Raw genomic sequence first — 57671 nt, 5'->3', positions numbered from 1 at the left:
AGTTGTTTCTAACGCTTCTTGTACTACAAACTGTTTAGCTCCTTTAGCTAAAGTTATTAATGATAATTTTGGAATCGTTGAAGGTTTAATGACTACTGTTCATGCTACAACTTCAACTCAAATGACTGCTGACGGACCTTCTAGAAAAGACTGGAGAGGTGGACGTGCAGCTGCAATCAATATCATTCCTTCTTCAACTGGTGCTGCAAAAGCAGTTGGAAAAGTTATCCCTTCTTTGAATGGAAAACTAACAGGTATGGCTTTCCGTGTTCCTACTGCTGACGTTTCTACAGTAGATTTAACTGTGAAATTGGCTAAAGAAACCTCATACGAAGAAATTATGGCTGTTTTGAAAAAAGCTTCTGAAAATGAATTGAAAGGTATTTTAGGATATACTGAAGATGCTGTTGTTTCTCAGGATTTTATTTCTGACAAAAGAACTTCAATCGTTGATGCAACTGCTGGAATTGGTTTAAATTCAACTTTCTTCAAATTGGTATCATGGTATGATAATGAGTACGGATATTCAAGTAAACTAATCGATTTGTCAGTACATATCGCAGGTTTAAAATAATATTTTATAAAATGATAAAATCCCGTTATTTCAAAGTAACGGGATTTTCTTATTTTGTCACATCTTTAATTAATGTGAAAAATACACTTTTAATTAAAGGAAAAACTAATTAAAAAAACTAGACTAAAATGAAATTAATAGTTGACAGCGGTTCTACTAAAGCAGACTGGATAGCAATTGATGATAATGGAAAGGTATTGTTTACGACACAGACTTTAGGATTAAATCCTGAAATTCTGGAAGGGCCTGAAATTATTGAAAGAGTAAATGATCGTTTTGATATTTCCCAGAACAGAAAAGAAGCTACTCATTTGTTCTTTTACGGCGCAGGGTGTGGAACAGACAGAATGAAGCTTTCTTTGTCTCAGGTATTTCAGGAGTATTTTGAAAATGCGATTGTAGAGGTTCATGAGGATACCTATGCAGCTGTTTATGCAACTACACCAAAAGGAGAAGAGGCGATTGTTAGTATTTTGGGTACAGGTTCTAATTGCAGTTATTTTGATGGAAAAATATTGCATCAAAAAGTACAGTCGTTAGGGTATATTGCCATGGATGACTGTAGTGGTAATGTTTTAGGTAAAGAATTAATCAGAAAGTATTATTTTAATAAAATGCCTAAAGAAATGGCAGCTGAGTTTGAAAAAGAGTATAATCTGGATCCTGATTTTATCAAAAACAAATTATACAAAGAACCAAATCCAAATGCTTATCTGGCTACTTTTGCTAAGTTTTTAATTCAGCATAAAGATTCTGAATTTTGCAGAAAAATTATCTTTAAAGGGATGAAATCTTTCGTTAAAAACTACATTAAACAATATGATAACTATCAGGAGGTTCCTGTTCATTTTGTAGGCTCTATAGCTTTTTATTTAAAGGATGAATTACAGGAGATATTTGATAAATATGAACTTAGGCTTGGTAATGTTTTAAGGCGTCCTATTGATGGTCTGATAGCTTATCACGTTGCTAATAAATAAAGAATTAGAATGGAAATTGCAATTATTGCACATGATGGAAAAAAAGCAGATTTGATTAATTTTTTGATTAAAAATACGACTGTTCTGCAAAATGAAAATATAAATTTAATAGGAACAGGTACTACCGGAGGAAAAGCTGAAGCAGCAGGTTTTAAAACAAAACGTATGCTTTCAGGGCCCTTGGGTGGGGATGCTCAGATAGCTGGTAGGGTTGCAGAAGGGTTAACCCAGATGGTTTTCTTTTTTAAGGATCCTTTGTCGAGTCATCCGCATGAAGCAGATATTAATATGCTGATAAGAGTTTGTGATGTGCATAATGTGCCGCTGGCTACTAATGAAGCTACGGCACAATTATTATTAGATGCTATTGCACAGCGATTATAGAAATCTCAACATTTACATTTTTAGGCAGACATGCCACCTGAACCGTTTCACGTGCTGGAGCGGTTTTTTCGTTAAAATAAGAGCCGTAAACGGTATTTATTGCTGCAAAATTGTTCATGTCCATGATGAAAATAGAAGTTTTTACCACATTCTCAAAAGTCATTTCTGCTGCTTCAAGAATAGCAGCAATGTTTTGCATTACCTGATGCGTTTCATCATTGATATTTTCGGTTACAAGTTCACCTGTTGAAGGATTTATGGCTATTTGTCCTGAAGCATAAAGCGTGTTTCCTGTTAATACAGCCTGATTGTAAGGGCCTATAGGAGCAGGAGCTTTTTCGGTAAAGATTATTTTTTTCATATCAAAAAAATATTAAATTCTGTAATATTGATTATCGGTTTGTAGCGCTTCGTTTGTTGTATTTGATGTCGCTAAGCATTCCGGATTTAATTCCTATAAAGAAGTTCCAGTTTGAATATGGTCCTAACGGAGTCCAGTTAAAAGACATTCTCCAGCTCAATAAATCTCTTTCAAAACGGAGTTGTGTAAATGTAACCCCTTTTTGAACAAAATCATAACCGGTTGAAATTCCGCCTTTCCATTTAGGAGTAATATCCATATTGGCAGAAACCATTATCGAATTTCCGGTAATTTTGTTTTCCCTGCTTGCATTCGAATAGGTCAATGAATAAGCCATTGTCATGTCCCATGGGAGTTTTGAATTAAAAAATTCGGTAATAACATTTTCAGAATCTTCCTCTGAAAACTGGCTTTTCCTTGTGTCATTCAAATCAGTATTTGTTCCAAATAAATCATCGCTACGCCCCCCGTTTCGTTGACTTTGTTTGTTTTCGTCCTTTTTTTCGTTTTTATTTGAAAAAGAATAATTTAAGGTCATATTGGCGCTTGTCATTCTGAAAAGACTTCCTCCGTTATTAATATTAAATTCGTTGATTTGCTGACCTGAATTATCAATTGCATAAGGGTTTAAAGTTGCAGCAAAATTGACATTCATTTTATTGTCAAACAATTGAGTTCCTCCGCTAACACGAACAGGTTCGAGTGCGAATGTTGTTACTCCGTCAGCATTAAAATTATAACTGGTGCTGAAATTTAAATTGTTCAACAGCATCATTTTCTTCGGTTCTGTTTTTGTGCTGTCCTTATCTGTTACCTTGGCTTCAAAAGTATTGCTCAGGTCAAAACCTATAATGTTAGAATTAGATTTACCAGGTTGTCCGTAAACGCCATTTTCAAATCGGGTATAATCTTTATAAGTTTTACCGGTAGCATCTATAGCATAGGTGTCATAATATTTTTCAAAACTTGGAGTGTAAGAATAGGAAAAAGATGGGCGCATAACATGACGTATAGCTTGTATTTTTTTTGTATCACCAAATTTGAAAGTACCATAAATAGTGGTTCCTAAACTAGAACTAAAATTGTATGTTCTAAAAGCGTCAAAACCATTAACTGTTTTGTCTACAACTGTATTTAAGTTCTCATCATAAGACCTGTTAATTGTTTTTGTTACCCATGTTTCCTGATAATTTGTTGAGGCACTGGCACTAAAATATTTGAATATTTTAAAATTGGTACTAATTGGGATACTATGCTGCATTCCAATTTGAGCATTTTCAAACATCTGAGGTTTGAAAAATAACGAATCTGTAGTAGTAAAACTGTTTTTACCGCTTAGATTGTATTGTAAATTGATGTTTTTAATTAATCCTTTTTTTACACCGTCTTTTCCAACAAAAGGATAGATACGATCAATACTTCCCTGCAAAGAAGGAAGAGTCATACTAATTTGTTCTGTCTGGGTGTTTTGAGAATGTGTTGCAGTTAATGCTATTCTGGCTTGTGGAATAGTATTGAAAGTTTTGTTCCAGGAAATAGAAGAACTAAGCGTATTATTTAAGCTTGAACCAACATTGGCCTGATTGATAGATTGTTTGAAATATTTACTACTACCCATATTGACAGAGGCAGAAAAACTTGAATTCGGATTCGATTTTGAGTCTTTTGAATGAGACCACTGGATGTTGTAAATGTTTTGCTTTGAATAATCGGGATAACCTCTTTCGCTGGTTATTAAATTTTCAAAACGAACATTCACATTTCCTCTAAATTTATATCTTTTGGCATAGGAGGATTCAAACCGCAGGGCGTAACTTCCGTTAGTATAATAATCTCCAAGAGCCGTTAAATCATAATTGTCGCTTAAGGCAAAATAATATCCTCCGTTTTGCAAAGAAAATCCTCTGGTATTGGAATCGTTATAACTAGGCAGGATAATACCTGAAACACTTTTTTCCTGACTCATAGGAAAATAGGCGTAAGGTAATGCAATAGGTGTAGGGACATCTGCAATAACCATATTGGTTAAGCCGACAACTACTTTTTTATTTGGAACGAATTTGACTCTGCTGGTTCTGAAATAATATTCAGGATTATCCACATCTGTAGAAGTAGTAAAACGGGCTCCTTTCAAATAATAAACAGAATCATTTTCTTTTTTGGTAATCTGCGCTTTTATTTTAAATTCACCTTGCTCCGTTCTGGAGTTGTAAATTAAAGCTTTCTTTGTTTTGAAATTAAAGCGAATAGAATCCGGCTGAACTTCATTAGATCCCTGTTTGAAATTTGGATATTGTATCAAAGTTCCCGTAGAATCTTTTATCCTTCCGGCATAGACTTCGTCTTTTTCGTAATCAAGGACAATAATTCCGGATTTTAATTCTACATCTTTGTAATATAATTCAGCTTCATTATAAAGGGTAATTCTTTTTTTCTTCTGATCTATTTTAGCGTAATCTTTAGCTACATATTTTACTTTTCCGTCAAGAAAAGTCTTTTTAGCTTTTACAGTATCCAGTTTAACAGTGTCAGTTATGGTTTTTGTACTGTCTGTAGTAGTGATTTTAGGGTTACTGGTTTGTTTTACAGCTGTTAAAGGTTTTTTTTTGGCTTTTATATCTTGTGAATATAAATTACCATATCCCAGTGTAAGGAAAAATGATACTAAAACGATATTAAATAAGTTTGTGTGCAAAGGTTTAAATGCTATTTTTGTAAAATTATGGCTTGTTTTTTGACATGTCAAACTTACATATAATTTTTTGGCAAAAATAATCAATTGTAAAAATTATAACTGTTGCATTTTATTAAAATTAACTTTTAGATTTATGAACTTTTTTAACAAAACTAGACTAATTTTTAGTTTTTTTCTATTGACAATTTCATTTTGCGCTTTTAGTCAGGCTAATGTGTTTAAGGTAACGCTTGATGCAGGTCATGGAGATCATGATTTTGGAGCTGTTTATAGTGGGCGTATTGAAAAAAATATTGCTTTGGCTATTGTGCTTAAAGTAGGGAAAATATTAGAGGCTAGTCCGAATGTTCATGTCATTTATACACGTAAAACGGATGTTTTTATAGATTTGGTCGAAAGAGCCAATATTGCAAACAGAGCCAATTCTAATATTTTTGTTTCAATACATTGTAATGCTAATAAAAACACAGCTGCAGACGGAACAGAAACCTATGTGATGGGTTTGAGTAAAGTTGCATCAAATCTTGAAGCTGCCAAAAAAGAGAACTCGGTAATTACTTTAGAAAAAGATTATAAACGAAAGTATGAAGGTTACGATCCAAATTCTCCTGAATCAATGATTGGGATGACTTTAATGCAGGAGGAATATTTAGACAACAGCATTTCATTAGCAAGTAAAATTGAGGATAATTTTGAAAAATTAGGAAAAAAACTTCGTCATGGCGGAGTTAAGCAGGCTCCTTTTATGGTGCTTCATAAGGCTTATATGCCAAGGGTTTTGGTAGAAACAGGTTTCGTATCAAATCCAACAGAAGGAGATATTTTAAACTCAGAAGCCGGTCAAAATGATATAGCTGAAGCAATTGCACAGGCTATTTTAAGTTACAAAAGAGAATATTTTGGAACAGGAGCTCAGGAAATTAATGAAGCAAAACCTGTAAAAGATACTGCTAAGCCTAAAGTTGCAGAGTCAGCGCCAAAGGTTGAAAAGGAAGCTCCAAAAGGAACTTTTTTTAAGGTGCAGCTTATTGCAAGTATCAAAAAAACGCCTTTGGAACCTAAAAATTTTAAAGGCCTTAAAAACGTAACGATGATCTATGAAAATAATATTTACAAATATTTTTATCAGGAAACTTCAGATTACGAAACCGCTAAAAAATATTTACAAGAAGCTAAGAGTAAAGGATATGGAGCTTCTTTTTTGGTAGCAACCAAAAACGGTGAAAAAATCAGTATTCAGGACGCTATCAAATAATACTGGTAAGTTCGAATATTTATATTAATTTTGTACAAACACTTACAATTTTGAAACTAACAAGAGAAATCAAAACGGCTATTTTAGTCATTACGTCCATTTTATTATTTATCTGGGGTTATAGTTTTTTAAAGGGCAGGGAGCTTTTTACGAATTATAAAACATTATATGTTGAGTATGACAATGTTGAAGATCTTGCGTCTACAGCTCCTGTTACATTAAATGGTCTTGTAATTGGTAAAGTAAATAAGATTACAATAAATGAAGTAACAGGTAAATTATTAGTTGAACTACAATTAAAAACAGATTTTCCTATTTCTAAAACCAGTAAAGCTTCTTTGTATTCGCCAAGTTTAATAGGAGGAAAACAGATAAAGATTGTTCCTAACTTAGCAGACAAAGATCCTGCCGAAGACGGTCAGACTCTTTTAAGCACAGTCGAGTTAGGCCTGACAGAATCTTTAGGAGGGAAAATTGAGCCGATTCAGCAAAAACTGGAAAAGATGCTGGTAAATATTGATGTTTTGGTTACAGGACTAAACAATACTTTAGACCAAAAAACACAAGAAAACCTGAAGAAAACAATAGCTGAGTTAAGTCAGACAATGGAGCAGTTTCATAAAGCCTCAGGTAGTCTGAATTCTATTTTAGATACTAATAAAGGTCAGATAAACGGAATCGTGACAAATTTAAACAAGATGTCTGGTAACTTCAATAAAATATCGGATACTTTAAATAAGGCTGATTTAGGGAAAACAGTCAGAAACCTGAATCAGACATTAGCTAAAGTTGATGGACTTATGGCAAATTTAAATTCAGGAAAAGGTACAGCAGGAAAATTATTAAATGATGATGCATTGTATAATAATCTGGCAAAAACATCAAAAGAATTAGAGTTATTATTGCAGGATGTACGCCTGCATCCAACACGTTATGTAAATGTTTCGGTTTTTGGAAAGAAAAACAAACCTTATGTAGCGCCAACAGAAGAGGAGAATCCGACGACTAAAAAATAACAGCAATGAGCTATCTTGATAATATTTTGTTTGCTATAATTCTAATAGCCGGTTTTGGTTTTTTTGCTTCAAACATCAAAAAAATCATCCGAAATATCAATTTGGGTGTTGATGTAAAGAGGAATGATAATCCTAAAGAGCGCTGGACAAATATGGCTATGATTGCACTGGGGCAGTCGAAAATGGTCAAGCGCCCTATAGCCGGAATACTTCATATTTTTGTGTATGTAGGATTTGTAATTATCAATATCGAGTTACTCGAAATTATTATCGATGGATTGATAGGAACTCATAGAGTTTTTGCACCTTTTTTAGGAGGAGTTTATGATGTTTTAATAGCTTCATTTGAAATATTAGCAATACTTGTAATTTTTGCTGTAGCCGTTTTCTGGATCAGAAGAAATCTGATTAGACTAAAACGGTTTATACATTCTGATTTAAAGGGCTTTCCTAAAAGTGACGCTAATTATATTCTGTATTTTGAAACAGTATTAATGATTCTGTTTTTATTGATGAATGCCGCTGATTTGCACTTGCAAAATGTGCCGGGCGGAGTTTTTCATAAGGCAGGCAGTTTTCCAATTAGTCAGTACATAGCGCCAATTTTTAACGGAATGTCAAATGAATTGGTTGTTGTCTTATTTGAAGCATTTTGGTGGTTGCATATTGTAGGTATTTTATGTTTTATGAACTACTTATATTTTTCAAAACACCTGCATATTCTTTTAGCCTTCCCAAATACTTATTTCGCTAATTTAAAACCTCAGGGTCAATTTGATAATTTGGCTTCGGTTACTAAAGAAGTAAAATTAATGATGGATCCAAATGCAGATCCGTTTGCTGCTGCTCCTGCAGATGAAAATGCTGTTCCTGCAAAATTTGGTGCAAGTGATGTTCAGGATCTAAACTGGGTACAATTATTAAATGCTTACACCTGTACTGAATGTGGGCGTTGTACATCATCATGTCCGGCAAATCAAACGGGTAAAAAATTGTCTCCACGAAAAATTATGATGGATACAAGAGATCGTTTGCAGGAAGTGGGGAAAAATATCGACACGAATAAAGGGGTTTTTGTTCCTGATAATAAAACTTTATTAAACGATTATATTACACCTGAAGAATTATGGGCGTGTACGTCTTGTAATGCCTGTGTTGAAGAATGTCCTGTTAATATCAGTCCGTTGTCTATTATTATGGATATGCGCCGTTATTTAGTAATGGAACAAAGTGCTGCACCAATGTCGCTAAATGCGATGATGAGTAATATAGAAAACAATGGAGCGCCTTGGCAATACAGCCAACAAGACCGATTGAACTGGAAAAACGAAAATTAAAATAGCTTGATTGGGTTATTTATAACCGTTTAGAATAGTTAATACACCTAATTTAAAGTTTCAGATTAAAACATGGAATTTTAAACTTTAAACAAAAAAATGAAATGTCAGAAAATTTAGTAGTACCAACAATGGCAGAAATGCTGGCCGAAGGAAAACAGCCTGAAGTGTTGTTTTGGGTTGGTTGTGCAGGAAGTTTTGATGATAGAGCAAAGAAAATCACAAAAGCTTTTGTGCGAATTCTAAATCGTACAAATGTTTCTTTTGCTGTGCTGGGTACTGAAGAAAGCTGTACCGGAGATCCTGCGAAAAGAGCAGGTAACGAGTTTTTGTTTCAGATGCAGGCCATGATGAACATTGAAGTTCTGAATGCTTATGAAGCTAAAAAAATTGTCACTGCATGTCCGCATTGTTTCAATACCTTGAAAAATGAATATCCTGAATTAGGAGGTAATTACGAAGTTATTCATCACACAGAGTTTTTAAAATCATTAATTGAGGATGGCAGGTTGACTGTTGAAGGCGGTCAGTTTAAAGGAAAAAAAATCACTTTTCACGACCCATGTTATTTGGGGAGAGCGAATAAAGTTTATGAGGCTCCGAGAGATTTGATTCAGAAACTGGATGTTGAGCTGGTTGAAATGAAGCGTTCAAAAGCAAATGGACTATGTTGTGGAGCTGGTGGAGCACAAATGTTTAAAGATGCTGAGTCAGGAAATAAAGAAGTGAATATAGAAAGAACAGAAGATGCGCTTGAAATACAGCCGGATATTATAGCAGCCGGATGTCCGTTTTGCAATACCATGCTGACTGATGGTATTAAAAATAAAGAGAAAGAAGGGCAGGTAAAAGTAATGGACATTGCAGAGCTTATCGCAAACGCACAAGATTTATAAAATAAATGATAAAAAAAATATTTTTACTGACAACAGTTCTTTTTTTTAATGTTGTTTCATATTCGCAAGATGTTTTAAGCGTTATAGCTAAAGAAACGTGTGAATGTCTGGATGCCAAAAAAGGCAAATCGGATAATTTTACTGGGGATGAATTAAAAACCGCTGTAGGATTATGCATGATTAAAAGTTATTCTGATCACATGTCTGAGTTTAAAGGTGATGAGAAAGTAAAATTTGGTGACAAGGAAGGGATGACCAGATTAGGGGAAGCAGTTGGTGTGAAAATGCTTGAAACTTGTCCTAATATGATTCTGGAATTAGGAAAAGGATCTCAAAAAGATGTAGAAACCGAGGAAGAAGATGCTTTTGTTACTGGTGAAGTAACAGATATTAAATCAGAACAGTTTTTGACTTTGCAGATAAAAGATAAAAACGGAAGAAGTTATAGTCTTCTTTTGCTGGATTATTTTGACACAGCATCTTTGCTGACTAACAACGAAATAAAGAAAAAGGATAAGCTCAAAGTAAGTTATACAGAGATTGAATTATTTGATACGAAAGCAAAAGAATTCAGATATTTTAAAATCCTTACCAAATTAGAGAAACAATAATCAGGTCTGTCTTTTGATACTGAACTAAAATAATTAAGAAAAAAACAATGTATATACCTTTTGAAAATTTACCTGGTGAATCCAGAGTTTGGATTTATCAATCGAACAGAAAATTTTCTGAGGAAGAATTTTCTGAAATCGAAACCGATTTAAAGGCATTTGTAGAAGAGTGGGCTGCACATGGTACAAGTCTTGAAGCTTCATTTTTATTGAAATACAATCGCTTTATTATATTGGCTGTTAATCAGGAAGTACAAGCTGCAACAGGATGTTCTATTGATAGCTCGGTTGAATTTATTCAGGGTTTAGAAAGAAAATATAATGTTGACTTACTGGATAAGATGAATGTTACTTTTAAACTTGGAGAGCATATTGCACACAAACCATTAATTGATTTTAAGAAAATGGTAAAAGACAAATCAGTTTCTGAAAATACAATTGTGTTCAATAATCTGGTTAACAATATTGAAGAATTTAACGACTCATGGGAAGTTCCTGCAGCTGATAGCTGGCATAGAAGATTTTTCTAACAGGGAATTATAAAATATTTGAGAGGGCATGAAATTTAGGTTTTATGCCTTTTTTATTCAAACTAATTTGAGTTTAAAATATTTAAAATTTGTCAGGGAGAGAAATGGGGATTTTCATAAAAAAAAACTTCTAACCTAGCCCTGATGGAAGTGACATCCTTTTATGGCGGAGTTCGCCATAAAAGATATAGCGGACAGCAGGACATGAGGTTTTTATGGAAATTCAGGTTTCTGCTTCTTATAAAAATTATAAATTTTAAGAAATAGATAAATTTTGGTTTATTTTGAAAGAGATATAATTTTAGTAAAATCTAACATTTTTATTGCTGGAGGACAGCTGTTTTTTGAGTATTTTCGTAGTATTAAATTTAATACATGAAAATAGCAATTGTCTGTTATCCTACTTTTGGAGGTAGTGGTGTGGTAGCCACTGAGTTAGGTCTTGAATTAGCCAGAAGAGGACACGAAATACATTTTATTACCTACAGCCAGCCCGTAAGATTGGCACTTTTGAACCCTAATGTTCATTATCACGAAGTAAACGTTCCTGAATATCCACTTTTTCATTATCAGCCTTATGAGCTGGCTTTGTCAAGCAAACTGGTTGATATGGTGAAATTGTATAAAATTGAGTTATTGCACGTGCATTATGCTATTCCACACGCTTATGCGGGTTATATGGCGAAGCAAATGCTGAAAAATGAAGGAATTAATCTTCCGATGGTGACAACGCTTCACGGAACAGACATTACTTTAGTTGGAAATCATCCTTTTTACAAACCGGCGGTAACATTTAGCATTAATAAATCAGATTATGTGACTTCAGTTTCGCAAAGTCTGAAAGATGATACACTGAAATTATTCAAAATCAAGAATAAGATTAAGGTAATTCCAAATTTTATTGAACTGGATAAGGTAGTTAAAGACCCTGCAGCGCCTTGTCATCGTAGTGTTATGGCAAAGGCTGAAGAACGTATAATTACACATATCAGTAATTTTAGAAAGGTAAAACGAATTCCGGACATTGTTAAGATTTTCTATCAGATTCAAAAAGAAATGCCTGCCAAACTAATGATGGTTGGTGACGGTCCTGAAAAAGAAAATGCAGAACTGTTGTGTCAGGAGTTAGGAATTCTGGATAAAGTGATTTTTTTTGGAAACAGTAATGAAATAGATAAAATTTTACTTCTGACGGATTTATTTTTACTGCCATCCGAAACAGAAAGTTTTGGTTTAGCTGCTCTGGAAGCGATGGCATGTGGAGTTCCTGTGATTTCAAGTAATTCAGGGGGGCTGCCTGAAGTTAATCATGATGGTGTATCCGGATATTTGAGTGATGTTGGAAATATTGATGAAATGGCTCAAAATGCTATTAAAATCCTTAAAGATGATAAAGTTTTGAAGGAGTTTAAAAACAATGCATTGGAAGTTGCTAAAAAATTTGATATCCAAAACATATTACCTAAGTATGAAGCGTTATATCAAAAAGCAATAGACGATTATAAGGAATAGAAATTTTAATTTGTAAAGTAAAGGGTATGAAAAAAGTAATTTCGGTTTTGACAGTTTTTGTTTTAATTTCCTGTGGAGCAAAAAAAACATCTGATTCAACGGAATTGTATGAAATCTTAACGGAACAATCTGATGGTGGCGGGAATATCAGGTTTTTTGAAATCCTGAGTGAACCCAATGAAATTGTAATGCTTCAGAATGACCCACATATAAAAGATAAAATTAAACAAGGTGATATTGCGAATTCTAATTTTGTAATCCTGAATATGGGGCAAAAAAATACAGGAGGTTACTCAATAGGAGTTGAAAAGGTAGAAGAAACGGATAAAAATATCATTATTACGGTAAAAGAAAATAATCCTGCTCCTGATGCCATGCTGATGCAGGTTATTACGTATCCTTACACCGTTGTAAAAATAAGATCAAAAAAAGAAATAATTGTCAAATAAAAAAATCCAGCTATTAAATATAGCTGGATTTTTTTTATTAAAGGAAGTTGGTTGTTTAAGAATTAGAATCTAAATCTTGCTCCAAATCCAACATCAAAACCAAAGTTGTCATCATCATAATAACCTGATCCGATTTCTGGTCTGGCATCAAATGATAAAGTAAGAGGGATTTCTTTAAATCTGTATTCTACACCAATATCTCCGGCAGCAAAAACATAAGTTCCACTGTCGTTATAATGATCATTTCCATAATGATAATCGTAATCCCAGGTTGCAATACCTCCACCAACACCGGCATACCAGTTAAAACCTCCTTCAATATTCCAAACCCATTGGTAAAGTGCTACACCTTTTATGGCATCAACGTCATGATTGTCTCTCCAGCCTAAATCGAATTCAAGTCTGTTTTTTTGGCTTAATCCTAATTGGTATGATATTTCTCCTCCAAATCCGTTATTGTCCCCTAAACGTAATCCTAATGCGTGTTTAGAAATTTGTTGTGATTGAGCCGTAAATGCGAAACCTACTAATGCAATGGCAGATAAAATTATTTTTTTCATAGAATAAAAATGGTTATAAATTTTTTTCAAAAATACAATTACTGTAATACAGAAACGTATAAAATCCTCTAAAATTGTTATGTAATTTCCATGTTTATGAAAAAAATAAACGAATATTTTTTATAAAAAAAGATAAGGTGTTGCTACTTAAAAAGTTACTGTTGTTTTATAATTGAAGTAAGTATTTGCGAAGTTAAAATATCTTCCATTTCAAAGAGATTTTCTTCTGTTTCGGTAAAGTTTGACTGGGTGTAAGAGAATAGTTTCCATCTCTTTTTATGATATTCAAGTGCAGTCAGGTTTTCAATCCAGTCTCCGGAGTTTAGATAAATAGTAGAGCCATGTTTGTTCTCTTTGGTAAGGATTTTTGGTTCGTGAATATGTCCGCAGATTACATAATCATATTTTTTTTCGATTGCCAAATCCGTAGCAGTGGTTTCAAAATCAGAAATAAATTTGACGGCTTTTTTTACACTTGCTTTTATCTTTTTTGAAAAAGAATAGGGTTCTTTACCCAGTTTTGCAAGGCACCAGTTTGCAAAGCGGTTGCAGAGGATTAAATAGTCATAGCCCAAACCGCCGAGTTTGGCAATCCATTTTGAGTGCTGAACAGAGGCATCAAAAACGTCTCCGTGAAAAATCCATGCTTTTTTGCCATCTAATTCTAAAATCAGTTTGTCAACCAAAGAAAAGTTGCCCATATTCATGTCACTGAATTTTCTAAGGATTTCATCATGATTTCCGGTAATATAATACACTTTTGTGCCTTTAGAAGCCATTCCGATAATTCGCTGAATCACTTTTAAATGAGATTTTGGAAAGTACGATTTTCTAAACTGCCAGGCATCAATAATATCACCATTTAAAATTAGTGTTTTGGGTTTAATGCTTGAAAGATAGTTGTTTAGTTCTTTGGCATGGCTGCCGTAAGTACCCAAATGCACATCGGAAATGATGACCAGTTCGACGTTTCTTTTTTTCAATTTTTCTTAATTTGAAGTTTAGCAAATAAAGCAAACCAGAATCGATTTTGTTTTACCAAAAGGTTATTAATTTGAGCTGAATTTTAATAAATTATGATTTTTTAAGGGAGTTCTCTTTCTTTAAATCCTGTTTTTAAATTTTTTAATTTAATTCATAAAACTTACATTTGCTCAAAACTAATTATAATGGCAGGAAATAGCTACGGCACACTATATAAAGTTACCACATTTGGTGAATCTCACGGAGAAGCTTTAGGCGGAATAATAGACGGTTGTCCATCAGGAATTCAGCTTGATTTTGAGGCGATTGAAGTTGAAATGTCCAGAAGAAAACCAGGGCAGTCAGCAATTGTAACACAACGAAAAGAACCGGATGCAGTTCAGTTTTTGTCCGGAATTTTCGAAGGAAAAACTACAGGCACACCAATTGGATTTATTATACCGAATACCAATCAAAAATCAGATGATTATTCGCATATAAAAGATAATTACAGACCAAGTCATGCTGATTATGTGTACGATCAGAAATACGGATTCAGGGATTATCGTGGAGGAGGAAGAAGTTCTGCACGTGAGACCGCAAGCAGAGTAGTAGCGGGTGCGATTGCAAAGCAAATGTTGCCGGAAATTAAAATTAATGCCTACGTTTCGTCTGTCGGGCCAATTCATTTAGATACACCTTATCAGGAATTGGATTTTTCAAAAATAGAAAGCAATCCTGTACGTTGTCCTGATGAGAAATCGGCAGCAATTATGGAAGAATATATTCGTGATATCCGTAAACAGGGAGATACCGTTGGAGGAGTAGTTTCATGTGTGATCCAGAACGTTCCTGTAGGTTTAGGTGAGCCGGTTTTTGATAAACTGCATGCCGAATTAGGTAAAGCAATGCTGTCCATTAATGCTGTTAAAGGTTTTGAATACGGAAGCGGTTTCTCTGGTTCAGAAATGAAAGGAAGTGAACATAACGATTTATACAATCCTGACGGAACTACAAAGACAAATCTTTCTGGAGGAATTCAGGGAGGAATCAGCAACGGAATGGATATTTACTTCAGAGTAGCATTTAAACCAGTTGCGACTATCATGCAGACTCAGGATTCATTAGATAACAAAGGAAATATTACACCGATGACCGGAAAAGGGCGTCATGATCCATGTGTAGTACCAAGAGCTGTACCTATTGTTGAGGCTATGGCGGCTATTGTTTTGGCTGATTTTTATTTAATCAACAAAACGTATTAATTTAAAAGCAGGCAGTGAGGGTCTTTTTTTAATTATAAATTCAAATACATGGATACAATCCAAAATTCAAAAAAATCTTTTTTTTCCGGACTGACAGGTCAAATTTTAATAGCGATGATTTTGGGCGCTGTTTTAGGGATTATCCTGCATAATTCGATTTCTGCTGAAGCGGCACAATCGTTCAGTAACAAGATAAAAATGCTGGCGGCAATTTTTATACGTTTGGTTCAAATGATTATTTCCCCGCTGGTTTTTACCACTCTGGTAGTAGGAATTGCAAAACTGGGAGATATAAAAAGTGTCGGAAGAATTGGGGGAAAAGCACTTGGTTGGTTTTTTACAGCTTCTTTTATATCATTGTTAATAGGGTTGTTTTATGTAAATATTTTAGAACCAGGTGTTGGTATTAAATTAGGTAATGTGGATATGGGTGCCGCATCTGAAGTAACGGCCAAAACACAAAATTTATCTTTTGAAAACTTTGTAGAGCATATCGTACCTAAGAGTATCATTGAAGCCATGGCGACAAATGAAATTCTCCAGATTGTAATTTTTTCAATCTTTTTCGGTTTAGCCGCTGCTTCATTAGGAGAAAAGGTAAAGCCTGTTATTGGTGCTTTGGACAAGATGTCGCATATTGTACTAAAGATGGTGAATTATGTGATGAACTTCGCTCCAATAGGGGTTTTTGGGGCTATTGCAGGTGTGTTTGCTGTTCGTGATGCAGAAGAATTACTTATTACTTATTTTAAGTTTTTTGGATCGTTTTTGTTGGGAATTGGTACATTATGGGTGGTTTTAATAGCAGTAGGTTTTATTTTCTTAAAAGGAAGAATGATTGAATTGCTAAAACGTATTATAGGTCCTTTGGCAATTGCTTTTGGAACAACGAGCAGTGAAGCTGTTTTTCCCAAACTGACAGAAGAACTTGAAAATTTTGGGGTAAAAGACAGAATTGTATCTTTTATGCTTCCGCTTGGATATTCATTCAATCTTGACGGAAGTATGATGTATATGACCTTTGCGAGTATCTTTATTGCACAGTTTTACAATGTACATTTAGATTTAGGCTCCCAGATGGTAATGCTTTTAGTTTTAATGCTTACCAGTAAAGGAATTGCAGGTGTACCGAGAGCGAGTTTAGTTGTTGTTGCGGCAACCTGCGGTATGTTTGATATTCCGGTTGAAGGAATTGCCCTGATTTTACCCATAGATCATTTTTGTGACATGTTTAGAAGTGCAACAAATGTTTTAGGAAATGCATTGGCAACTTCGGTAGTTGGGCAATGGGAAAGTAATAAGGAACAAAATATTGTATAAAATGATTTAGGTGTAATCTTTGTGTTTTTTACAAATAATTATAGAAAAGAGTTGTAATTTGTTTATCAAATGCAGCTCTTTTTATTTTTAAGTGTATATTTGATGAAATTAGCCGAATTATGCCCCGAATGCGGATACTTTTATTTTTTTTATTCCTGAATTGCTTCTGTAGTTCAGCACAAGCTCATTATGAGGATATTTCAGAGGCTAAAATTCACAAGTTAATTAAACAGGCATGGCAGGATTTTAAAAACTCTAATTTTGAAAAATCATTAATCAACTCCAGAACTGCTCTAAATTATGCTTCCTTAAAAAAAAACAATTATTTAATAGCGCACTCTTATAAAATTATTGGAGGAAACTACAATGAACTAGCAGAATTTGACAAAGCTATTTTTTTCTACAACAAAAGTTTGTCATACATAAATAAAACAGATAACGACTCTCTAAAATACAGTCTTTACAATAATTTAGGAAACATATATTGTTTTGAAAAAAAGCAGTTTGACAAAGGAATTCATTATTATAAAAAATCCATTGCTTATGGTTTAAAAATCCGGGATTTTAAGCAGGTATATTTTACCAATGTAAATATAGCATGGGCTTATTTTGATATCGGAAAGTTTAAAGAAGGTGTTCCTTTTCTAAAATTTATTAATGGAGATCAGAAAAATAAAGACAAATCAACAGATGTTGTTGTTGAAATGCTCAATGGGATGTATTCCTCTTATATTAATGATTATAAAAGTGCAGACATTCATTTTAAGAAAGCAATAGAATTAGGCCTGATAAGTGAAGAAAAGTCCGATTTGTCTTTTGCATATCTTGAATATTCTCATTTTTTGAACAAAATAAAAAAGTATAATGAAGCTTATAAAAACCTGGAACTGTACAATAAAATTACAGAGAATCTGTATAGTCAGGAAAAAATGAAGAAAGCTTCGGCTGCCGGGATTAATTTGGAACTGGACGAATACAAAAGGGAAATTGATAAGATTGAAAATGAGAAAATCGTACAATATCAAAATTTAAAAAAATCCAAAATTATTGTGGTTTTATTCGTCTTGATATCATTCATTTTTTTATTTCTGATTTTTAGTTTGTATAAAAACAATATTATCAGGAAAAAAACCAACGAAGAACTCTTAAAAGCAAAAGAAATTGCAGAAGAAGCTTCTCAGATGAAAACTCATTTTATTTCGACTATTAGCCATGAATTGCGTACTCCCTTGTATGGTGTGGTCGGAATTACAAATATAATTGCGGATGAGCACAAGGAATTATCCGATAGCCAGTATCTGAGTTCGTTAAAATTTTCTGCTCGTTATTTATTGTCTTTAGTAAATGATATTCTTCAGATTAATAAAATTGAAGAAAAAAGAGTGGTTCTTGAAAATTCGGTTTTCGATATTTTTGAAGAAATTAATATGATTAAAAATTCATTGTCGTTTTTGGCTCAGAAAAATAACAATCAGTTTTTTGTACATATTGATCCGGATATACCGCAGTATTTAATTGGTGATAAACTCAGGCTGGGACAAATTTTGATGAATCTGGTGAGTAATGCACTTAAATTTACCAAAAACGGGCAGGTTGAAATTATAGCTGATTTGGTAAAGACAGAAGATAATCATCATTTTGTTGAGTTTCAGGTGAAAGATAACGGGATTGGAATTACTGCAGCAGATCAGGATAAGGTTTTTGAAAAGTTTGTACAGGTAGGCAGAAAAGAACAAGACTATCAGGGAACAGGGTTGGGACTCAGCATTGTAAAAAAACTTCTTGAGTTATTTGGAAGTACAATTTATCTTCAAAGCGAAATAGGGAAAGGAACCACATTTACTTTTATAGTTTCTTTTGAGTATAACTCTGAAAAGAATAAAACTACAATTGATGAAATTGATTTTGATTTGGAATCTGGCTATCTATGTAAAGTTTTGATAGTAGATGATAATATTATCAATCAGTTGGTTACCAGGAAAATAATAGAAAAAAATAATTATATATGCAGTGTTGCGAATGATGGCTTTACCGCTATTGAATTATTGCAGCAAGAAGAGTTTGATATGGTATTAATGGATATCAATATGCCTGTGATGAACGGATTTGAAACAACAAGAAAACTGCGCGCAAATGGTATTGTAACACCCGTTATTGCTCTTACTGCTTTTGATAAGGATGAAATTGCAGAAGAAGCTTTGTCTTCTGGTATGAATGATATTATAGTGAAGCCTTTTGAGCCTGTAAAATTATTTAAAATTATAAATAATCTTATTTTAGAAGAAAAAAACGTTGGTTGTTAGTACCAACGTTTTTTGTTTTTCTTAGAAGTGTTTGATTTTCTGGACTTATGTGCTCCTCCGCTTCTGTTTGAATTTTTAGGTTTTTCTGCAGTTGCATCAGGGCTTCCTGCATGCCATTGATACGGATGGTCGTTAATGGTTTTTACATCCACTTTGATTAACTTCTGTATGTCTTTCCAGTATGGGTGCTCGTCTTTTCCGCAGAAAGATATTGCAATTCCGCCATTTCCGGCACGTCCTGTTCTTCCAATTCGGTGTACGTACGTTTCAGGGATATTTGGTAAATCAAAATTGATTACAAACGGTAACTGGTCTATATCAATTCCTCTTGCGGCAATATCAGTGGCAACCAATACACCCACTTCTTTATTTTTGAAAGCATCCAAGACACGCTGTCTTGCGTTTTGGGATTTGTCTCCATGAATTGCTTCTGCAGGGATGTCTTTTTTTCTAAGGGCTTTTACAACATTATCTGCTCCGTGTTTGGTTCTTGCAAAAACCAGTACGTTTGATAATCCTTCTGTTTTTATTAAGTGATAAAGCAAGTTTCTTTTTTCAGTTTTATCTACAAAATAGACACGCTGTTCTACATTTTCTGCTGTTGAAGAAACCGGAGATACAGTTACTGTTTCAGGATCTGTTAAAAACATTTCAGCCAGTTCACGAATAGCAATTGGCATTGTTGCTGAAAAGAACAAAGTTTGTCTGTTTTTAGGTGTTAGCTTTACAATTTTTTTGACATCATTTACAAAACCCATATCCAGCATTTGGTCTGCTTCATCCAAAACCAAAACATGTAAGTGGTTTAAGTCTAAGAAACCTTGTTTATGTAAGTCTAAAAGCCTTCCCGGTGTAGCTACAAGGATGTCAACTCCTTTTTTTAGGGTTTCGACTTGCGGATTTTGAGAAACTCCTCCAAAAATAGTGAGTTGAGTTAAATTGGTATATTTAGCATAAGTATCGAAACTCTGTCCGATTTGTACAGCCAGTTCACGTGTAGGAGTAACGATAAGGGCGCGAATTTGTTTGGCTTTTTTTGATGATCCTACTATTCGGTGTAATTGATGGATAATAGGAATTGCAAATGCAGCGGTTTTTCCGGTACCGGTTTGTGCACAGCCAATTAAATCCCTTCCGGCCAGTACAACTGGTATAGCCTGTTCCTGAATTGGGGTCGGATTTAAATAGCCTTCTTCAAATACGGCTCTTTGTATACTTTTTGAAAGTGATAAATCTTCGAATAACATATCTTAGGTGTTAGGAATTTAGTTTTAAGTACTAAATTCTGTGCAAAGATAGTTTTATTCAGCCAATCGTTTAATTGATTAAGATTTTATTTGGAAAAAGGTTGAATTGTAAAGGTGTTGATAAATGTTTAATGATTAGACTTTTTCATGATTCGCTTTGATGAAATCAGTTATCAGATAACCAATTAGTTTGCCGATTAAATGATTGTTAGAAGAATTGTCTAAATCTGGAGCTCCTTCACAGATATGTAAGTAAGAAGCATTTCTGTGCTGACCAAAGTATGAGATAAACTGACGTAGTTGTTCAATTGAAAAACCACTGATAGTCATAGCACTACTGGCAATATTTGGAATCGCATCTAAGTCAATTTCAATTCCAAAAAAATCCGATTTAACGAATTCCAGGGCAGAAATCATTTCGTGGTTAAAATCTTTTTCTTCGCGAATGTTAATACTGTCGTAAGTATTGTAGCGTACCCGATCTTCGAGTTTTTTTATAATATCGAGGACACTTTTTGAAGTATAATTTTCGTGAAGACCAAAAATGAAATATTTTTTCAGAAAACCTTCTTCATACGCATACGAAAAACCGTTTCCGCTATGACGTCCTTCAAGTATTCTAAAATCAGAATGTGCGTCAAAATTGATTGCATTTATAGGTTTGCCTTTAGCTAAAGCAGTTCCTTTTATATTTCCATAAGCGTTGTTATGGCCGCCTCCAATAATTATAGGTGTTTTTCCGGCTTTAATCAAAGTGAAAATGATATGCGAAACTTCTTTATCGATTTTTTCAACAAGCTGGCTCAGTTTTGAACGGTCGTCAATATCGTTAAAATCGAGGTTTTCAACATCCTTCATTTCCTGAGTTACATCGATATGTCCCAGAACAATAATCTGACTGCCCTTGCAAAAGCGGTTGTGCTGGATATTTGCTATGCTTTTTATTGCACTCTCCCAGGCAGAAGCAGCACCTGGTCTTCCATAATTGGCACGCACACCAATATCTTCAGGTATGCCCAAAAGCACATATTTAGCGTCACTTTCTTTTAGGAAATCTACATAATTTACACCCTTAGGAACAAGGATCATTTTTTCCCCAAATTTTATTTCACCACTTCTGTGATTGGTAACTTTTGCTAAATCATTAATCGTAAACGGGATTAACTTATCCATAAAAAAAAATATTATCCAAAAATAATATAAAAGTGTTAACTTACGTTATTACCTTACATTAATTATTTAAATTTGTTATTAAAGAAAATTATTAAATATGGAAAACCCAAACAAAAACAACTCAAGTCTAAAGGCGGTAATCGCTGTTTTAGCAGTCCTACTTATTGGTAGTTTAGTATACATTTTTAAACTTTCTTCTGATTCAGATGTTGTAAAATCAGAGCTTACCACTACATTGACAGAAAAAGAATCTGTAATGAAAGATCTTCAGGAACTGAAAGCAACTTATGACGCTGCCATTGCGGAAAACACTTCAATGTCAGATGAATTAATTCAGGAAAGAGACAAAGTAGTAGCTTTGATGGATGACCTGAACAAATCAAAAGGTGATGTTTCTAAATACAGATCACAGGTTCAGGGACTACAGGCTAAAATGAAAACTTTAGTAGCTGAAAATGATGAACTAAAAAAACAAAATGGTGTTTTAACAGTTCAGAGAGACAGTACAATTGTAGTCTTGGGAGAATCTAAAAAGTATAATGAAGTTTTGGTTGGTCAAAATGAAGCTTTGGCTAAAACAGTCGAAAAAGGTTCTAAATTATCTGTTTTGAATACCAAAACAGCTGCTTACAAATTAAAAAGTTCTGGTAAACAAATTGAAACAGACAAAGCAAGTCGTGCAGATGTGTTAAAAATTAGTTTTACTATTGCAGAAAATCAAATTGCAAAATCTGGGGATAAAACATATTATGTTCAGGTTATTGATAGTAAAAACAATGTTTTAGGGGATAAAAAGACAGAAAGTTTTGGTGATAAATCATTAACTTACAGCTTTAAAACAACTGTTAAGTACGAAAACAAAACAGTAAATGTTTCTGAGGATCTGCCGGGTAAAGATTTTGCAAAAGGAACTTATTTTATCAATATCTTTGATAATGATGAATTGGTTTCTAAAACAAGCTTTTCTTTAAGATAAGAATTGAAATAGAGATAAAAAAAGAGGAGTTATGCTCCTCTTTTTTTATGCTAAAATTTTACCTTCAACAAGTATACTTTCAATTAAGTTGCTTCCAAAAGCGTACGGAATCTGATAATAGGACGAAATAGGTTTTGTGATGATGAGATTGGCTTTTTTACCTTTTGTAATACTTCCGTGGGTTTCTGAAATCCCCATAGCATACGCACCGTTTATGGTTGCTGCATTTATGGCTTCTTCGGGAGACATTTTCATTTTGATACAGGCGGTTGCCACAACAAAATTCATATTTCCGGATGGAGTGGAGCCGGGATTGAAATCAGTTGCTAAAGCAATTGGTAATCCTGCAGTAATCATTTCTCTTGCAGGGGTGTAAGGAATGCTTAGAAAGTAAGAGCATGAAGGTAATGCAACCGGCATCGTTTCAGTGTTTTTTAAAGCTTCAATATCCTCAGAATTCATAATTTCAAGATGATCGACAGAAAGGGCTTTAAATTGAACTCCAGCCTGAATTCCGCCAATAGAATTAAACTGGTTTACGTGAATTTTCGGTTTTAAACCAAAATCGATTCCCGCCTGCATGATTTTTTTGGTTTCTTCTACAGAAAAATATCCACTTTCGCAAAAGACATCAATATAATCCGCCAGTTTGTTTTTTGCAATTTCAGGAAGCATTTTGGTTAGAATTTCATCAATATAACCAGCTTTGTTTTCTTTGTAATGTATAGGAAAAGCATGCGCTCCTAAAAAAGTTGCTTTTATCGAAATCGGATAATCTTCAGCAAGTTTTTTTATGACACGAAGCATTTTTAGTTCGCCTTCAACCGTTAATCCATAACCTGATTTTATTTCGACTGCTCCGGTACCCAGATGCATTACTTCTTCAAGACGTTTTTTTGACTGTTCGTAAATTTCGTCCTCAGAAGTTTCGTTTAATTTTTTTGCTGAGTTTAGGATTCCGCCGCCACGATTTGCAATTTCCTCATAAGTAAATCCATTAATTCGATCCACGAATTCCTGCTCGCGATTGCCTGCATACACGATGTGCGTGTGACTGTCGCACCATGATGGAAGAACTATTTTTCCTGTTGCATCAATCGTTTTGTCTGCTTTGATTTCCGGAAGGTTTTCCATAGTACCAAAATCAGCAATCAAATTGTCTTTTATGATTAAGAAAGCATTTTTGATGGTAGGAAGAATAGCCATTTCTGCCCCTGAAACTTTAGATACAAGAGTTTCGCGAACTTGCAATAGTTCTTTTATATTAGTGATAAGTGTGGTCATTTTTTTAGGTGAGTATTATATAAAAACAAATTTCACAAATTATCACGGAATAATTCGTGATAATTTGTGAAATTCGTTTTGTGTGTTGTTTTTGAATGTAAATTATTCTGAAACTGTTATTTCGAACATTTTATCCCAGTTTTTACCTGTTACAAAAATAGTTTTAGTTTTAGGATTGTAAGCAATTCCATTAAGAACGTCGTCTGTTGTTGTTCCAGTTGTTAATTTTCTAAGACCAGACAGGTCAAGAATTCCTTCTACCGCACCAGATTCTGGATTTACAACTGCAACAGCATCTTTAAACCAAACGTTAGTATAGATTTTTCCGTTAATCCATTCCAGCTCGTTAACAGCTTTAATTTTAGAAGTTCCTGAATATACATTTATATAATCTATCATTTTTTGAGTTGACGGATCTACTTTCCAGATTTTTTCAGTTCCATCGGTTTGATAGATATGTTTTCCGTCATTTGTCATTCCCCAACCTTCAATTTGTTTCTCGTAATCAAAAGTTTTTTCGAGTTTTAATGTTTTAGCATCATAAATAAACCCTTTTTTGTTTTTATAGGTTAATTGAAATAATTTGCCATTTATAAAAGTAATTCCTTCTCCAAAGTATTTTGAATCCAAATCAATTTTTTTGAAAACTTTACCTGTTTTATAATCGTACTTTTTTATAAATGAAGCTCCTTCCTGGCCTGTACTTTCATATAAAGTATCATTGTAGAATTCCAATCCTTCGGTAAAATCTTTTTTGTCATGAGGAAAAGTATTTACGATTTTATACTTCAATAATTTAGGATTAATGTTTGAAACCAATTCAACTCTTTTGGTAGCATCCGATGAATCAGATCCAAAATAAACAGTCGCTTTTAGATATTGATAACCTAATTTTTGGTCTTTTAAGTCGAATTTGAATTTTTCAGAACCTTTTGTGCTTCCCACTCTTTTGTTATTTATAAAGTAGGCAATGCTGTCAATTTCTTTTGATTTTGGATTTAAAACAGAGATAGAAATGGCTTCCTGAGGCAGAAAATGTGCCGGAAAAGCAGAATCATCTATGGTAAATAAAGAATTTTCACCTTTATTTTTATCTCCGCAGCCAATTAATGTGATTCCTAATAAAATGGCAGTTAGGAAGTTATGTTTTTTCATAGTTTAAAATTTGAATAGTCCAATATACAACGATATTTTTATAGCAACAAAGCTCTTGCAAAAATATAAAAAGATTGTATATTTGCACCGGCAAGTCCTACACGACCAGCTCCTGCAGACTCCCCCAGGATGGGAACATAGCAAGGGTACGTGGTTGAGCGGTGCGATGTAGGTCGCTTGCCATTTTTTATTTTTAGAATTTATACAAAAGCAGTCTTCCTTCGGGAGGATTTTTTTATTTTTACCCCCTTTGGAAGTTGAAGGTTATAGGTTTAAGGGTTATGTGTTTGAGAGATGAGTTAAACTTTTCTTTAGATTTAAATTTCTTAAAAATTTGCACTTGAAATATTTACACAGAATGGAAGAAAAATTTTCAAAACTATTTTTTGTCGTTTTATTTATCGGTGTTGTTTGTCTTTTTGTGAAAGGTTGTAATAATAAAAAAGAGATTAAAGAACATGAAGGCAAGACAATTTGTAAATATACTTTTTGTAAACAATTTCCAAAATCTACGGAAGCATATGTGAAATATTATGTGGATAATAAACTGTATAGAAATGGAGCAGGAGGTTGTCCGGATAATTCGGAGTCGAAAATAGATAAATATTATGAATTAAAATATTCTACTATTGATCCGAACAAAATTATTGTTGATTTTTCTACAGAAGTTAAAGATTCAATTTTAATAAAAGAATTGGAATCAAAACTAGAATTTAAATATTGGCTTGAGCATTAATACTAATCATAATAAGTCAAAACTCATAACTTATAACTCATAACTAGAAAGGAAAAATGAATAAAGTCGTTTTAATTACCGGAGGATCCTCAGGGATTGGAAAATCAATTGGAGAATTTTTGCATCAAAAAGGTTTTGTGGTTTACGGAACGAGCAGAAACCCTGAGAAAGTTTTAAATTCTGTTTTTCCGCTTGTGGCTCTGGACGTTCGAAATACAGAATCAATTAAAACTGCTGTTGCTAAAATCATCGAAACTTCTGGACGATTAGATGTTGTGATTAATAACGCTGGTGTCGGGATTACCGGTCCTTTGGAAGAAATTCCGATGGAGGAAATCAAGAATAATTTTGAAACCAATTTTTTTGGACCTATTGAAGTAATGAAAGCGGTTCTGCCTCAGATGCGTGAGCAAAAATCGGGTCTGATTATCAATATTACCTCGATTGCTGCTTATATGGGACTGCCATACAGAAGTGTTTACTCGGCATCAAAAGGAGCTTTGGAATTGATTACGGAAGCCTTGCGAATGGAAGTAAAGCAATTTGGAATAGAGATTACCAATGTTGCTCCGGGTGATTTTGCTACGAATATTGCATCGGGACGATATCATGCACCGGTTGTAAAAGGTTCGGCTTACGAAAAAGTTTATGGTGATACCCTTGCTACTATGAATGAACATGTTGATGCAGGAAGTAATCCAAATGAAATGGCTGAAGCAGTTTATAAAATTATGCAGGAAAAAAGCCCCAAAGTGCATTATAAAGTAGGCGTCTTTATGCAGAAGTTTTCGATTGTTTTAAAACGTGCGCTTCCGGATAAGGTGTATGAAAAAATGCTGATGAATCATTATAAGTTATAAAAGCAGTATTAATTATTGATTTCGGTATTTAATTCACAAATTGATTTTGTTTTTGAAATTGTTATTGATATTGATTTTGTAATTTTGCACCGGATTTGCGTGAGGGGGTGAAGCGGCATCCTTTTTGTTTTTTCTTTAAAAACAAAAAGATACAGCGGAACACCCGACCCTTGGGGCACGCCCAAATTATGAACACAATTAAATAAATATAATTATGAAATTTTTTATTGATACAGCTAATTTAGCTCAGATTAAAGAAGCACAGGCATTAGGTGTTTTGGATGGTGTAACGACTAATCCGTCATTGATGGCAAAAGAAGGAATTACAGGAAAAAACAATATTTTGAAACATTATGTTGATATCTGTAATCTTGTTGATGGTGATGTAAGTGCCGAAGTTAATGCGCTGGATTTTGAAGGAATGGTGAAAGAAGGTGAGGAATTAGCTGATTTACATGAGCAAATTGTAGTAAAATTGCCTATGACAAAAGAAGGTGTTATGGCTGCAAAATATTTCTCGGATAAAGGAATTAAAACTAATGTAACACTTGTGTTTTCTGCAGGTCAGGCTTTATTGGCTGCAAAAGCAGGAGCAACTTATGTTTCGCCTTTTATTGGCCGTTTGGATGACGTTTCTACGGACGGTCTGAATTTGATTCAGGAAATTAGAGAAATCTACGATAACTACGGATATGAGACTCAAATCTTAGCTGCTTCTGTGCGTCATACTATGCATATTGTAAACTGTGCTAAAATTGGTGCAGATGTTATGACAGGACCTCTTTCTGCAATTTATGGTTTATTGAAACACCCATTGACAGATATCGGATTGGCTCAGTTTGTAGCTGATTTTGAGAAAGGTAACAAATAGTTTACTTTAAAATAAATTAATTAAAATCGTTGTTTTCTACAGGAAGATGACGATTTTTTTTTTTATTTTTATGTATCTCAAAAAGAACTACATATGAAAAAAAGTATCCTGATTTTAGCATTTTTGTTTGTTACAATGGTATCTAATGCGCAGGCGAGTGTGCTCAAAGGAGTGAACGAAGCCGGCGATGTTGCCACTTTTGAATTGGATTGTACGGTAAAATTTCAGACCCTGGCAAAAGGTTTGCGTTACAATATTACCCGTCACGAATTTAAAGGGCATGAAATGAAGAATACCTACCGGTTATTACTGGTAATGGATGGGTTTTATTCTAAAACTTTGAATAAGGAAATGACTATTTCTGCAGTATTAAGTGACGGGAGTGTTATTGAAGCAAGAAAAATAATTGAGGATGATGGTTTTTTTGATGGCGCCTGCACTTTAAAAATTAAAGATCCTCAGGCACTTTTAGCAGCTAATATTGACAAAGTTATTGTGCATGCTGATAAAGATGTGGTTTATACGCTGTCCGAAAAAAATAAAGCTATTTTTAAGAAAAACTTAAATGCAGTTATAACGGCTAAATAAATTTCGAAAACAATAAAAAAAATCCAAATTCCAATCATCGATTACAATTGGAATTTGGAATTTTCTATTTATTTGTTTTATGATTTAGTGACCTCCTCCGCCACCTTCAACATGATTAATACCTTGTCTTTTTAGTATTTTAGGGCAGTAGTATCCATAGAAACCTAGATATGCAAAGCCAATAAGGGGAACGATATATGAGAAATGTGTCCATGTGATTCCGAAAATTCCGTTTGAATCAGTCAGATCGATGTCACAGATTCTTCCCTGAATCAATGGGATAACTCCTCCTCCGAGAATCATCATAATCAGGAATGAAGATGCTTTACCAGTGTTTTTACCTAATCCTGCAATGGCTAAATCGAATATTGAAGGCCACATGATAGACAGGAATAAACCTCCTGAGATAAGAAAGAATTTAGCAATTTCGGTATTGGTACAAACTAACCCAATTAGCATCATAGTTACACCCGAAAGACCGAAAAGCATTAATGTTTTGCCTGCGTTTTTCCCTCCAACGAAACTTACTGCTATGAATATTAAAATCCAGAGAGGGTAGATGTAGAATCCTGAAACATCATGACCGGCAAATATATTGGCTCCAATAATAACACCAAATCCTAAAGCCGGAACAATAAATTTAAGAGCTGTGACAGCTGTTTTTGACAAATCGAAAACATTTACACCACCATTCCAGCGGCCAATCATTAAACTTCCCCAATAAAGTGCAATAAAAGGTGCTATTGCATCTTCAAGAATGTTTCCAAACTCTGATGTATGAAGTAAAGCCGGTAAGTTACTGATGATGGTTACCTCCGTTCCAACATAAATAAAAATTGCCAGCATTCCCAAATACAACTGTGGGTAGTCTAAAATATTGAATTTTTCATGAGCGTGTTTGATGACTGCTTCTTCCTCTTTTTCAGGGTCTTCAATTTTAGAAAAGTTCATAAAAATAGCTACAACAATAAAAGCAAGTCCAAGGATAATGAATGGTAGCTTAATATCTTCTAATGAAAGCGCTGTTTTTTTGTTATCTCCCATTCCGAACAAAGCGATTCCCAGTAAAATAGCACCAATCGTTGTTCCGAAAGAGTTTACTCCTCCTGCTAATGTTAAACGGTGCGCTCCTGTTGCAGGGCTTCCCATTTTGATAGCTAAAGGGTTTGCTACAATCTGTTGAATCGAAAATCCTAAACCTACTGTAAATAAAGCTGTTAAAAAGAATGGAAAGCTTTCCATTGAAGCTGCAGGAACAAATAAAAAGGAACCTGCCGCAGAAAGGATTAAACCGGCTGAAAGTGTTTTTTTGTATCCAAATTTCTGTAAAACATCAACTTTTAGGGATATCAAAAAGAAAATTATAGAGCCCACGAAATAAGCTGCATAAAACGCCCAGGCAACTAATTGTGATTGTACCTGCGATAAAGTAAAAACTTTTTTGAATACGGGGATTAAAATATCATTGGCAGACCCAACGAAACCCCAAAAGAAGAAGACAATTATTAGCGAAATAAATTGCCCCCACTTGGTTTGTACATTTTCTGAATTCATAATTTAATTTAGTTTTTTTTATGTTTTTAGTGGTTTTGAAAGGCGTAAATATATTTGTTACAATTATCAAAAAAAAATAAAAAAGCATAAAAAATGCAGAAATTATACAAACAACATAATTTATTCAATAATGTGTTACTTTTTTAGGAATTACTATATCGATTAAGTAAAAATTATTCAAGGATTTTGTTCTTAACTTCCTTGCTGTAATTTCTTCCAATCGGGATAGTGTAAGATAGAATTTGTATTCTGTTTCCTTCAATCGATTTGACTTTATTAAGAGCAATCACATACGATTTGTGAATACGCAGAAATTTGTCATTTGGTAATTCTTCGGACAAGGAAGTGATAGATTTATGAGTAATGTAAGTTTTGTCGGGCGTAACAATTTTGATGTATTCCTTCATTCCTTCCACAAAAAGGATTTCTTCAATATTAATTTTCATCATTTTTTTATCGACTTTGATAAAAATATGTGAATCGCCTTTGGCAGCTTCTGTTTTAATATTGTTTTTTAAGTTGTATTCGGTGGTAATTTTATTGATGCATTTAATGAATCTTGGTAACGGAATTGGTTTTACCAGATAATCCAAAACGTCGAGATCATAGCTTTCGGCAGCAAATTCCCTAAAGGCAGTTGTGATAATGACTTTTGTTTTGTTTTCGATTAAGCTTATTAATTCAAAACCGGTCATCATAGGCATGTTGATGTCCAGAAAAACCGCATCAACAGGAGTGCTGTTAATAAAATCGAGTGCTTCTAAAGAATTGTTGAATGTGCCAATAACTTCAAAGTCAGGAAAATTTGTAAAGTAATTTTGTAAAACTTTGATCGCTAAAGGTTCATCATCGATTAACAGGCATTTAATCTTCATTATGAATAGGTATTTGCAAACTTATTATGTAGTAATTCAGCTTTGTTTTGTACTGCAGGCTAAAATTATTTTTATAAATCAATTTCAGTCTTTTCTTGGTATTGACTAATCCGATACCGCTTTTAGGAGTATTTTTTTGTGAAATTACAAAATTATTAAGGATTTCAAAATGCAGCTTATTGCCAATGACCCTGCAGTTTATTTTAATTTTCAGGTTCTTATTGTTTAATCCGCCATGTTTAAAAGCATTTTCTACCAACGAAATAAAGATCAGAGGAGGAACTTTGATGTCTTCAATGTCAGACTCCAGATTAATAGTGACTTCCACATTTTCAAAACGAAGCTTTTCAATTTCGATATAATTCTGGATATAATCTATTTCTTTTATCAAAGGGACAAATTTGGTTCCTTTTATATCGTACAATACATATTCCATCAGGTTTGATAGTTTCATGATTACATTCGGAACTTTATCTGAAGATTCTAAGGATAATGCATATAAATTATTTAATGTATTGAAGAAAAAATGAGGCTGGATCTGATTCTCAAGATATTTGAGTTTTATTTTAAATTGATTTTCTCTTAACGACCTGTTTCTTTCCCTTTCGCGAAGCCAGGTCAAAGTGAGGTAAACAGAGGATGCCATAGCGAGAACATACAGCTCACCAATGCACACGGCAACGATATGATTTATTTCGAAGGGATGATACTCGCGATTTGCTTCGGGCCAGATATTTTCGGAAACGATATAATACGTCAGGGCTGTTTTTAGTAAATAGACAGCAAAAAGACTAATTAGTAATGCAATCGTATATTTAATGTATTGCTGCTTCAGAACATAACGGCGAACTAAGATAAAAAGGTTAAAATAAACCAAAGGAATGTGCAGGGAAAATTCAATCAGATTCGATTTAAATGAATATTCGTAATCGTTAAAATAAGCACCCCATCTTAAAAAATTGAGGGTAAAATAACTTCCCCAGAACCAGATATGATTTCGAAGTTTAATGTCGAAGTTTAATTTTTGAATTTCGCTCAATTTTAGTGATGGTTAGGGTTTAGAAGCAGTTTGTTTTGGTTATGCAACTTTAAACAATTAGTTGGTAAAACGCAATTTTTTTGAAAAAAAAATTATGCAGAGTGGTTTTTTGTGTTTTTTTTTGTTTATAAAACGATTTCGTAAAACGGATTATTGATTGTTTTATGTCGTTCGTTTAAAGTTTGATGTAGTTTGTATAAATTATTTTTTTTAACAATACCTTAAGAATAATTTTACCTCATAACTAACAAAATAAATAAACATGAAAAAAATTCTATTAATCTTTATGATTGTTTTTACAGCGCAGGTTTCGCTTGCTCAGGTAAAAAATGTCAAAGGTTTGATTACAGATTCTGAAGGAATGCCATTACCAGGGGCATCTGTTTCTGTAAAAGGAGGCCAAAAAGGAGCGACCACCGATTTTGACGGATTGTATTCACTTGATGTTCAAAAAGGCCAAAGTTTAATTTTTACTTATGTAGGGCTAGAAACTCAGACAATTGTTGTAGGTGACGAATCTACAATTAATGTAAAGATGATTCAGGCAGCTTCAAATTCCTTAAACGAAGTAGTAGTAACTTCTTTAGGGATTAAAAGACAGAAAAAAGCACTTACTTACTCAACTCAAGAGTTAAAAGGGGAAGAAATGACTAGAGTAAAAGATCCAAACGTTATTAATACGGTAGCTGGTAAAATTGCAGGTGTGGCGATTACTAAAAGTTCTTCTGGTGCAGGAGGTTCTACAAAAGTAGTTATTCGTGGTAATTCATCATTTACAAATAATCAGCCTTTATATGTAATTGACGGTATCCCATTATCTAACCCAAATGGAGGGCAGCCAAACGGTACATTTGGTGATTTAGCAGGGGGAAATCGTGATGGTGGAGACGTTGTTTCATTAATAAATCCAGATGATTATGAAGGAATGACGATACTTAAAGGTGCTGCGGCTTCTGTATTATATGGTAGTCAGGGAGCAAATGGAGTTATTTTGTTGTCTTCAAAAAAAGCAAAATCAAGTGCTGGAACTGTAAATGTAAATTCTGTAACTACTTTTGAAAGTGTAGCTTATTTACCAGATTTTCAATCAGACTATACTTCTTTAGCAGGAGATTCAAGAACCTGGGGAGCTAAGGAGAAAGTAGAAGATGGGGTAAAAGATTTTTTTGAAACAGGTGTTACACAAATTACTTCGGTAGGATTTTCAAAAGCAACTGAAGGAAATACAACTTCTTTAACATATGCCAATACAGAAACATCAGGAGTAATACCAGAAAATCACTTAAAGAAAAACAATTTTGGTATTCGTCAAACTTCAAAATATTTTGAGGATAAATTAAGCGTTTCGGTTACAGGTAATTATGCGGTTCAAAAAATTAATAACAGACCAGTAAATGGATTATATTTCAATCCTGTAGCCGGGGCATTTTCTCATCCAAGAGGATTCTCTTTTGAGGATTTGAAAAACTATGAAGTTTATGATCCTGCTAGAAATTTAATGGTTCAAAACTATCCCGGAATTGCTAATATTAATGAAAACAATGAAAATCCATATTGGCAAATAAACAGACAAAAATCATTAGATACAAATAATTTTCTAAATGGAGCTATTGCTTTGGATTTTAAAGTTAATGATTGGTTTCACTTAACTTCCAGATATAGTTACAACAAAAGTGAGAGCCGTTTTGAAAAAGAAATGTTCGCAACGTCAGCTACTTCTTTAGTAAATATTAATGGTAGGCTGATTGATGTGACTACTACAACAACTCAGAACTATGCTGACTTATTAGGTTTAGTTGATGCAAATCTTTCAGATAATTTTACATTCACTGCAACTTTTGGAGGAAGTATTAATAACGGTAAATCAAGAGGGACAATACTCGATTCAGGAATTGGGGGAGGATTGGCTAATGCTAATATTTTTACTCTAGGAAATTTCGTAAATAATAACGGAAATGTGCAAACAGCTTATGAAAGAGAAGTTCAGTCTCTGTTTGCTACTACAACTTTTGGATACAAAAACTATTTGTTCTTAGATGTTGCAGGACGTAATGATTGGTCTTCAACTTTAGTAAACACTGACAATCCTAGTTTCTTTTACCCTTCTGTAGGTATGACTGGTGTTCTTAGTGATATGTTAACAATGCCTGAGTGGGTTAATTTTGGTAAAGTTCGTGCTACTTATGCGCAAGTGGGTAATGATATTCCGGCTTATTTAACTAACCCTACTACTTCAATAGTTGCCGGTAATCCTGTTAACCCACCAGTTGGACCAATGCCTGGCCAAAGTTTGAAACCAGAGTTGAAATCAGAGATTGAGATTGGAACAGAATGGAAAATGTTTGATAATAGACTAGGTTTTGAAGCTTCATATTATAATTCTGAGACTAAAAACCAACTAATTAATGTAGGTGTAGAAGGTTCAAATCCTAATGGATATGCAAATTATGCTATAAATGCAGGAAGTATTACCAATAAAGGTTTTGAGTTAATATTGTATGCAGATGTTATAAAAGGAGCAAAATTTAACTGGGAAACTAAAGTCAATTATTCTCAAAATAAGAGTATAGTTAATGATATTCCGTCTGAAACAAATAACGGTAGAATTTTAATGACAGATCCGGGATCAAACAGTTACAGATTCTCTTTAATAGAAGGAAGACCTTTTGGAGTAATTGAAGGATATAATATTAAGAGAGACGATCAGGGTAGAATTTTAGTTGATGATAATAATAAAGTTCAGCGTACTGATTGGGAAGAAGTAGGTAATGCAAATCCTGATTTCATGCTAGGTTGGTCAAATACTTTCAAAATCGGAGCTTTTACAGCAAATATTTTACTTGATGGGCGTTTTGGTGGAGAAGTTTTGAGTTTAACACAAGCAATCAACGATTATAACGGAGTATCTAAAGCAACTGGTGATGCCAGAAACGCTGGTGGAGTTAAAGTTAATGCTGTAAGAGTGAGTGATGGCACACCTGTTACGTCTATAGATACACAAACTTATTATGAAGCAGTTGGTGGTAGAAACGGAATTTCTGGAGAGTATGTTTATGATGCAACTAATGTAAGTGTGAGAGAGGTTTCGATTGGATATACCTTTAATAAAAAGACAATTCCGTTTGCAGATTCTTTAAGCTTGTCTTTGATTGCCAGAAATTTATTCTTTATATACAAAGATGCTCCATTTGATCCAAATATTGCTTTAAGTACAGGCGAAGGTTTACAAGGTGTTGATGTATTCGGAATGCCGTCAACAAGAAGTATAGGACTTAATTTAAATGTAACTTTCTAATTTGAATGATTATGAAACTAAATACAATAAAAAGAACAATATTATGTCTTTCATTGCTTACTGCTTTTGGTTGTACAGATAATTTTGAAGATATAAATACGAATCCGGAAGGAGCGACACCAGAACAATTAGCACAAGATTATAACAATATCAAAAGTTTAATAAAACCTGCTTTCAGTAGGTTGTATGTTAGCGATATTACCTGGCAATATCAAATACAACAAAGTTTACAAGCTGATGGTTGGTCAGGATACATGACTACACCAATTAACTTTGGACCAACAAATAATCATGATTATTCATTAAATATAGGTTGGAATAGCACGGCTTGGGATTATGCTTATGTGGATATTATTTCTTATCTGTATAAAGTTGAAGAAAGAGCAAAAGGAAAATTTGATAATTATTATGCCTGGTCTTTGATTATAAAAGCTGCAACAATGCAGCGTATTACCGATATGTACGGTCCTGCTGTTTATTCAAAATTTGGTATTGAAACAAAAGCTACTTATGATTCTCAGCAAGAAATATATCAGAATATTTTTAATGATTTAGAATTTGCAATTACCGAATTGACTAATAGAGTAAATGCTGGAGAAACTTCAGCTTTTGTTGGAACTGATTTGTCATTATATAACGGAGATTACAAACAATGGATTAAATATGCTAACTCATTGCGTTTAAGAATGGCAATGCGTATTGTAAAAGTAGATCCAGCTCTTGCAAAAACACAGGCCGAGAAATCAATTTCTCATCCATTTGGAGTATTTACAACTAGCAGTGATAATATGATGGTTAAATCGCCATTAGACTTAAATGTTATTGATGTAATGAGTCATGTATGGGTTGGATTATTTATGGGCGCAGACATGGAATCTATTTTAGGAGGTTATGAAGATCCGCGTTTGAGCAAATATTGGGAGACATCTAATGTTGTCCCTGGTGAATTCAAAGGTGTTAGAACAGGTATTCAATACCCAACATCTTCAACGTATGCTAATTTTTCTCAATCAGGTGAAAGAACTCGTAAAGGGTTAGTTACGTGGATGTCTACAGCCGAAGTCTATTTCTTAAGAGCCGAAGGAGCTTTACGTGGCTGGAATATGGGAGGTACTGCCCAAAATTTGTATGAATTAGGGATAAAAGCTTCCTTTGATCAAAATGGTGCTTCGGGTGCTGATGCTTATATAGCAGATGATAGTAAAAAACCTAAAAATTATGTAGATCCTATAAATGCTGTTAATAATGCAGTTGCTGCAAGTAAAGTTACAGTTGCCTGGGGTACTGATAAAGAAACTAATCTGGAAAAAATTATTACTCAAAAATGGATTGCAACATTTCCTGATGGTCAAGAAGCATGGTCAGAATATAGAAGAACAGGGTATCCTAAATTATTTAGAATTACTAATAATCAAAGTGGAGGGGTAATTTCTACAGCTTTAGGAGTTCGTAGATTAGGATTCTCACAAAGTGAAGTTAACAACAATCCAAAAGGATACGAATCAGGAGTTGCCAAACTGGGAGGTCCGGATAATGGAGCGACGCGTTTATGGTGGGATGTAGACAAGGCTAACTTCTAAAAGAATAAAACAAATATCAGTTTGGTTAGTAAATGGTATAAGCAATGAAAGTTGTTTATACCATTTCAAAAGCCAAAATTGTAAATACAAAAAAAGAAAAAAAATGAAAAGTGCTTTAGAAATAAAACCTGATATCAGCTATAAAAGTGCAGGAAAATTTGAAGAAACAAGATTTGAGAAAATTCATAATGAAATCTTCAAAAGTTCAGCAGAAGCTTCGGTAATTGTAGCGCAGGAAATCGCACAATTAATCAGATTAAAACAAGAAAAAAATAAAACTTGTGTGTTAGGTTTGGCAACAGGTTCTTCTCCTGTAAAAGTATATGAAGAACTGGTAAGAATGCACAGAGAAGAAGGATTAAGTTTTAGCAATGTCATCACTTTCAATCTGGATGAATATTATCCGATGTCAAAAGAGAACAATCAGAGCTACCATTATTTCATGCATCAGCACCTTTTTAATCATATTGATATTGATCCTGAAAACATTAATATTCCCGACGGTACAGTGGCAATTGATGAATTGAATCAGTATTGTATTGATTATGAAATGAATATTAAAAGAGCCGGAGGTCTTGATTTTCAGCTATTAGGTATTGGTCGTACAGGTCACGTAGGTTTTAATGAACCGGGATCTCACATTAACTCAGGAACCCGAATCATTACACTGGATCACATTACAAGAGTAGATGCTTCGTCTGATTTTAATGGTATTGACAACGTCCCTAAGCGTGCGATTACGATGGGAGTTTCTACCATTATGCGATCTAAACGAATTGTATTGATGGCCTGGGGACAAAACAAAGCAGATATCATCAAAAGAACCATTCAGGGTGATATCAGTTCTGAAGTTCCTGCCACATTTTTACAAAATCATCCTAATGCGACTTTCGTATTGGATCAGTCTGCAGCTTCTGAATTAACACGTTTTAAAACGCCTTGGTTAGTAGGAGAATGTATCTGGACACAGGAATTAAAAAGCAAAGCGATTGTCTGGTTATGCCAAAAAACAAAACAGTCGATATTAAAATTAACAGACCGAGATTATAATAATAACGGAATGTCAGATCTTTTGGCGCAGGAAGGTTCTGCTTACGATTTGAATATCAATATGTTCAACGTATTACAGCACACCATTACCGGATGGCCGGGCGGAAAGCCCAATACAGATGATTCGCATCGTCCGGAAAGGGCTAATCCTGCCAAAAAACGAGTAATCCTTTTCAGTCCGCATCCTGATGATGACGTGATTTCGATGGGAGGAACTTTTTCAAAACTCATAAAACAGGGGCATGATGTACATGTTGTGTATCAAACCTCCGGAAATATCGCAGTTACAGATGATGAAGCGCTAAAATTTGCTGAGGTATGTAACGATTTTGTAGGCGATGCTGATCCAAAAATAAATTTCAAATCAGTAATTGAATTTCTGAACAACAAATCAGAAGATCAGGTAGATTCTTTAGAAGTTCGAAAATTAAAAGGACTCATTAGAAGAAGAGAATCTTATGCAGCCACAAGATATATTGGTCTGAAAGACGAAAATACACACTTTTTGGATCTTCCTTTTTATGAAACAGGACAGGTTAAAAAGAATCCGCTGGGTTCGGAAGATATTGCTATCGTGAAGGATATTATTACTAAAATAAAACCGCATCAGGTATTTGCAGCAGGAGATTTGGCAGATCCGCACGGAACGCACGAGGTTTGCCTAAACGCCATATTTGCCGCATTAAAAGAGCTGAAACCGGAACCATACATGAACGATTGCTGGTTGTGGCTCTACAGAGGTGCGTGGCACGAATGGGACATTCACGAAATTGACATGGCTGTTCCGCTTTCACCTTCAGAAGTACTTTTGAAACGTCATGCAATCCTGTACCACCAGTCTCAAAAAGACAGGGTGATGTTTCAGGGCAATGATTCAAGGGAATTTTGGGTAAGGGCAGAAGACCGTAACAAAAATACAGCCGTTCTCTATGATGAATTAGGATTGGCAGAATATGAAGCGATTGAGGCTTTCAAACGTTTTGATTACTAGTTTTTTTTAAGATTTGGTTTTAGAGTCAAATTGTATAATTCAGATTGATTTCAACGGACAGTGAGGATCAATAGAGATCATTCTGGATTTTTTTAATATTATGTTACTCAGTTGGTAACGTGTTCAAACTAATAAAAAAATATGAAATATTTAATAATCCTGTTATTGGCGGGTTTGACTGCTGGTGCTCAGGCAAAAAAAGAGCAGCTAAACCTTATGCCTTGGCCTCAAAATGTTGTTTTGAATGACGGAAGTTTTACTTTAACTAAAAACTTTAAAGTAAACATTACTGGAAATCCAAATTCAAGAGTTTTTGGTGGAGCAACCCGTTTTCTACGACGTTTAGACGGCAGAACCGGTCTTTTTTTCGAACAGGATTTTATTACAAAATTAAATGAGGCTCCTAGTGCGGAACTTCAGATCAATTGTACCAAAAGCGGAAAAATAGGTTTGTATGAAGACGAAAGTTACCATTTAGACATCAAACAAAACAAAATTACACTCAATGCAACCAGTGATTTAGGAGCTTTACACGGTCTTGAAACATTATTACAGCTGTTGCAGAACAATAGCTCATCGTTTTATTTTCCGAATTCGCAGATTTCAGATTTTCCAAGATTTACCTGGAGAGGTTTGATGATTGATGCTTCAAGACATTTTCAGCCGGTAGACGTAATCAAAAGAAACCTTGACGGATTGGCTGCTATGAAAATGAATGTTTTTCACTGGCATCTGGTTGATGATCAGGGCTGGAGAATCGAAACTAAAAAACATCCAAAGCTAATCGAATTAGCTTCAGACGGGCTGTATTATACTCAGGAAGAAATTAAAAATATCGTAAAATATGCTGATGAACGCGGAATTTTAATCGTTCCCGAAATAGATGTTCCTGGTCACGGTTCTGCGATATTGACGGCTTATCCGGAAATTGGCAGTAAAGTGATTACACTCACAGGCGGAACTTCAGAAAAAAATATTCAGGGAACAGCAATTGCGACCTATGGAATCGAGAGAAATGCGGGTATTTTTTCACCGACTTTAGATCCTTCAAATCCAAAAACATATCAACTGTTAAGCGAAATATTTGATGAGGTTTGTCCGTTGTTTCCGGGAGCTTATTTTCACATTGGAGGAGACGAAAACGAAGGAAAAGACTGGGATGCTAATCCGAAGATTCAGGCGTTCAAAAAGAAACACAATTTAAAGACGAACCATGAATTGCAGACATATTTCACGATGCAATTGGTTCCGATGCTTAAAAAACACGGCAAACAATTGATGGGCTGGGAAGAAATCCTGACCAAAGATTTGTCAAAAGAAGCTATTATTCATTCTTGGAAAGGACCAAATGAAGGTGTTTTACCAGGTCAGTCTTTGGTTGAAGCAGTAAAAAAAGGATACAAAACAGTATTGTCAAACGGATATTATATCGATTTGATGTATCCAATTGAAAGTCATTATTTGACTGATCCAATGCCAAAAGATGCTACTTTATCTGCCGAAGAAAAAGCTAGAATTCTGGGCGGTGAAGCCCCAATGTGGACAGAATTGGCGACGCCGGAAACAATAGATTCCAGAATTTGGCCAAGAACAGCAGCAATTGCAGAAAGACTTTGGTCAGCCGGAAATATTACTGATGTTGCCGATATGCGCAGACGTTTGGAAACCATTTCGTTCAGATTGGAAGAATTAGGACTCACACACATTCGCAACAAAGATGTGATTTTGAGAAATATTGCCAACAATCAAAACATAAAACCGCTTACCGAATTTTCAAATGTTTGTGAACCATTAAAAGGATATACGAGAAATAAAGACGGCACAGAATACCAGACATATTCTCCGCTAACACTTTTTGCAGATGCCTGTACACCAGATGCAAAAGATGCTTTGGTTTTTGACGCGGCAGTTTCACAATATCTGGCAAATAAAACCCCGGAAAATAAAGCAAAAGTGACAGCATTTTTAAACAAATGGATTGCTGTCAATAAAGAATTAATTGATTTGAGTGCCAATGCGCCTTTGGTACAGCCAATTTTACCATTAGCGAAAAAATTAAGCGAAACATCACAGCAATTGCTTCTTCTGTTAGACAATAAATCAGGTTTGAAACCAGCTGATTTAAAAAGCCTGATAGAGCAATGCAATACAAAAGACCACGCCGATGTTGAGCTTGCAGTTTATACAAGTTTTAAAAAGTTGATATAAAAGTTTGAGTTAGTAATGTAGTTTAAGTTAAGTTTAATGATTATTTAATTGGTTTTATCTCTGCCGGAAAACCTAATCTGGCAGAGATAATTTTAACCAAATTAGTTTATTAAAAGTTTAAAAGAGAAATAGAAATAAAATATTGGGACGGTTAAAATTGAGTTTGGTTATTTATTTTTTAATCTAATTTTTATTTCAAATAATGTGTCAGTTTTGGGTAATTTGTTATTTGGTTTTTACCCGAAAAAGAACATTGTAAACCTGGCAATTCGTTGTCAGGTTTTTTTATGCTCTAAAATTAATGAATTTTTTTAAGAGCTGTTTACTTCGTCAGTTCGCTATCGCTCGTGTCCTGCTCTCCGCTTAATCTTTTGTGGCGAACCCCGCCACAAAAGGATAACGCTTCGATCAGGGCTAGGGCTTTAGGTTTTATAAGTTTTTTTTAAATATTTAAATTGTTGATTATAAGGTTTTAAAGTATGAATTTTACTGTAAAAACATTTATAATTTAAAGTAATGGTGTCATCCTGAACGGAGTCGAAGGCTTGCTAACGAAAGGGCTTCGACTCCGCTCAGCCTGACAGTTTTTTTGATTACATCCAATGAGATGAAGAAACTTTTCTGTTTGGCTGCTTAGTGATTTTTCTAAAATTAAATTAATCTTTCAATGGAAAATCAAAATAAAAAATCTGTCTAAATCTGCAAAATCTGCGTGAAACACTAATTTTTAAGTACTTTTGACTCCTAAATTATTCAATAAAATCCATGAAGAAATTCATCAGTCTGTTACCACTTCTTTTTGTTTTTTCTTTAAGTTCTGCCCAAAATAAATTCGGAAATCCGGAAGCCGATCCAATTCAAATTCAGAAAACGTTCAGCGATTGGACGGCTTATAATAAAAAGATAATGTTGTCACGGGATTTTACAGCTCTGGATTCCCAGTCAAAAAAAATCTCAAAAAAAGCATTTTTAAACGCTTTGACAAATGAAGACTTTATTCCAATCCGATTAAAATCAGTCGATTCTGTTTATTATTACAAGTTGTTTAAAATCCTCCCAAAATCAGATACCAATATCAAAGCAACGATTAATCAGGAAGCTTTTGAAGCCTTAAAAAACTATGAAATGGAAGGCAAGCCTTTCCCTGAATTTTCCTTTAAAGATTTAGATGGAAATATAGTTTCTAATGCATCGATGAAAGGCAAAATCATCGTAATCAAATGCTGGTACATTCATTGTGCGGCTTGTATCAAAGAGTTTCCACAAGTCAATGCCTTAGTTTCAAAATACAAGGATCGAAAAGATATCGTTTTTATAAGTCTTACCGAAGATACACCGGAACAGTTAAAAATATTTTTAGCAAGAAAGCCACTTTCATATTCCGTTATTCCAGACATGAAAGTTTATATGATTGAAAAGCTTGATTTGAATGCTTTTCCAACACATTTTATTTTGGACAGAAACGGAGTAATCAAAAAAGTAGTTTCGAATTACGAAAGTCTTGAAGTTGCTTTGGATAAAGAAAGTAAGTTGTGATTTAAGTGAAAAGTGAAAAGTAAGAAGTAAGATGTTTTTTTGATTGACATTTCACATTTCACAATTTACATTTCACCTTACGACATCTTTGCAACTCTGAACCTTTTTCCGTACTTTTGCACCAAATTAATAAAAAAGACATTCATGTTAACAGTCAATAATTTATCAGTACAATTTGGCAAACGAATTTTGTTTGACGAAGTAAATACAACTTTTACTCACGGAAACATTTACGGCGTTATTGGAGCCAATGGTGCTGGAAAATCTACATTTCTTAAAATCATTTCAGGTGATATGGACCCAACTTCGGGGCATATTCATTTAGAGCCGGGAAAACGTATGTCGGTTTTAAACCAGAACCACAACATGTTCGACGAGCATACTGTTTTGGAAACCGTTTTAATGGGAAATAAAGTTCTGTACGCTGTTAAAAAAGAAATGGATGAACTTTATTTAGATTATAATGATGCCAATGCAGACCGAATTGGAGAATTGCAAGTGCAGTTTGAAGAAATGAACGGATGGAACGCTGATTCTGACGCTGCATCGATGTTGTCTAACTTAGGAATCACAGAGGCAGATCATTATACTTTAATGTCAGATATGGAAGGAAAAATGAAAGTTCGTGTGCTTTTGGCGCAGGCACTTTTCGGAAATCCTGATGTATTAATTATGGATGAGCCTACCAACGATTTGGATTTTGAAACAATCGCCTGGTTAGAAAACTTCCTGGCAAACTACGAAAACACTGTAATCGTTGTATCTCACGACCGTCACTTTTTAGATGCGGTTTGTACCCATATTTCTGATATTGATTTCGGAAAAATCAATCATTACTCAGGAAACTATACGTTCTGGTACGAGTCTAGCCAATTAGCAGCAAAACAGCGTGCACAGCAAAACAAAAAAGCAGAAGAAAAGAAACAGGAATTGGAAGAATTTATTCGTCGTTTTAGTGCAAACGTGGCGAAATCGAAACAAGCAACTTCCCGTAAAAAAATGATTTCAAAATTGAATATTTCTGAAATTAAACCTTCAAGCCGTCGTTATCCTGCGATTATTTTCGATCAGGATCGTGAAGCCGGAGATCAGATTTTAAATGTAGAAAACTTATCAGCTTCTGTAGATGGAGAGGTTTTATTTAAGGATATTAACCTGAATATGGCAAAAGGCGACAAAATCGTGCTGTTCTCTAAAGATTCACGCGCTACAACAGCTTTCTACGAAATTTTAAACAACGAACAAAAAGCAGATTCTGGATCTTTTGATTGGGGAATTACAACCAACCAGGCGTATTTACCAGCTGAAAATCATAAATATTTCGAGAATGATTTAAGTTTAGTGGACTGGTTACGTCAGTATGCTAAAACTGAAGAAGAGCGTGATGAGGTATTTATTAGAGGTTTCTTAGGGAAAATGATTTTCTCAGGAGAAGAAGCTTTAAAAACATCCAGAGTTTTATCAGGAGGAGAAAAAGTACGTTGTATGTTGTCCAGAATGATGATGGAACGTGCTAACGTTTTAATGCTTGATGAACCGACAAATCACTTAGATCTGGAGTCTATTACCGCTTTCAATAATTCATTGAAAAACTTTAAAGGTTCTGTAATCTTCACCACGCATGACCACGAGTTTGCACAGACTGTTGGTAACCGAATTGTAGAATTGACACCAACCGGAGTAATCGACCGCTACATGACATTTGACGAATATCTTGATGATGAAAAGATTCAGGAACAAAGAAAGAAGATGTATAATCTTTAATATGTAAGACGCACAACTATGTTTTTTGTAAAAAGTGAAACGCCTTTTTTAAGTTCAAAAAACATGTAACTATGTGTTTAGAAAACAAAATGCCCGTTATGAGAATAACGGGCATTTTTTATGTTTTATTTTTTGAAAAATCTCGCAAAGATCCAGATAATGATCACGATTATAAAAATCACAATAAAGATTCCGACACCCATTCCGGCTTTAAAAATGTCTCCAACTAATTCGCAGCTTGTAAATGAAAATAGTATAAACAATACCATTAACAATCTTGTAATTTTATTTTGCATGATTCTCAGTTTTTAAGTTCAGGAATAAAATTACTTAAGCAATAAGAAAAATGTGTTATAGAATTTTTGCGAAAAGTTTTAGGATTCGAAGAAAGAATACAGTTGTTTATTTAAGATGATTCTCAATATCCATCATTTGATGTAAAATACGGATGATCTCCAACTCTTCTTCTTTGCTATTTATTTTATAAAAAATCAGATGGGATTTTACCTTACTCCGAAAATATCCTTTTCTGATATGATCCACATCTTTTCCTGATTTAGGATCTAAACATAAATATTCAATTTCGTCAATTATTAAATTCAAATATCTGTCAGCTTGTTCTCTGGACCAGTTTTCAAAAGTATATAACCAAATTTTTTCTAAATCATAAGATGCTTCCTGACTAATCTTATAATTCATTGTCTAAATATTTTTGGTGTAGATTATTTAAAAAAGAAGTTCGGTCAAAATCTTTGACGAATCCGGATTTTTCCCCTTTTTTTAATTCCTTTATTAATTCGCTTTTTTTTGTTTCTTCTTCTTCAAACATTCGTAAAGCCGCACGAATTACTTCACTGGCAGAAGAAAAACGTCCTGTTTTTATTTGAGAACTGATAAAGTTATCAAAATAATCACCTAATAATATGGAAGTGTTTTTTGGCATGACTTAAAATTTTATCAAATATACCAATTATTGGTATTTTAGCCAAGTGTTTTTAGTGATGGCTCTTGGTTTACAAAATTTTGCTCTTCGCAATTAGGATAGTATGAATTTCGACATCATCAGTTTTGGGATAACTAACGTCAAATAATTTTATAACGTCAAAATTATTTTCAAGAAGGCTGGTTTTTAAATCTTCTAAAGTGTGATAATAAAAATAAGTACGATCTCCGGAACTTCCCGAAATAAAGCCTGATTTAGAAGAATCTCCTTGCACAAAACTTAAGTATAAAATTCCATTTTTAGTAAGTATTTGAGCAGAGTCTTTTATTAGTTTCGAACAATCTGATTCGGACAAATAGGGCAAACAAAATCCGCACATGATGGCATCAAACTTTTCGTTTAACTCATTCAGTTTTCGGGTGTCCATTATTTTAAAATCAGCCGAAGGATTGTTTATCTTCGCTAATTCGATCATTTTTGGTGCAATGTCGATACCTGTGATTTTTAAGTCTGGTCTTTTGGATAACAAATATTTGGTAATGTTTCCGGGCCCGCAGCCAATTTCAAATACTTTCTGTTGATCTTTTAAAAGACCGCAAAAGAAATCATAAGTTTCATTATAGATACTCAGATTCATAAATTTGTCCTCGTAGAGATTTGCAATTTTATTCCAGGTTTCAAAAGTTTCTTTGTATTTATTCATGTGTTTTTTAGACTGATTTGTTATTTACGTCCTACTAAATATAATCATTAGTTTTTTACGGATGTTAAAATCCGTCGGGTAAAAACAGATGCCAGACTGAGTTCATTCGATTTAGAAGAGCCAGCGGCTCGATTAATATTGTAGGGCCGGATTTTAATCCGGTCTGAAATTCGGGATAAGGTAAGAAGAACCGTAGGTTCGACACATATTATACGTTTATGAATATGAACCGTTCCAATGGAACTTTATGTGTGGTCGTTCTCTTTTACAACGGATTGAAATCCGTTGCTACAATTTAGTTCATTCCTACGGAATTTTAATGTTTATTAAGTTGATATACTTTGCGGGCACGGAAAGAATTTTCGTACTAACGTTGCGTATATCCGACCGATCGGGTTTTGATTTACGTTATACTAAATATAATCATTAGTTTTTTACGGATGCTAATCCCGTCGGGTAAAAACAGATGCCAGACTGAGTTCATTCGATTTAGAAGAGCCAGCGGCTCGATTAATATTGTAGGGCCGGATTTTAATCCGGTCTGAAATTCGGGATAAGGTAAGAAGAACCGTAGGTTCGACACATAATTATACGTTTATGAATATGAACCGTTCCAATGGAACTTTATGTATGGTCGTTCTCTTTTACAACGGATTGAAATCCGTTGCTACAATTTAGTTCATTCCTATGGAATTTTAATGTTTATTAAGTTTTCATCTAATTGCTTTTGATTTGTCTATATGTTTAATTTTTAATGTTGAAAACATTTCCGCTATCGACACCCCAACAAATAAATTCCAATTCCGTATATTTGCCCGACCAATCATTACAATTAATTATGAGCCAGAAAGTATTACTTAATTCAAAAGAAGTTACTATCATACTCCATCGTTTGGCTTGTCAGTTAATCGAAAAACACCTTGATTTTTCAGATACTATTTTAATCGGGATTCAGCCGAGAGGTGTTTTTTTGGCTGAACGTTTAAAACAAATTTTAGAGAACGAATACAATACGCCTCAAATTTCACTGGGCTATCTGGATATCACTTTTTTTAGAGATGATTTCCGCAGAACCGATAAACCGCTTGAAGCCAATAAAACTCAGATTAATTTTATAGTCGAAAACAAAAAAGTCATTTTTATCGATGATGTATTGTTTACCGGAAGAAGCATTCGTTCGGCTTTAACTGCAATTCAGTCTTTCGGGAGACCTTCAGAAATAGAATTGCTGGTGTTGATTGACAGACGTTTCAGCCGTAATTTACCAATTCAGCCCGATTATCGCGGTCGTCAGGTAGATGCCATTAATGGCGAGAAAGTAAAAGTGAGCTGGAAAGAAAATGATGGTGAAGATGTGGTGCATTTGGTGACAAATTAGTTTAATCGGTTAACCGGTTAATTGTTTAATCGGAAGAAAAACGATTAAACGATTAAACAAATTAACGATTAAACAGTAAAAAACAGTTAAACATTAAACATGAAAGAATTAAGCGTAAATCATTTATTAGGAATTAAATATATCAACGAAAATGATATTAACCTGATTTTTGAAACGGCAGATCATTTTAAAGAAGTCATTAACCGACCAATTAAAAAAGTTCCTTCATTACGAGATATTACCATTGCCAATATTTTCTTTGAAAACAGTACCAGAACCAAACTTTCTTTCGAATTAGCGCAGAAACGTTTATCTGCTGATGTCATTAGTTTTTCTGCAGCTCAGTCATCGGTTAAAAAAGGAGAAACCCTGATTGATACTGTAAATAATATCCTTTCGATGAAAGTGGATATGGTTGTAATGCGCCACTCCAATCCCGGAGCGGCTTATTTTTTATCCAAAAATGTCAAAGCCAGTATCGTAAATGCAGGTGATGGAGCACACGAACATCCAACCCAGGCTTTGTTAGACAGTTATTCTATCAGAGAAAAACTGGGCGATGTAGCCGGAAAAAAAGTGGTTATTGTGGGTGATATTCTGCATTCCAGAGTTGCTTTATCCAATATATACGCTTTGCAGATGCAGGGTGTTGAAGTAAAAGTATGTGGGCCAAAAACACTGATTCCGAGATATATTGAATCACTTGGTGTTACGGTTGAACCGAATTTACGCAAAGCGTTAGAATGGTGCGACGTTGCCAATATGTTGCGAGTACAAAACGAACGTATGGATGTTAATTTCTTCCCTTCAACACGTGAATACGCACAGCAATACGGAGTTGATAAACCGCTTTTGGATTCTCTTGGAAAAGAAATCGTAATCATGCACCCGGGACCAATCAACAGAGGAGTAGAGATTACTTCTGAAGTTGCCGATTCTGATCATTCAGTGATTTTGAATCAGGTGGAGAATGGTGTTGCGATTAGAATGGCGGTTATTTATTTACTAGCTTCTAAGATTCAGTAGTTATATTTCATTTTGAGAAGCGCACTGAAAATAGTATTCGTCCTCATAGGTTTTATATGTAAAGCTCAGGATGTGGGCGAAATAAGAATTGATGCTGTTTATAATAACTTATTGAATCGAACACCTAAAAATTTTAAAATAGACGAAGCTTCGGAATTAGAGAATAAAATTTCCAGTTTAAATTTGAATAGTATTGGAGGATTAGATATTATCTATCAATTTAAAGATAAATTAAAACTTAATGCAACTGAAATTAACTGGCTCAATAAACAAACTGACCAAATTGCTTTAGCCTTTTATTTAGAAGGAAATCCAATCTTGATTAGAAAAGTTGGTGGTGTTGATGGATGTCCAGACGAAAATGTCTATACAGAGATTATAAAGGAAAAAAAGGTGACGATCCTGAATTTTTGTTTCTCATGTCTTGATTTTACAAGATCCGATCAATTTATTCAAATTTTTAATAATAGAACAAATTCTTTATTAAATAGATTTTAATTTTAGTTCTGATTTAAAGTTTACATGTGTCACCCTGAGCGGAGTCGAAGGGCTTTTAAGCGAGAGTGCCTTTCTAAAAGAGCTTCGACTCCGCTCAGGGTGACAAACGTCTAACTTAAGTCCTGAACAAAAAACAAAAAAACTTCGTACCTTTGCCCCCAGAAATATTAATTTTTATATAAGCCCCACAAATTATAAAATGAAAGTAGATCAAAAAGGACATACCGTTACTATTAAAGATACTCAGGGAGATGTTAATTCTTTCCTTGATAAAGTGACGCAGCAGTTTAAAACCTTTGAAAAGCATAATATTATAATCGATTTGTCTGCCGATACGGCTTTGACAGAAAATGATTTGAAACTTTTTTTACCGCTTTCAAAACAGCAGAAAAAGTCAAAAAAATCGTTTGTAATTGTAGTTTCAGATCTTGATTTTAATTCGATTTCAGATAAATTGACAGTTGTTCCTTCTCTTTTAGAAGCGCACGATATTATCGAAATGGAAGAAATTGAAAGAGATCTTGGATTCTAAAATTGATTTTAATTGTTTATTCGTTTAACTGTTTAATCGATTTGATTTAATTTTAGACAATTAAACGATTTACCAAATTAACGAATAAACATAAAATTGAAATTAACAATACTTGGCTGCTATGCGGCAACTCCCAGAACGATTACCAACCCGACTTCGCAGGTTTTAGAAATTAAAAACCGTTTGTTTTTGATTGATTGTGGCGAAGGAACTCAGGTTCAGCTTCGAAAGAATAAGATTAAATTCTCCAAAATTAATCACATTTTTATTTCGCATCTTCACGGCGATCATCTTTACGGATTAATAGGAACTGTTTCGACTTTTTCCCTTTTGGGAAGAACCACCGATTTACATATTTACGGTCCAAAAGGGGTGAAGGAAATTATTACTTTACAGCTAAAACTCTCCAATTCATGGACTACGTATCAGTTGTTTTTTCATGAATTAGAGTCAAATGAAAGTGAAGTTATATTTGAAGATAATAAAGTAATTGTAAAAACGATTCCGCTGAAACACCGTATTTACACCAACGGATTTTTATTTCAGGAAAAACCGGGAGAACGAAAACTAAATATAGAAGCGGTTCAGCAATATGATATTCACACGGCTTATTACCAAAAGATAAAAAACGGTGGCGACATTACACTTGATGACGGAACAGTAATTGAAAACGAGAAACTGTCTTTTGACCCAATTCCGGCAATGAGCTACGCTTTCTGTTCGGATACTGTTTATAATGAAGCTATTATTCCGATTATCGAAAATGTAGATGTTTTATATCATGAATCTACCTTTTTGGAATCTGAAGCTCCTTTGGCAGAAAAGACATTACATTCTACAGCAAAAGAAGCGGCAACGATAGCACTAAAAGCAAATGCAAAGAAATTGGTTTTGGGCCATTATTCGACACGATACGAAGGAATTGAGCCTTTTAAAAACGAAGCAGAAACCATTTTTCCGAATGTACTTTTGGGTAATGACGGGGTTACGTTTGATTTTTAATGGTGTGAAAAGTGAAAAGTGAAAAGTGAAATGTAAAATGTAATATGTGTTATGGCTTGATGGGTATTATTTTACATTTCACATCTTACAATTAAACTTATAATAATAAAAAAAATGAGCGATTTAAGTAATTATAGAAAGTCATACGAAAAAAGCGAATTGCTGGAAACGACAATTCCTGAAGATCCTATTAACCTTTTTAACAGATGGTTTCATGAAGTGGAAGATTTTGGTGGAGTGGGAGAGGTAAATGCGATGACGGTTTCGACAATTGGTCTTGACGGATTTCCGAAATCACGTGTGGTTTTACTGAAGAAGTATTCTGAAGAAGGCTTTATATTTTACACCAATTACAATTCGGAGAAAGGAAAAGCAATTACAGCCAATCCGCATGTTTGTCTGTCTTTTTTCTGGCCTAATATGGAACGTCAGGTAATTATTAAAGGAATTGCCCAAAAAACGTCTGAAGTTATTTCGGACAACTATTTTGATTCACGTCCGGACGGAAGCAAATTAGGTGCTGTTGTTTCAAATCAGAGCGAAGTGATTCCATCAAGATCATTTTTGGAAGAGAAATTAAAAGAGCTGGAAAAAGAATTTGAAGGAAAAACAGTTTCAAGACCCGAACATTGGGGAGGATTTTTAGTGACTCCTTTGGAAGTTGAATTCTGGCAGGGCAGACCTAACCGCTTACATGACAGAATTCGTTATTTTAGTCAGTCTGATTTTACGTGGAAAATTGACAGGTTAGCACCTTAGTGTAAGAATTTTTGCTGTTAAAATGCTGGAATAGTGTTTTTTATCGATTAATTTTGGTTGTTGAACGGTAATTTTGTTATTTTAAAACGTTAATCAAATTATTTTATTTACTGATTTAAATAAGTTGCCCCACAATTTATTTATACATACCGACCAAATTTTATGAAAAAATGGCTTCATGTAATGCTACTTTTTGGACTTGTTTTTGTTTTTAATTCATGTTCTTCAGATTCAGCTGAAGGAATTGATGATTCTCAATCTAAACTCGTAACTGATTATACTTATAATGAATCAGAACTGGAAGCACTTGATTTGATAAACAAACATCGTCTCAGTATTGGACTAAATGCTTTAGAAAGAATCAATCATATTTCATACAAATCTGAAGAACATGATTTTTATATGATTGCCAATAAAGTGGTAAATCATAATGATTTTGTTGCAAGGTCAGAGAATATCACGAGTGTTTTAGGTGCAAAAAAAGTGGGAGAAAATGTGGCTTATAATTATCAAACTTCAGAAGCTGCTGTAAAGGCCTGGTTAGAGAGTCCTACTCATAAAGAAAATATAGAGGGCGATTATACCCATTTTGGGATTGCCATTAAAATTGATGCAGAAACCGGTAAAAAGTATTACACCAATATTTTTGCAAAAATTTAGAAAGAAAGTTAGTATTCAGGTTTAGTTATTAAAAGTCGTTGTAAGGTCATGTTTACAACGACTTTTTTTTGAAAAAAAGCTACCCCGAAAGGTAGCTGCGGTTATTGGTTTTTGGTTGTGTTTATAAAGCAGTAATAATAAATTCGCTGCGTCTGTTTTCCTGATGTTTTTCTTCGCTGCATTTTACATTATCAGCACATTCATTTACAAGCTGTGTCTCACCGTAGCCTCTTCCTGTTAAACGGTTTTTTGCCACACCATTGCTAATGAGCCATTCTATGGTAGATTTGGCTCTTCGGTCAGACAAAGATTCATTGTATTTATGACTTGCCCTGCTGTCTGTATGAGAACGGATGTCCAGTTTCATTTTTGGATTTTCATTTAAAACATCTAATATTTTTTCTAAATCCAAAGCAGCTTCTTCTCTGATGTTTGATTTGTCAAGGTCAAAATAAATCATTTTTATACCAAAACATTTTCCTAAGTCATCACCAATTGCAACTTTGCATTTAGCAGGTTCCAACGCAATCGGAAGATTCGTTTTACCGGTTTTATCAGGTATTTTGATGCTTACTTCTTTGGTGTTATAATCTGGTTTTTCGGCTCTTACATAGTACGTTTCGTCACATTCGACCTGAAAAGTATAGTTTCCGGTCTCATCTGCAATGAACGTTTTTTTAAGATCCAGATTACGGTCAAACAAGCTAACTTTTGCTCCGGGCAAAATCATTCCGGTAGCTTCATCAGTGATAAGACCGTATAATTCCTGTGCGCATTTTAACCGTCTGGTTTCTAAAAATTTATAGATATCGTCTGAACCACGACCGCCGTCTTTATTGGAACTAAAGTATCCTTTTCTTGTGGCAGTGTCAATCGTGTAGGCAAAATCATCTTTAGGAGAATTGACATCAGCACCTAGATTTTCGATATCGCTGATACTTCCGTCTGGATCTATCTGACCCACAAAAACATCAAGCCCGCCAAGTCCGGGATGGCCGTCTGAAGAAAAGTAAATTTCGTTTTCATCGCTGACATGCGGAAACGTTTCTTTGCCTTCTGTGTTAATCGATTTCCCTAAATTTTTAGGCGTTCCATATTCACCTTTTTCATTGATGCTAACTTTAAAAATATCAGACTGCCCAATACTTCCGGGCATATCAGAAGCAAAATATAAAGTTTTTTCATCAGGACTAAGTGCAGGATGAGCAGTACTGTAATTGTTGCTGCTGAAGGGAAGTTCTCTAATATTAGTCCATTTGCCATTTTCGAGAGTGGCTTTGTAAATCTTGATAAAAGTAATTTTGTCTTCATTTTTTCCTTTTTTTCCATCTAAATAATTATTACGTGTGAAATAAATTGTTTTTCCGTCTTTTGTAAGTACGGGAGAAGATTCATGGAATTTAGTATTCAATGCCGTTTTGAATTTTTTTACTTTGGCAGAATCAACATCTGTAACATATAAATTAGTAAAATATTCGCCTGTCCATTTATGTTTACGATTCGAAAAATTACCTGTATCCCTTGCTGAAGCGAAATAGATTTTATTATTGCTTACAAAAGTGCTGTAGTCAGAATATGGAGAGTTGATGCCGGCATCTTCAATATTATAACGACCTGAATTGGCTTTGATTTTATCCATGTAATTTGCGTTTTCTCTATAAAGCCTGCCGCGGTTATCATCTTTATATTTAGAGTTAAATTCGTCCATGATTTTATTAGCCTGAGCTGTTTGTCCTGTTGCTTTTAAAGACTGTGCATATCGGTAATAAAACTCAGGTTCCGGACTTGGGTTCATGGCAAATAATTCACCGTACCATTTGGCAGCCCCTGAAAAGTCAGAATTAAAATAATAAGCATTCCCCAGTTTTTTAAACATATCTTCAGACTTATATCCTTTCCGAGCCACCCTTTCATAGGTTTTTATGGCATCGATATAAGCATAGCCATCGTATTTTTTATCAGCAGCGTTTACTTTCGATTGTTGAGCATAACATTTGAATGAAAAAACACTTGCCATTGTGAAGCAAAGGAGTATAAAATTTTTCATAATAACTATTTTTAAAAGAAACGAGGAGTTGTCATTTTACCATTTTTAGTGACGAATTCATAACGCAGGAATACTTCATGCGATCCTGAGTTGTAATTGTTTAAGTTGGTGGTTTCACGATCATATCCGTAACCAAGATAAAGACCGTCTGATATTTGAAATCCAACCATAGCGCTTAATGAGGCACTCCATCGGTAAGCAACACCCACTACAAGTTTGTCTAAAAACATAAAATTGGCGGATACATCGACTTGTAGTGGGGCTCCTTCTACCATTTTGGTCATCACAGCTGGTTTGAACTTTATATATTGGTATTTGTCCAGATCAAAAACATACCCGGCGATAAAATAATAATTGATTTGATCTTTATAAATCGCAATGTCGTTGTCGTTGTAGCGATTGGTTTCAATAAAATTGGGTACAGATAAACCGATATAAGCTTTGTCAGAATGGTAATAAATTCCGGCACCTACATTTGGAGAGAATTTATTGTCAAAATCCTGAAATTGTGGATCTCCCGCTACATCAGGATTAAGTTTATTGACATCAAGATTGAATAAATTAGCCGTTCCTTTGATACCAAAAGACAGTTTAAAATCAGCAGATGTCTGAATAGTGTACGAAAGGTCAGCAGAGATATTGTTCTCATTTGTAGGACCTATTTTATCGTTAACCAAAGAAAGACCAACTCCCAAATTGCTGTTGTTAATTGGGGAATTGACAGAGAAGCACATTGTTTTAGGTGCGCCATCCAGTCCAACCCATTGCGTACGGTATAAACCAAATACGCTCAAAGCTCCACGAGAACCTGCATAAGCAGGGTTGATATTTATGGTATTGTACATGTATTGCGTAAATTGAGCATCCTGCTGTGCAAAACTTACCATGGATACAAACATAATAGCGAAGGAAAATAATTTTGTTCTCATAGTAGATATTTTTTTTGCAATTATTACTAATGATTTTAATACTGAAAATCCTTAACAATAAGCCCTACATTCACTTACTCAAACAAGGATTTTGTATTGATTATTTGTAATTCGGTGCAGGGGCACACCGAATTACAAATTGTGTTTATTTTGATAAATAGAGATAACCGTCCTGTTTGTTAGTGCGCGCTACGTTGTTATTATCAAATGACTTGTAGGTTAGGATGTAAAAGTAAGTTCCGGTAGGGAGTCCTTCAGATTGTTTGATGGTAGTCCTGCCTCTGGAAGTTCCGTCAAAAGCGTTGGTAATATTGTTATAATTAGTGGTTTCGAAAACCAATATTCCCCAACGATTATAGACTTCTACAGTATTTTCAGGATAACAGGTAGTCAGGTCAATATTATCAATTTTGAAAAAATCATTTACTCCGTCACCATTAGGGGAGAAAGCATTATGAACTAATACTTTTTCACAAGCCAATACGCGGCAGTCATCGTTTACAAGTAAATTTACAGAAACACTTCTAGGACAATCTTCATTGGTTGTTTTATATTCAAGTGTATAACTGCCTAATGCAAGACCAAAAACGTTAAGGATATTTCCTTGTAATGCATTAGTACCACTTGTGTCAGTCCAGATTCCTGTTCTGGAAATGCCTTCAGGTAATAAACTGGAAAGATTCAGAGGAGATGAGTCAGCATTACAGGCCTCACTGTTAAGGTTTACGATAACATTTTCAGGTTGTGTGATGGTAACCGTAGCGGTTGATGAGCAAACCTGATTGTTATTGTTTACTTGTGCTGTAGCTGTAAGCGTGTAAACTCCGGCGCGTAAATTAGTGTTGCCTACAACTTCATTGTTTTGATTTCGGATAACAACTACGGACCCCGGACTGCTAGTCACTAAAATAGAGCCGTTATTGCCTTCAAAGCAGGTAACATTTGAAGCTGTTCCCATTACTGAAATTTTATTTTCGACAGTAAAGGTTTGTACCAGTTCAGTTTTGTTACCTGCACAGTCTGTTAAGGTATAAGTCCTGGTTAAGATATATGCATTTCCATCACAGCCGCTTCCTCCATTGTTCGAATCAGTTATCGAGATGTTTACGCTTCCGCTGCAATTATCTGCTGCATCTATAATATCTTGTGGGCTTCCGGCGGGTATATTGGCAATATTTTGTAAATTAGCAACACTTGCAGGAGCAGTTCCTGTAGGTGCAGTTGTGTCTCTTACAGTTATAATTTGAAAATGTGAAACAGTATTTCCACTGCAGTCACTTGTTGACCATATGCGTGTTAACGTGTAGTTGGTTGGACATTCATTTTGAATGTTACTTTTTGTTTCAGAAAAAACTACAGGCAAATTACTATTGCAATTATCAAAGACTTTTAAAGTTGCTGGTTCAGGAACTGCATCGCAGGAAACAGTAATGTCTGAAGGAAGATTTCCAGTAAACATTGGTACGGTTGTATCTTCCAGAGTAATCACTTGCGTAAAAATATCAGAAGTATTTCCACAATCGTCTTTCACAGTCCAGGTGTTGGTATAGGTTCCGGCGTTAGAGCAACCTTCGGAAGCCATAAACTGACCGCTAATTTTTACGATATTCGAAACATCAGCATCACAAAGATCAGAAGCTGTTGGAAATAAAGCCTGAGCTAAAGCCAATCCGGCTGTGTCACTGCACTGCAAAGTCATATTTAAAGAATTTATTTCAGTAGCCCATGTTGGCGCAGTAGTGTCTTCTATTGTTATCACTTGTGTGAAAGTATCTGAAGTATTGCCGCAATCGTCTTTTACGGTCCATGTGTTAGTGTAACTTCCTGAATTTCCACAACCTTCAGAAGCCATAAACTGACCGCTAACTTTTACGATATTGGAAACATCAGCATCACATAAATCAGAAGCTGTTGGAAATAAAGCCTGAGCTAAAGCCAAACCTGCTGTGTCGCTGCACTGCAAAGTCATATTCAAAGATCCTGTTTCAGTAGCCCATGTTGGTGCGGTGGTGTCTTCGATAGTTATCACTTGCGTGAAAGTATCAGAAGTATTTCCACAATCGTCTTTTACAGTCCATGTGTTGGTGTAAGTTCCGGCATTTCCACAACCTTCAGAAGCCATAAACTGACCGCTTACTTTTACGATATTCGATATATCGTTGTCACATAAATCAGAAGCTGTTGGAAACATTGCCTGAGCTAAAGCCAATCCGGCTGTGTCGCTGCATTGTAAAGTCATATTTAAAGAAGCCATTTCAGTTGCCCATGTTGGCGCAGTAGTGTCTTCGATTGTTATCACTTGCGTGAAAGTATCTGAAGTATTGCCACAATCGTCTTTTACGGTCCAGGTGTTGGTATAAGTTCCAGAATTTCCACATCCTTCAGAAGCCATAAACTGACCACTTACTTTTACGATATTCGATACATCGTTGTCACATAAATCAGAAGCTGTTGGAAATAAAGCCTGAGCTAAAGCCAAACCGGCTGTGTCGCTGCACTGCAAAGTCATATTCAAAGATCCTGTTTCAGTAGCCCATGTTGGTGCGGTGGTGTCTTCGATAGTTATCACTTGCGTGAAAGTATCAGAAGTATTTCCACAATCGTCTTTTACAGTCCAGGTGTTGGTATAGGTTCCGGAGTTTCCACAACCTTCGGAAGCCATAAACTGACCACTTACTTTTACGATATTAGATACATCAGCATCACAAAGATCAGAAGCTGTTGGAAATAAAGCCTGAGCTAAAGCCAAACCGGCTGTGTCGCTGCACTGCAAAGTCATATTTAAAGAATTCATTTCAGTTGCCCATGTTGGAGCAGTGGTGTCTTCGATTGTTATCACTTGTGTGAAAGTATCAGAAGTATTTCCACAATCGTCTTTTACAGTCCAGGTGTTGGTATAGGTTCCGGAGTTTCCACAACCTTCGGAAGCCATAAACTGACCACTTACTTTTACGATATTAGATACATCAGCATCACAAAGATCAGAAGCTGTTGGAAATAAAGCCTGAGCTAAAGCCAAACCGGCTGTGTCGCTGCACTGCAAAGTCATATTTAAAGAATTCATTTCAGTTGCCCATGTTGGAGCAGTGGTGTCTTCGATTGTTATCACTTGTGTGAAAGTATCTGAAGTATTGCCACAATCGTCTTTTACGGTCCATGTGTTGGTGTAAGTTCCTGCATTTCCACAACCTTCGGAAGCCATAAACTGACCGCTTACTTTTACGATATTGGAAACATCAGCATCACAAAGATCAGAAGCTGTTGGAAATAAAGCCTGAGCTAAAGCCAATCCGGCTGTGTCGCTACATTGCAAAGTCATATTTAAAGAAGCCATTTCAGTTGCCCAGGTAGGAGCGGTTGTATCTTCGATAGTGATTACTTGTATAAAACTATCTGTAACA

Annotated in this window: 50 protein-coding genes and 1 other RNA gene (2 of these 51 cut by a window edge); 33 read left to right on the top strand and 18 right to left on the bottom strand. The window is 34.5% G+C overall.

The features are described 5' to 3' along the window. The 3 genes from gap to AAEO57_RS06935 form a co-directional block, all read left to right on the top strand. Positions 1–574 carry the 3' portion of a type I glyceraldehyde-3-phosphate dehydrogenase gene (gene gap / locus AAEO57_RS06945; RefSeq protein ID WP_163396584.1) on the top strand. The gene continues 431 nt to the left of window position 1, outside the view, so only the last 574 of its 1005 coding nucleotides appear in the window; the start codon falls outside the window, past its left edge; it ends in the stop codon at positions 572–574. A gap of 128 nt (positions 575–702) precedes the next feature. Beyond that, complete coding sequence (locus AAEO57_RS06940) at positions 703–1554, top strand: N-acetylglucosamine kinase (protein WP_341690929.1); 852 nt, start codon at positions 703–705, stop codon at positions 1552–1554. A gap of 9 nt (positions 1555–1563) precedes the next feature. Then, positions 1564–1938, top strand: a complete 375-nt coding sequence (locus AAEO57_RS06935) for a methylglyoxal synthase (RefSeq protein ID WP_341690927.1) — start codon at positions 1564–1566, stop codon at positions 1936–1938. Here AAEO57_RS06935 and AAEO57_RS06930 read toward each other — a convergent pair. Continuing rightward, entirely contained in the window at positions 1919–2299 is a 381-nt protein-coding gene (locus tag AAEO57_RS06930; RefSeq protein ID WP_341690925.1) for a RidA family protein, read from the bottom strand. The two genes, AAEO57_RS06935 and AAEO57_RS06930, sit on opposite strands and share 20 nt — an antisense overlap. A 31-nt stretch (positions 2300–2330) precedes the next feature. After that, positions 2331–5045, bottom strand: a complete 2715-nt coding sequence (locus tag AAEO57_RS06925) for a putative LPS assembly protein LptD (RefSeq protein WP_423972142.1) — start codon at positions 5043–5045, stop codon at positions 2331–2333. An 82-nt stretch (positions 5046–5127) separates the two neighbouring features. On the opposite strand from AAEO57_RS06925, the gene AAEO57_RS06920 reads away from it, so the two are divergent. The 8 genes from AAEO57_RS06920 to AAEO57_RS06885 all read left to right on the top strand — a co-directional run bounded on the left by AAEO57_RS06920 (position 5128) and on the right by AAEO57_RS06885 (position 12600). Then, entirely contained in the window at positions 5128–6249 is a 1122-nt protein-coding gene (locus tag AAEO57_RS06920) for an N-acetylmuramoyl-L-alanine amidase family protein (RefSeq protein ID WP_341690921.1), read from the top strand. Positions 6250–6299: 50 nt separating this feature from the next. After that, positions 6300–7265 carry an MlaD family protein gene (locus AAEO57_RS06915; protein WP_341690918.1) on the top strand — a complete coding sequence of 322 codons (966 nt, stop codon included), beginning with the start codon at positions 6300–6302 and terminating at the stop codon, positions 7263–7265. Positions 7266–7270: 5 nt separating this feature from the next. Further along, entirely contained in the window at positions 7271–8602 is a 1332-nt protein-coding gene (locus AAEO57_RS06910) for a 4Fe-4S dicluster domain-containing protein (protein ID WP_341690916.1), read from the top strand. 104 nt (positions 8603–8706) lie between these two features. After that, positions 8707–9498 (top strand): (Fe-S)-binding protein, encoded by a 792-nt coding sequence (locus AAEO57_RS06905; protein WP_341690914.1) that lies wholly within the window; start codon positions 8707–8709, stop codon positions 9496–9498. Positions 9499–9503: 5 nt separating this feature from the next. Continuing rightward, entirely contained in the window at positions 9504–10109 is a 606-nt protein-coding gene (locus AAEO57_RS06900; RefSeq protein WP_341690912.1) for a hypothetical protein, read from the top strand. A 47-nt stretch (positions 10110–10156) separates the two neighbouring features. After that, positions 10157–10639, top strand: coding sequence for an ABC transporter ATPase (locus tag AAEO57_RS06895; RefSeq protein ID WP_341690910.1), 483 nt, complete (start codon positions 10157–10159; stop codon positions 10637–10639). Positions 10640–11014: 375 nt separating this feature from the next. Continuing rightward, positions 11015–12151 carry an N-acetyl-alpha-D-glucosaminyl L-malate synthase BshA gene (gene bshA, locus AAEO57_RS06890; protein ID WP_341690908.1) on the top strand — a complete coding sequence of 379 codons (1137 nt, stop codon included), beginning with the start codon at positions 11015–11017 and terminating at the stop codon, positions 12149–12151. Between the two features lie 26 nt (positions 12152–12177). After that, positions 12178–12600, top strand: a complete 423-nt coding sequence (locus AAEO57_RS06885; protein ID WP_341690906.1) for a protease complex subunit PrcB family protein — start codon at positions 12178–12180, stop codon at positions 12598–12600. 62 nt (positions 12601–12662) lie between these two features. Here AAEO57_RS06885 and AAEO57_RS06880 read toward each other — a convergent pair whose 3' ends face one another. Together AAEO57_RS06880 and AAEO57_RS06875 are read right to left on the bottom strand one after the other, a co-directional pair. Beyond that, positions 12663–13160, bottom strand: a complete 498-nt coding sequence (locus AAEO57_RS06880; protein WP_341690904.1) for a hypothetical protein — start codon at positions 13158–13160, stop codon at positions 12663–12665. 155 nt (positions 13161–13315) lie between these two features. Beyond that, complete coding sequence (locus AAEO57_RS06875; RefSeq protein ID WP_341690903.1) at positions 13316–14143, bottom strand: UDP-2,3-diacylglucosamine diphosphatase; 828 nt, start codon at positions 14141–14143, stop codon at positions 13316–13318. 186 nt (positions 14144–14329) lie between these two features. Between AAEO57_RS06875 and aroC the strand changes: the two genes are divergently transcribed. The 3 genes from aroC (at position 14330) to AAEO57_RS06860 (ending at position 19011) form a co-directional block, all read left to right on the top strand. After that, positions 14330–15388 (top strand): chorismate synthase, encoded by a 1059-nt coding sequence (gene aroC, locus AAEO57_RS06870; protein ID WP_163410371.1) that lies wholly within the window; start codon positions 14330–14332, stop codon positions 15386–15388. A 48-nt stretch (positions 15389–15436) separates the two neighbouring features. Further along, complete coding sequence (locus AAEO57_RS06865) at positions 15437–16708, top strand: dicarboxylate/amino acid:cation symporter (RefSeq protein ID WP_341690899.1); 1272 nt, start codon at positions 15437–15439, stop codon at positions 16706–16708. Between the two features lie 128 nt (positions 16709–16836). Next, on the top strand, positions 16837–19011 hold the full coding sequence (locus tag AAEO57_RS06860; RefSeq protein WP_341690897.1) for a response regulator: 2175 nt from the start codon (positions 16837–16839) through the stop codon (positions 19009–19011). Here AAEO57_RS06860 and AAEO57_RS06855 read toward each other — a convergent pair. Both AAEO57_RS06855 and AAEO57_RS06850 read right to left on the bottom strand, forming a co-directional pair. Continuing rightward, complete coding sequence (locus AAEO57_RS06855; RefSeq protein ID WP_341690896.1) at positions 19008–20258, bottom strand: DEAD/DEAH box helicase; 1251 nt, start codon at positions 20256–20258, stop codon at positions 19008–19010. The genes AAEO57_RS06860 and AAEO57_RS06855 overlap by 4 nt on opposite strands. Positions 20259–20393: 135 nt before the next feature. Next, positions 20394–21431 carry a formimidoylglutamase gene (locus tag AAEO57_RS06850; protein WP_341690894.1) on the bottom strand — a complete coding sequence of 346 codons (1038 nt, stop codon included), beginning with the start codon at positions 21429–21431 and terminating at the stop codon, positions 20394–20396. Between the two features lie 97 nt (positions 21432–21528). Between AAEO57_RS06850 and AAEO57_RS06845 the strand changes: the two genes are divergently transcribed. Continuing rightward, positions 21529–22407, top strand: a complete 879-nt coding sequence (locus AAEO57_RS06845; protein WP_341690892.1) for a hypothetical protein — start codon at positions 21529–21531, stop codon at positions 22405–22407. Between the two features lie 45 nt (positions 22408–22452). On the opposite strand, the gene hutI is transcribed toward AAEO57_RS06845, so the two are convergent. Beyond that, on the bottom strand, positions 22453–23691 hold the full coding sequence (gene hutI / locus AAEO57_RS06840) for an imidazolonepropionase (RefSeq protein ID WP_341690890.1): 1239 nt from the start codon (positions 23689–23691) through the stop codon (positions 22453–22455). A gap of 102 nt (positions 23692–23793) precedes the next feature. Then, complete coding sequence (locus AAEO57_RS06835; RefSeq protein ID WP_341690888.1) at positions 23794–24846, bottom strand: glutaminyl-peptide cyclotransferase; 1053 nt, start codon at positions 24844–24846, stop codon at positions 23794–23796. Between the two features lie 88 nt (positions 24847–24934). Between AAEO57_RS06835 and ffs the strand changes: the two genes are divergently transcribed. From ffs to AAEO57_RS06810, 5 genes are all read left to right on the top strand, one after another. Next, positions 24935–25032, top strand: an RNA gene (gene ffs / locus AAEO57_RS06830) — signal recognition particle sRNA small type. Between the two features lie 172 nt (positions 25033–25204). Beyond that, on the top strand, positions 25205–25582 hold the full coding sequence (locus AAEO57_RS06825) for a hypothetical protein (protein ID WP_341690886.1): 378 nt from the start codon (positions 25205–25207) through the stop codon (positions 25580–25582). 56 nt (positions 25583–25638) lie between these two features. Further along, the gene (locus tag AAEO57_RS06820) at positions 25639–26442 is read left to right on the top strand and encodes an SDR family oxidoreductase (RefSeq protein ID WP_341690883.1); all 804 of its coding nucleotides are present in this window, start codon (positions 25639–25641) and stop codon (positions 26440–26442) included. 214 nt (positions 26443–26656) lie between these two features. Next, on the top strand, positions 26657–27313 hold the full coding sequence (fsa, locus tag AAEO57_RS06815) for a fructose-6-phosphate aldolase (protein WP_031457487.1): 657 nt from the start codon (positions 26657–26659) through the stop codon (positions 27311–27313). 93 nt (positions 27314–27406) lie between these two features. Continuing rightward, the gene (locus AAEO57_RS06810) at positions 27407–27901 is read left to right on the top strand and encodes a hypothetical protein (protein WP_341690879.1); all 495 of its coding nucleotides are present in this window, start codon (positions 27407–27409) and stop codon (positions 27899–27901) included. 84 nt (positions 27902–27985) lie between these two features. Here the strand turns inward: AAEO57_RS06810 and AAEO57_RS06805 are convergent, their stop codons facing one another. The 3 genes from AAEO57_RS06805 to AAEO57_RS06795 form a co-directional block, all read right to left on the bottom strand. Further along, a complete protein-coding gene (locus AAEO57_RS06805) occupies positions 27986–29455 on the bottom strand; it encodes an MFS transporter (RefSeq protein WP_341690877.1) in 1470 nt (489 codons plus the stop codon). 173 nt (positions 29456–29628) lie between these two features. Further along, positions 29629–30330 carry a LytR/AlgR family response regulator transcription factor gene (locus tag AAEO57_RS06800; protein ID WP_341690875.1) on the bottom strand — a complete coding sequence of 234 codons (702 nt, stop codon included), beginning with the start codon at positions 30328–30330 and terminating at the stop codon, positions 29629–29631. Beyond that, the gene (locus tag AAEO57_RS06795) at positions 30320–31369 is read right to left on the bottom strand and encodes a sensor histidine kinase (protein ID WP_341690873.1); all 1050 of its coding nucleotides are present in this window, start codon (positions 31367–31369) and stop codon (positions 30320–30322) included. The genes AAEO57_RS06800 and AAEO57_RS06795 overlap by 11 nt, the downstream gene beginning before the upstream one ends. A 262-nt stretch (positions 31370–31631) precedes the next feature. Between AAEO57_RS06795 and AAEO57_RS06790 the strand changes: the two genes are divergently transcribed. The 6 genes from AAEO57_RS06790 (at position 31632) to AAEO57_RS06765 (ending at position 43793) form a co-directional block, all read left to right on the top strand. Then, entirely contained in the window at positions 31632–34664 is a 3033-nt protein-coding gene (locus AAEO57_RS06790) for a SusC/RagA family TonB-linked outer membrane protein (protein WP_341690871.1), read from the top strand. Positions 34665–34675: 11 nt separating this feature from the next. Continuing rightward, positions 34676–36244: a RagB/SusD family nutrient uptake outer membrane protein gene (locus tag AAEO57_RS06785; RefSeq protein ID WP_341690869.1), complete on the top strand. Its 1569-nt coding sequence runs from the start codon at positions 34676–34678 to the stop codon at positions 36242–36244. Positions 36245–36347: 103 nt separating this feature from the next. Then, positions 36348–38285 carry a glucosamine-6-phosphate deaminase gene (gene nagB / locus AAEO57_RS06780; RefSeq protein WP_341690867.1) on the top strand — a complete coding sequence of 646 codons (1938 nt, stop codon included), beginning with the start codon at positions 36348–36350 and terminating at the stop codon, positions 38283–38285. Between the two features lie 141 nt (positions 38286–38426). Then, positions 38427–40493 (top strand): beta-N-acetylhexosaminidase, encoded by a 2067-nt coding sequence (locus AAEO57_RS06775; RefSeq protein ID WP_341690864.1) that lies wholly within the window; start codon positions 38427–38429, stop codon positions 40491–40493. A 765-nt stretch (positions 40494–41258) separates the two neighbouring features. Beyond that, positions 41259–42029, top strand: coding sequence for a TlpA family protein disulfide reductase (locus AAEO57_RS06770; RefSeq protein WP_341690862.1), 771 nt, complete (start codon positions 41259–41261; stop codon positions 42027–42029). 144 nt (positions 42030–42173) lie between these two features. Further along, on the top strand, positions 42174–43793 hold the full coding sequence (locus tag AAEO57_RS06765) for an ABC-F family ATP-binding cassette domain-containing protein (protein WP_341690860.1): 1620 nt from the start codon (positions 42174–42176) through the stop codon (positions 43791–43793). 125 nt (positions 43794–43918) lie between these two features. Here AAEO57_RS06765 and AAEO57_RS06760 read toward each other — a convergent pair whose 3' ends face one another. The 4 genes from AAEO57_RS06760 to AAEO57_RS06745 form a co-directional block, all read right to left on the bottom strand. Further along, positions 43919–44089: a hypothetical protein gene (locus AAEO57_RS06760; protein WP_341690858.1), complete on the bottom strand. Its 171-nt coding sequence runs from the start codon at positions 44087–44089 to the stop codon at positions 43919–43921. 106 nt (positions 44090–44195) lie between these two features. Then, positions 44196–44492, bottom strand: coding sequence for a type II toxin-antitoxin system RelE/ParE family toxin (locus AAEO57_RS06755; protein ID WP_341690856.1), 297 nt, complete (start codon positions 44490–44492; stop codon positions 44196–44198). Next, positions 44482–44736: a type II toxin-antitoxin system ParD family antitoxin gene (locus AAEO57_RS06750; protein ID WP_341690854.1), complete on the bottom strand. Its 255-nt coding sequence runs from the start codon at positions 44734–44736 to the stop codon at positions 44482–44484. Before AAEO57_RS06750 ends, AAEO57_RS06755 begins: the two co-directional genes overlap by 11 nt. Before the next feature lie 70 nt (positions 44737–44806). Next, positions 44807–45439 carry a class I SAM-dependent methyltransferase gene (locus AAEO57_RS06745; protein ID WP_341690851.1) on the bottom strand — a complete coding sequence of 211 codons (633 nt, stop codon included), beginning with the start codon at positions 45437–45439 and terminating at the stop codon, positions 44807–44809. An 838-nt stretch (positions 45440–46277) separates the two neighbouring features. Between AAEO57_RS06745 and pyrR the strand changes: the two genes are divergently transcribed. The 7 genes from pyrR to AAEO57_RS06710 all read left to right on the top strand — a co-directional run bounded on the left by pyrR (position 46278) and on the right by AAEO57_RS06710 (position 51294). Further along, on the top strand, positions 46278–46817 hold the full coding sequence (gene pyrR, locus AAEO57_RS06740; RefSeq protein ID WP_341690850.1) for a bifunctional pyr operon transcriptional regulator/uracil phosphoribosyltransferase PyrR: 540 nt from the start codon (positions 46278–46280) through the stop codon (positions 46815–46817). Positions 46818–46916: 99 nt separating this feature from the next. Beyond that, on the top strand, positions 46917–47843 hold the full coding sequence (locus tag AAEO57_RS06735; protein ID WP_341690849.1) for an aspartate carbamoyltransferase catalytic subunit: 927 nt from the start codon (positions 46917–46919) through the stop codon (positions 47841–47843). A 72-nt stretch (positions 47844–47915) separates the two neighbouring features. Next, the gene (locus AAEO57_RS06730) at positions 47916–48341 is read left to right on the top strand and encodes a hypothetical protein (RefSeq protein WP_341690848.1); all 426 of its coding nucleotides are present in this window, start codon (positions 47916–47918) and stop codon (positions 48339–48341) included. A gap of 199 nt (positions 48342–48540) precedes the next feature. Further along, positions 48541–48873, top strand: a complete 333-nt coding sequence (locus AAEO57_RS06725) for a ribonuclease Z (RefSeq protein ID WP_341690847.1) — start codon at positions 48541–48543, stop codon at positions 48871–48873. A 96-nt stretch (positions 48874–48969) separates the two neighbouring features. After that, on the top strand, positions 48970–49875 hold the full coding sequence (locus tag AAEO57_RS06720; protein ID WP_341690845.1) for a ribonuclease Z: 906 nt from the start codon (positions 48970–48972) through the stop codon (positions 49873–49875). A gap of 114 nt (positions 49876–49989) precedes the next feature. Next, positions 49990–50634: a pyridoxamine 5'-phosphate oxidase gene (gene pdxH, locus AAEO57_RS06715; protein WP_341690843.1), complete on the top strand. Its 645-nt coding sequence runs from the start codon at positions 49990–49992 to the stop codon at positions 50632–50634. 162 nt (positions 50635–50796) lie between these two features. Further along, entirely contained in the window at positions 50797–51294 is a 498-nt protein-coding gene (locus AAEO57_RS06710; protein ID WP_341690841.1) for a CAP domain-containing protein, read from the top strand. Between the two features lie 121 nt (positions 51295–51415). On the opposite strand, the gene AAEO57_RS06705 is transcribed toward AAEO57_RS06710, so the two are convergent. The 3 genes from AAEO57_RS06705 to AAEO57_RS06695 form a co-directional block, all read right to left on the bottom strand. Then, the gene (locus AAEO57_RS06705; RefSeq protein ID WP_341690839.1) at positions 51416–53341 is read right to left on the bottom strand and encodes an OmpA family protein; all 1926 of its coding nucleotides are present in this window, start codon (positions 53339–53341) and stop codon (positions 51416–51418) included. An 11-nt stretch (positions 53342–53352) separates the two neighbouring features. Next, on the bottom strand, positions 53353–54270 hold the full coding sequence (locus tag AAEO57_RS06700; protein ID WP_341690837.1) for a PorP/SprF family type IX secretion system membrane protein: 918 nt from the start codon (positions 54268–54270) through the stop codon (positions 53353–53355). Between the two features lie 145 nt (positions 54271–54415). Further along, positions 54416–57671 carry the 3' end of a T9SS type B sorting domain-containing protein gene (locus AAEO57_RS06695; protein ID WP_341690835.1) on the bottom strand. It continues 5132 nt past the right edge of the window, so 3256 of the gene's 8388 nt are visible here — the last part of the coding sequence; its start codon lies beyond the right edge, outside the window; it ends in the stop codon at positions 54416–54418.

The organism is Flavobacterium calami (genome assembly GCF_038290035.1).
In the GTDB taxonomy this organism is placed as follows: domain Bacteria; phylum Bacteroidota; class Bacteroidia; order Flavobacteriales; family Flavobacteriaceae; genus Flavobacterium; species Flavobacterium calami.
This window is presented reverse-complemented; position numbering and strand designations above follow the sequence as displayed.

Coding starts and splice junctions, on each gene's coding strand:
- pyrR (WP_341690850.1), top strand. CDS start 46,278: ATGAGCCAGAAAGTATTACTTAATTCAAAAGAAGTTACTATCATACTC.
- AAEO57_RS06835 (WP_341690888.1), bottom strand. CDS start 24,846: ATGAAAAAACATAACTTCCTAACTGCCATTTTATTAGGAATCACATTA.
- AAEO57_RS06700 (WP_341690837.1), bottom strand. CDS start 54,270: ATGAGAACAAAATTATTTTCCTTCGCTATTATGTTTGTATCCATGGTA.
- AAEO57_RS06905 (WP_341690914.1), top strand. CDS start 8,707: ATGTCAGAAAATTTAGTAGTACCAACAATGGCAGAAATGCTGGCCGAA.
- hutI (WP_341690890.1), bottom strand. CDS start 23,691: ATGACCACACTTATCACTAATATAAAAGAACTATTGCAAGTTCGCGAA.
- AAEO57_RS06750 (WP_341690854.1), bottom strand. CDS start 44,736: ATGCCAAAAAACACTTCCATATTATTAGGTGATTATTTTGATAACTTT.
- AAEO57_RS06935 (WP_341690927.1), top strand. CDS start 1,564: ATGGAAATTGCAATTATTGCACATGATGGAAAAAAAGCAGATTTGATT.
- AAEO57_RS06860 (WP_341690897.1), top strand. CDS start 16,837: ATGCGGATACTTTTATTTTTTTTATTCCTGAATTGCTTCTGTAGTTCA.
- pdxH (WP_341690843.1), top strand. CDS start 49,990: ATGAGCGATTTAAGTAATTATAGAAAGTCATACGAAAAAAGCGAATTG.
- AAEO57_RS06855 (WP_341690896.1), bottom strand. CDS start 20,258: ATGTTATTCGAAGATTTATCACTTTCAAAAAGTATACAAAGAGCCGTA.
- AAEO57_RS06755 (WP_341690856.1), bottom strand. CDS start 44,492: ATGAATTATAAGATTAGTCAGGAAGCATCTTATGATTTAGAAAAAATT.
- AAEO57_RS06805 (WP_341690877.1), bottom strand. CDS start 29,455: ATGAATTCAGAAAATGTACAAACCAAGTGGGGGCAATTTATTTCGCTA.
- bshA (WP_341690908.1), top strand. CDS start 11,015: ATGAAAATAGCAATTGTCTGTTATCCTACTTTTGGAGGTAGTGGTGTG.
- AAEO57_RS06790 (WP_341690871.1), top strand. CDS start 31,632: ATGAAAAAAATTCTATTAATCTTTATGATTGTTTTTACAGCGCAGGTT.
- AAEO57_RS06745 (WP_341690851.1), bottom strand. CDS start 45,439: ATGAATAAATACAAAGAAACTTTTGAAACCTGGAATAAAATTGCAAAT.
- AAEO57_RS06850 (WP_341690894.1), bottom strand. CDS start 21,431: ATGGATAAGTTAATCCCGTTTACGATTAATGATTTAGCAAAAGTTACC.
- AAEO57_RS06810 (WP_341690879.1), top strand. CDS start 27,407: ATGAAAAAAAGTATCCTGATTTTAGCATTTTTGTTTGTTACAATGGTA.
- AAEO57_RS06920 (WP_341690921.1), top strand. CDS start 5,128: ATGAACTTTTTTAACAAAACTAGACTAATTTTTAGTTTTTTTCTATTG.
- AAEO57_RS06765 (WP_341690860.1), top strand. CDS start 42,174: ATGTTAACAGTCAATAATTTATCAGTACAATTTGGCAAACGAATTTTG.
- fsa (WP_031457487.1), top strand. CDS start 26,657: ATGAAATTTTTTATTGATACAGCTAATTTAGCTCAGATTAAAGAAGCA.
- AAEO57_RS06760 (WP_341690858.1), bottom strand. CDS start 44,089: ATGCAAAATAAAATTACAAGATTGTTAATGGTATTGTTTATACTATTT.
- AAEO57_RS06710 (WP_341690841.1), top strand. CDS start 50,797: ATGAAAAAATGGCTTCATGTAATGCTACTTTTTGGACTTGTTTTTGTT.
- AAEO57_RS06910 (WP_341690916.1), top strand. CDS start 7,271: ATGAGCTATCTTGATAATATTTTGTTTGCTATAATTCTAATAGCCGGT.
- AAEO57_RS06865 (WP_341690899.1), top strand. CDS start 15,437: ATGGATACAATCCAAAATTCAAAAAAATCTTTTTTTTCCGGACTGACA.
- AAEO57_RS06775 (WP_341690864.1), top strand. CDS start 38,427: ATGAAATATTTAATAATCCTGTTATTGGCGGGTTTGACTGCTGGTGCT.
- AAEO57_RS06895 (WP_341690910.1), top strand. CDS start 10,157: ATGTATATACCTTTTGAAAATTTACCTGGTGAATCCAGAGTTTGGATT.
- AAEO57_RS06735 (WP_341690849.1), top strand. CDS start 46,917: ATGAAAGAATTAAGCGTAAATCATTTATTAGGAATTAAATATATCAAC.
- AAEO57_RS06845 (WP_341690892.1), top strand. CDS start 21,529: ATGGAAAACCCAAACAAAAACAACTCAAGTCTAAAGGCGGTAATCGCT.
- AAEO57_RS06885 (WP_341690906.1), top strand. CDS start 12,178: ATGAAAAAAGTAATTTCGGTTTTGACAGTTTTTGTTTTAATTTCCTGT.
- AAEO57_RS06940 (WP_341690929.1), top strand. CDS start 703: ATGAAATTAATAGTTGACAGCGGTTCTACTAAAGCAGACTGGATAGCA.
- AAEO57_RS06770 (WP_341690862.1), top strand. CDS start 41,259: ATGAAGAAATTCATCAGTCTGTTACCACTTCTTTTTGTTTTTTCTTTA.
- nagB (WP_341690867.1), top strand. CDS start 36,348: ATGAAAAGTGCTTTAGAAATAAAACCTGATATCAGCTATAAAAGTGCA.
- AAEO57_RS06930 (WP_341690925.1), bottom strand. CDS start 2,299: ATGAAAAAAATAATCTTTACCGAAAAAGCTCCTGCTCCTATAGGCCCT.
- AAEO57_RS06880 (WP_341690904.1), bottom strand. CDS start 13,160: ATGAAAAAAATAATTTTATCTGCCATTGCATTAGTAGGTTTCGCATTT.
- aroC (WP_163410371.1), top strand. CDS start 14,330: ATGGCAGGAAATAGCTACGGCACACTATATAAAGTTACCACATTTGGT.
- AAEO57_RS06785 (WP_341690869.1), top strand. CDS start 34,676: ATGAAACTAAATACAATAAAAAGAACAATATTATGTCTTTCATTGCTT.
- AAEO57_RS06820 (WP_341690883.1), top strand. CDS start 25,639: ATGAATAAAGTCGTTTTAATTACCGGAGGATCCTCAGGGATTGGAAAA.
- AAEO57_RS06900 (WP_341690912.1), top strand. CDS start 9,504: ATGATAAAAAAAATATTTTTACTGACAACAGTTCTTTTTTTTAATGTT.
- AAEO57_RS06705 (WP_341690839.1), bottom strand. CDS start 53,341: ATGAAAAATTTTATACTCCTTTGCTTCACAATGGCAAGTGTTTTTTCA.
- AAEO57_RS06800 (WP_341690875.1), bottom strand. CDS start 30,330: ATGAAGATTAAATGCCTGTTAATCGATGATGAACCTTTAGCGATCAAA.
- AAEO57_RS06725 (WP_341690847.1), top strand. CDS start 48,541: ATGAAAGTAGATCAAAAAGGACATACCGTTACTATTAAAGATACTCAG.
- AAEO57_RS06825 (WP_341690886.1), top strand. CDS start 25,205: ATGGAAGAAAAATTTTCAAAACTATTTTTTGTCGTTTTATTTATCGGT.